The sequence below is a fragment of the Microbacterium resistens genome (genome assembly GCF_021172025.1).
Classification (GTDB): Bacteria; Actinomycetota; Actinomycetes; order Actinomycetales; family Microbacteriaceae; genus Microbacterium; species Microbacterium resistens.
Genome location: NZ_CP082781.1, coordinates 2,033,825 through 2,091,495 on the forward strand (window position 1 = coordinate 2,033,825; position 57,671 = coordinate 2,091,495).

49 protein-coding genes and 1 tRNA gene (2 of these 50 running past the window's edge) are annotated in these 57,671 nt (G+C 69.9%); 18 read left to right on the top strand and 32 right to left on the bottom strand.

Going from position 1 to position 57,671, the window contains the following annotated elements; genetic code table 11:
• From K8F61_RS09720 to aztB, 10 genes are all read right to left on the bottom strand, one after another.
• On the bottom strand, positions 1-218 hold the start of the coding sequence (locus K8F61_RS09720) for a PIN domain-containing protein (protein WP_231818861.1). Its footprint begins 1,072 nt before the window's first position; the window shows 218 of its 1,290 coding nt (coding positions 1-218); it begins with the start codon at positions 216-218; its stop codon lies off the left edge, out of view.
• Positions 219-1,710: 1,492 nt separating this feature from the next.
• Complete coding sequence (locus tag K8F61_RS09725) at positions 1,711-2,076, bottom strand: hypothetical protein (protein WP_231818862.1); 366 nt, start codon at positions 2,074-2,076, stop codon at positions 1,711-1,713.
• A gap of 89 nt (positions 2,077-2,165) precedes the next feature.
• Positions 2,166-8,879 carry an RHS repeat-associated core domain-containing protein gene (locus tag K8F61_RS09730; protein ID WP_231818863.1) on the bottom strand — a complete coding sequence of 2,238 codons (6,714 nt, stop codon included), beginning with the start codon at positions 8,877-8,879 and terminating at the stop codon, positions 2,166-2,168.
• Between the two features lie 23 nt (positions 8,880-8,902).
• On the bottom strand, positions 8,903-11,719 hold the full coding sequence (locus tag K8F61_RS09735) for a LamG-like jellyroll fold domain-containing protein (RefSeq protein ID WP_231818864.1): 2,817 nt from the start codon (positions 11,717-11,719) through the stop codon (positions 8,903-8,905).
• Between the two features lie 154 nt (positions 11,720-11,873).
• Positions 11,874-13,127, bottom strand: coding sequence for a cytochrome P450 (locus K8F61_RS09740; RefSeq protein ID WP_231818865.1), 1,254 nt, complete (start codon positions 13,125-13,127; stop codon positions 11,874-11,876).
• 122 nt (positions 13,128-13,249) lie between these two features.
• Positions 13,250-13,471, bottom strand: a complete 222-nt coding sequence (locus K8F61_RS09745; protein ID WP_067243320.1) for a hypothetical protein — start codon at positions 13,469-13,471, stop codon at positions 13,250-13,252.
• A 227-nt stretch (positions 13,472-13,698) separates the two neighbouring features.
• On the bottom strand, positions 13,699-14,904 hold the full coding sequence (aztD, locus tag K8F61_RS09750; protein WP_231818866.1) for a zinc metallochaperone AztD: 1,206 nt from the start codon (positions 14,902-14,904) through the stop codon (positions 13,699-13,701).
• 24 nt (positions 14,905-14,928) lie between these two features.
• The gene (aztC, locus tag K8F61_RS09755; RefSeq protein ID WP_219085708.1) at positions 14,929-15,834 is read right to left on the bottom strand and encodes a zinc ABC transporter substrate-binding protein AztC; all 906 of its coding nucleotides are present in this window, start codon (positions 15,832-15,834) and stop codon (positions 14,929-14,931) included.
• Positions 15,831-17,021, bottom strand: a complete 1,191-nt coding sequence (locus K8F61_RS09760) for an ABC transporter (protein ID WP_231818867.1) — start codon at positions 17,019-17,021, stop codon at positions 15,831-15,833. Before K8F61_RS09760 ends, aztC begins: the two co-directional genes overlap by 4 nt.
• 17 nt (positions 17,022-17,038) lie before the next feature.
• Entirely contained in the window at positions 17,039-17,947 is a 909-nt protein-coding gene (aztB, locus tag K8F61_RS09765; RefSeq protein ID WP_219085706.1) for a zinc ABC transporter permease AztB, read from the bottom strand.
• Positions 17,948-18,009: 62 nt separating this feature from the next.
• On the opposite strand from aztB, the gene K8F61_RS09770 reads away from it, so the two are divergent.
• Positions 18,010-18,696 carry a metal ABC transporter ATP-binding protein gene (locus K8F61_RS09770; protein ID WP_231818868.1) on the top strand — a complete coding sequence of 229 codons (687 nt, stop codon included), beginning with the start codon at positions 18,010-18,012 and terminating at the stop codon, positions 18,694-18,696.
• On the opposite strand, the gene K8F61_RS09775 is transcribed toward K8F61_RS09770, so the two are convergent.
• A complete protein-coding gene (locus K8F61_RS09775; RefSeq protein WP_231818869.1) occupies positions 18,690-19,361 on the bottom strand; it encodes a GntR family transcriptional regulator in 672 nt (223 codons plus the stop codon). The genes K8F61_RS09770 and K8F61_RS09775 overlap by 7 nt on opposite strands.
• Before the next feature lie 86 nt (positions 19,362-19,447).
• Between K8F61_RS09775 and K8F61_RS09780 the strand changes: the two genes are divergently transcribed.
• The 3 genes from K8F61_RS09780 to K8F61_RS09790 all read left to right on the top strand — a co-directional run bounded on the left by K8F61_RS09780 (position 19,448) and on the right by K8F61_RS09790 (position 21,383).
• Positions 19,448-20,185 carry a DsbA family protein gene (locus K8F61_RS09780; RefSeq protein WP_231818870.1) on the top strand — a complete coding sequence of 246 codons (738 nt, stop codon included), beginning with the start codon at positions 19,448-19,450 and terminating at the stop codon, positions 20,183-20,185.
• A gap of 1 nt (position 20,186) precedes the next feature.
• Entirely contained in the window at positions 20,187-21,029 is an 843-nt protein-coding gene (locus tag K8F61_RS09785; protein ID WP_067243325.1) for a cytochrome c biogenesis CcdA family protein, read from the top strand.
• A 147-nt stretch (positions 21,030-21,176) separates the two neighbouring features.
• Positions 21,177-21,383, top strand: coding sequence for a DUF6458 family protein (locus K8F61_RS09790; RefSeq protein WP_067243350.1), 207 nt, complete (start codon positions 21,177-21,179; stop codon positions 21,381-21,383).
• 17 nt (positions 21,384-21,400) lie between these two features.
• On the opposite strand, the gene K8F61_RS09795 is transcribed toward K8F61_RS09790, so the two are convergent.
• The 3 genes from K8F61_RS09795 to K8F61_RS09805 all read right to left on the bottom strand — a co-directional run bounded on the left by K8F61_RS09795 (position 21,401) and on the right by K8F61_RS09805 (position 24,440).
• Positions 21,401-22,927 (bottom strand): helix-turn-helix transcriptional regulator, encoded by a 1,527-nt coding sequence (locus K8F61_RS09795; protein WP_231818871.1) that lies wholly within the window; start codon positions 22,925-22,927, stop codon positions 21,401-21,403.
• Between the two features lie 116 nt (positions 22,928-23,043).
• Positions 23,044-24,093: a LacI family DNA-binding transcriptional regulator gene (locus tag K8F61_RS09800; protein WP_067243327.1), complete on the bottom strand. Its 1,050-nt coding sequence runs from the start codon at positions 24,091-24,093 to the stop codon at positions 23,044-23,046.
• Between the two features lie 113 nt (positions 24,094-24,206).
• Positions 24,207-24,440 carry a hypothetical protein gene (locus tag K8F61_RS09805; RefSeq protein ID WP_231818872.1) on the bottom strand — a complete coding sequence of 78 codons (234 nt, stop codon included), beginning with the start codon at positions 24,438-24,440 and terminating at the stop codon, positions 24,207-24,209.
• Positions 24,441-24,581: 141 nt separating this feature from the next.
• Between K8F61_RS09805 and K8F61_RS09810 the strand changes: the two genes are divergently transcribed.
• From K8F61_RS09810 to K8F61_RS09825, 4 genes are read left to right on the top strand one after another with little or no spacing between them, the layout of a single operon-like run.
• Positions 24,582-24,935 (top strand): VOC family protein, encoded by a 354-nt coding sequence (locus K8F61_RS09810; RefSeq protein WP_231818873.1) that lies wholly within the window; start codon positions 24,582-24,584, stop codon positions 24,933-24,935.
• Entirely contained in the window at positions 24,932-25,375 is a 444-nt protein-coding gene (locus tag K8F61_RS09815; RefSeq protein ID WP_231818874.1) for a MarR family winged helix-turn-helix transcriptional regulator, read from the top strand. The genes K8F61_RS09810 and K8F61_RS09815 overlap by 4 nt, the downstream gene beginning before the upstream one ends.
• Positions 25,368-26,171 carry a class I SAM-dependent methyltransferase gene (locus tag K8F61_RS09820; RefSeq protein WP_231818875.1) on the top strand — a complete coding sequence of 268 codons (804 nt, stop codon included), beginning with the start codon at positions 25,368-25,370 and terminating at the stop codon, positions 26,169-26,171. Before K8F61_RS09815 ends, K8F61_RS09820 begins: the two co-directional genes overlap by 8 nt.
• Before the next feature lie 55 nt (positions 26,172-26,226).
• Positions 26,227-26,628, top strand: a complete 402-nt coding sequence (locus K8F61_RS09825) for a VOC family protein (RefSeq protein ID WP_231818876.1) — start codon at positions 26,227-26,229, stop codon at positions 26,626-26,628.
• Positions 26,629-26,704: 76 nt separating this feature from the next.
• Here the strand turns inward: K8F61_RS09825 and K8F61_RS09830 are convergent, their stop codons facing one another.
• Complete coding sequence (locus K8F61_RS09830; protein WP_231818877.1) at positions 26,705-26,974, bottom strand: hypothetical protein; 270 nt, start codon at positions 26,972-26,974, stop codon at positions 26,705-26,707.
• Positions 26,975-27,034: 60 nt separating this feature from the next.
• On the opposite strand from K8F61_RS09830, the gene K8F61_RS19050 reads away from it, so the two are divergent.
• The 3 genes from K8F61_RS19050 to K8F61_RS09840 are packed head-to-tail and all read left to right on the top strand — an operon-like array spanning position 27,035 to position 28,853.
• Complete coding sequence (locus K8F61_RS19050) at positions 27,035-27,157, top strand: hypothetical protein (RefSeq protein WP_269456621.1); 123 nt, start codon at positions 27,035-27,037, stop codon at positions 27,155-27,157.
• 6 nt (positions 27,158-27,163) lie between these two features.
• Entirely contained in the window at positions 27,164-27,607 is a 444-nt protein-coding gene (locus K8F61_RS09835) for a hypothetical protein (RefSeq protein ID WP_231818878.1), read from the top strand.
• 13 nt (positions 27,608-27,620) lie between these two features.
• Positions 27,621-28,853, top strand: coding sequence for a Fic family protein (locus tag K8F61_RS09840; protein WP_231818879.1), 1,233 nt, complete (start codon positions 27,621-27,623; stop codon positions 28,851-28,853).
• A 334-nt stretch (positions 28,854-29,187) separates the two neighbouring features.
• On the opposite strand, the gene K8F61_RS09845 is transcribed toward K8F61_RS09840, so the two are convergent.
• On the bottom strand, positions 29,188-30,087 hold the full coding sequence (locus K8F61_RS09845) for a hypothetical protein (RefSeq protein ID WP_231818880.1): 900 nt from the start codon (positions 30,085-30,087) through the stop codon (positions 29,188-29,190).
• Between the two features lie 455 nt (positions 30,088-30,542).
• Here K8F61_RS09845 and K8F61_RS09850 point away from each other — a divergent pair, with 455 nt between their 5' ends.
• Positions 30,543-30,794: a hypothetical protein gene (locus K8F61_RS09850; protein ID WP_231818881.1), complete on the top strand. Its 252-nt coding sequence runs from the start codon at positions 30,543-30,545 to the stop codon at positions 30,792-30,794.
• A gap of 81 nt (positions 30,795-30,875) precedes the next feature.
• Here the strand turns inward: K8F61_RS09850 and K8F61_RS09855 are convergent.
• The 4 genes from K8F61_RS09855 to rpoB form a co-directional block, all read right to left on the bottom strand.
• Positions 30,876-30,960: transfer RNA gene (locus K8F61_RS09855), tRNA-Tyr, on the bottom strand.
• A gap of 96 nt (positions 30,961-31,056) precedes the next feature.
• Complete coding sequence (locus K8F61_RS09860) at positions 31,057-31,650, bottom strand: carbohydrate kinase family protein (protein WP_231818882.1); 594 nt, start codon at positions 31,648-31,650, stop codon at positions 31,057-31,059.
• Between the two features lie 158 nt (positions 31,651-31,808).
• The gene (gene rpoC, locus K8F61_RS09865) at positions 31,809-35,684 is read right to left on the bottom strand and encodes a DNA-directed RNA polymerase subunit beta' (RefSeq protein WP_067243339.1); all 3,876 of its coding nucleotides are present in this window, start codon (positions 35,682-35,684) and stop codon (positions 31,809-31,811) included.
• A gap of 47 nt (positions 35,685-35,731) precedes the next feature.
• Positions 35,732-39,232, bottom strand: a complete 3,501-nt coding sequence (rpoB, locus tag K8F61_RS09870) for a DNA-directed RNA polymerase subunit beta (protein ID WP_231818883.1) — start codon at positions 39,230-39,232, stop codon at positions 35,732-35,734.
• Positions 39,233-39,523: 291 nt separating this feature from the next.
• On the opposite strand from rpoB, the gene K8F61_RS09875 reads away from it, so the two are divergent.
• Positions 39,524-40,438: a sugar kinase gene (locus K8F61_RS09875; RefSeq protein WP_231818884.1), complete on the top strand. Its 915-nt coding sequence runs from the start codon at positions 39,524-39,526 to the stop codon at positions 40,436-40,438.
• Between the two features lie 243 nt (positions 40,439-40,681).
• On the opposite strand, the gene K8F61_RS09880 is transcribed toward K8F61_RS09875, so the two are convergent.
• The 5 genes from K8F61_RS09880 to K8F61_RS09900 are packed head-to-tail and all read right to left on the bottom strand — an operon-like array spanning position 40,682 to position 46,221.
• Entirely contained in the window at positions 40,682-41,575 is an 894-nt protein-coding gene (locus K8F61_RS09880; RefSeq protein WP_231818885.1) for a MurR/RpiR family transcriptional regulator, read from the bottom strand.
• Complete coding sequence (locus K8F61_RS09885; RefSeq protein ID WP_231818886.1) at positions 41,572-43,098, bottom strand: glycoside hydrolase family 3 N-terminal domain-containing protein; 1,527 nt, start codon at positions 43,096-43,098, stop codon at positions 41,572-41,574. Before K8F61_RS09885 ends, K8F61_RS09880 begins: the two co-directional genes overlap by 4 nt.
• Entirely contained in the window at positions 43,095-43,928 is an 834-nt protein-coding gene (locus tag K8F61_RS09890) for a carbohydrate ABC transporter permease (protein WP_067249707.1), read from the bottom strand. Before K8F61_RS09890 ends, K8F61_RS09885 begins: the two co-directional genes overlap by 4 nt.
• Positions 43,925-44,902 (bottom strand): carbohydrate ABC transporter permease, encoded by a 978-nt coding sequence (locus K8F61_RS09895; RefSeq protein WP_231818887.1) that lies wholly within the window; start codon positions 44,900-44,902, stop codon positions 43,925-43,927. The genes K8F61_RS09890 and K8F61_RS09895 overlap by 4 nt, the downstream gene beginning before the upstream one ends.
• Before the next feature lie 14 nt (positions 44,903-44,916).
• Positions 44,917-46,221, bottom strand: coding sequence for a sugar ABC transporter substrate-binding protein (locus tag K8F61_RS09900; protein WP_231818888.1), 1,305 nt, complete (start codon positions 46,219-46,221; stop codon positions 44,917-44,919).
• Between the two features lie 182 nt (positions 46,222-46,403).
• Between K8F61_RS09900 and K8F61_RS09905 the strand changes: the two genes are divergently transcribed.
• The 4 genes from K8F61_RS09905 to K8F61_RS09920 all read left to right on the top strand — a co-directional run bounded on the left by K8F61_RS09905 (position 46,404) and on the right by K8F61_RS09920 (position 49,106).
• Positions 46,404-47,270: a spermidine synthase gene (locus tag K8F61_RS09905; protein WP_231818889.1), complete on the top strand. Its 867-nt coding sequence runs from the start codon at positions 46,404-46,406 to the stop codon at positions 47,268-47,270.
• 77 nt (positions 47,271-47,347) lie between these two features.
• The gene (locus K8F61_RS09910; protein WP_067249698.1) at positions 47,348-47,875 is read left to right on the top strand and encodes a hypothetical protein; all 528 of its coding nucleotides are present in this window, start codon (positions 47,348-47,350) and stop codon (positions 47,873-47,875) included.
• Between the two features lie 173 nt (positions 47,876-48,048).
• Positions 48,049-48,537, top strand: coding sequence for a SprT-like domain-containing protein (locus K8F61_RS09915; RefSeq protein ID WP_067249695.1), 489 nt, complete (start codon positions 48,049-48,051; stop codon positions 48,535-48,537).
• Positions 48,538-48,584: 47 nt separating this feature from the next.
• Positions 48,585-49,106, top strand: coding sequence for a hypothetical protein (locus tag K8F61_RS09920; RefSeq protein WP_219086663.1), 522 nt, complete (start codon positions 48,585-48,587; stop codon positions 49,104-49,106).
• Between the two features lie 119 nt (positions 49,107-49,225).
• On the opposite strand, the gene K8F61_RS09925 is transcribed toward K8F61_RS09920, so the two are convergent.
• The 4 genes from K8F61_RS09925 to K8F61_RS09940 form a co-directional block, all read right to left on the bottom strand.
• On the bottom strand, positions 49,226-50,692 hold the full coding sequence (locus K8F61_RS09925) for an ABC transporter permease (RefSeq protein WP_418888045.1): 1,467 nt from the start codon (positions 50,690-50,692) through the stop codon (positions 49,226-49,228).
• Positions 50,689-51,450, bottom strand: coding sequence for an ABC transporter ATP-binding protein (locus tag K8F61_RS09930; protein WP_067249685.1), 762 nt, complete (start codon positions 51,448-51,450; stop codon positions 50,689-50,691). Before K8F61_RS09930 ends, K8F61_RS09925 begins: the two co-directional genes overlap by 4 nt.
• 103 nt (positions 51,451-51,553) lie before the next feature.
• Positions 51,554-52,192, bottom strand: a complete 639-nt coding sequence (locus K8F61_RS09935) for a response regulator (protein WP_067249681.1) — start codon at positions 52,190-52,192, stop codon at positions 51,554-51,556.
• 28 nt (positions 52,193-52,220) lie between these two features.
• Complete coding sequence (locus K8F61_RS09940; protein ID WP_067249678.1) at positions 52,221-53,429, bottom strand: sensor histidine kinase; 1,209 nt, start codon at positions 53,427-53,429, stop codon at positions 52,221-52,223.
• A 209-nt stretch (positions 53,430-53,638) separates the two neighbouring features.
• On the opposite strand from K8F61_RS09940, the gene K8F61_RS09945 reads away from it, so the two are divergent.
• Complete coding sequence (locus K8F61_RS09945; RefSeq protein ID WP_231818890.1) at positions 53,639-54,736, top strand: DEAD/DEAH box helicase family protein; 1,098 nt, start codon at positions 53,639-53,641, stop codon at positions 54,734-54,736.
• A 45-nt stretch (positions 54,737-54,781) separates the two neighbouring features.
• Here the strand turns inward: K8F61_RS09945 and K8F61_RS09950 are convergent, their stop codons facing one another.
• The 3 genes from K8F61_RS09950 to K8F61_RS09960 form a co-directional block, all read right to left on the bottom strand.
• The gene (locus K8F61_RS09950; protein ID WP_231818891.1) at positions 54,782-55,900 is read right to left on the bottom strand and encodes an AMP-binding protein; all 1,119 of its coding nucleotides are present in this window, start codon (positions 55,898-55,900) and stop codon (positions 54,782-54,784) included.
• 81 nt (positions 55,901-55,981) lie between these two features.
• Positions 55,982-56,899 (bottom strand): 1,4-dihydroxy-2-naphthoyl-CoA synthase, encoded by a 918-nt coding sequence (locus tag K8F61_RS09955; RefSeq protein ID WP_067248816.1) that lies wholly within the window; start codon positions 56,897-56,899, stop codon positions 55,982-55,984.
• Between the two features lie 230 nt (positions 56,900-57,129).
• Positions 57,130-57,671 carry the 3' portion of a hypothetical protein gene (locus K8F61_RS09960; protein ID WP_231821598.1) on the bottom strand. The gene runs 409 nt beyond the window's last position, so 542 of the gene's 951 nt are visible here — the last part of the coding sequence; the start codon falls outside the window, past its right edge — the gene reads right to left on this strand; the stop codon is at positions 57,130-57,132.

Sequence of the window (57,671 nt, forward strand, 5' to 3'; positions counted from 1 at the left end):
CCGCGGCGGTTCCGGTGGAACTCGAGGCCGACTTGGTATGGAATCCAGACCTGTTCCTTCTTCTTGTTCAGCAGATCAAGAAGCTCGTCTCGTGTAGCGGCGGAGTACCGCAAGATGTTCAGCATTGCGTTGGTGTCAAGGACGATCACGCCCTCGTCCCAGATCTTCTCCAGCTCTTCATCGGACGGCGGGTAGTAACCCCGGAACGTATTTCTCACTGAACCCCTCCCCACTTCACGCGTACACCCTACAGGCCACCACCGACACATGAAGCTACTGGTCCGAGATGACAGGCTTGCGCGCGAACTCCGCACTGGGCAGCGCTCACGACGGACACCGACCGATATCCGACTTCGATGGAGCACCCAGCCTCGCTGAATGGGCTACGGCGTGCCGACGCATCATGATCTAAGAGCTTCAGAAGCCGGGCATGAGGGCACTTCAGTGCCCCGGTTGGGTCCGCTCAGATCCAAATCCACCTGCATTCGACGGGGCCGAGCGCCCAAGGGAGTCCACTACACGAGTTCGCTTACGCCGACGCCGAGAGCCTCGGCATGTCCGCCTCGGATCTCCCAGAGACCCGCCCCGCCGCCCGGCTCGACTATTCGACCGGGCTCACCCCAAGCCGTGCATCCCCTGAGAGCGAGAGCGATGGTGACCACAGCGCCGACGAGGACGTGCCTGATCACGGCACGACCGTTCGCACGTCGAGGATGCAATCCTCGACTCTGGGCTGAGCTGGCCCCACCCATCCGTCGCAAACGCGGCCCTCCTGCTCTCACTGCCCGCCACCGTGGGCCGCGTGCGAACCGGGGACGCGCCGAATGGCGGTCGTCCACTCAATCGCGAGCAACGAGAGAACAGCAGCCACCCCGCCACCTATCCCATAGAACGCCATGCTCGCCGGAAAATACCAGACCGTTATGAAGGACGCGAGTCCGACGATCAACGGACCGGTAACAACTCGAACCGTGTACGTGTCGCCCGCTCTCCCCATCCAGATGAATAGGCAACTCAGTAGTACGGATACTGAGCTTCATTCAGAGCAGGACCGCTCCCAGACCAGCCAAAACCGTCGACCAGGGACCGGAACACGAAGCAAACGCCTTTCCCGCGCGCTCGTCGTATCCGGCAAGAGCAACGACGGCCCTCATGCTCGCCCCGCATGGCCGCGCCATACGCTGGGTCGCGCGAGAAGAGCAAATCCGTAGCCAATTAGGCCCAACGGAAAATAGTACAGAAAGAGCATCCCCGGCAACCATAGGGAGAGGGTCAGAAAGAAGGCTCCGATCAAACCAATGATGTTCGAAAGAAGGACAGCGAGAAGTTGGACCCTCCAGGAATCTGGTCGATAGGTCGAGACCCCGAATGCGATCGCCAAGGGGAATAGCCCGAAGACGAGATTTAGCCAGAAGATGAGCGGTGGAAAGCTGGACACGGTACTGTCTTGGTAAACGCCGGACCTTGTCGTCGTGGAGAATATCGCCGCATGTGTTGCGGCAACAATTATGTTGGCGCCAATGAGCCTCACCAATGACCAAACTATCCAGTTAGCACGCGATACCCTCGTGTACAAGATCACCGCCCCCGTTGGTCAGCATCACCGCAACGCCGCCTCGCCTCGTAGTCGTAGAACATCGCGAGGGTCTGCAACTGCACCTGAACCTTGCAGGATGCAACCATCTGATGGACGTAGTGGACATCGACTCTTTACACCTGCCGCCTCAACCAGATCTGTCCGTACTGGTCAGCCGTGTCTGCATCGTCTGCGAGGATTATCTTGAGGTAGTATCCGCCGTCGTCATCCCGCCAGAAGTCAAAGTTCAGGATCACCGGACATTCGGGCCCGTCTGGGACAAGGGATCCAGCGTAGTCGAACCTACCTTGCCCCAGTTCAAGGTGTCCTTGAAAGGAAATCAATCCACTCGGATCAAACTCCCGCCAATCCCTGGGCGCGGTGCGTTGACACAGCTCAGCCGGCCAGGCGCTGGCCCGGAACTTCCCATCGGATTCGAAATCCAGCCGCATTTCTGAGGGTTGCCCGTTCGATGACCAGGTGCCGGAGATTTGCTCCATTGTAATACCGTGCGCGAAACCACGTGACGCACATGCGCCCAACCCGAGGGCAAAGAGTAGAATCCCAGCCGCTCGCAATGCGCGTTTTACTACCACGAAATCGCCTCGGTCCATGTAAAGTACGTAGAGGTTGATCGGAACGGGCCGGAGTCCCCAGGCAGCTGATTTGCAGCCTCCCTCACCGGCGAGAGGAGTGAGCCGAGCGTCATTTCGTTGTATGCGGTAAATTGGACCGTTGCACTATTCCCTTCGCGCTCGATAACCTTGGCGGAGTAGGTATGTGATCCAACAGTGAGAAGTGACCTGTCTACATTTGACGCTTGCTCCCACAATGCCAAAGTTCGCACATCTCTCACAACGTTCCCATTTTCTAGGTTGAAGTCACCTGCATCATAGTGCCAGGCAGAAATTTGTTGGTCGGCGAGAAGATAACCGCGAACCTTTCGTCTATACTCACTCGCCGCCTCACTCTCCCTGATCCCCTGAGTGATCTTCGAGCTCGCGTCGAATGTGATTGATCCGGGCAGGTATCCGTTCGCCCATGCGTAGATGAGCCATCCTTGTTCACTTGTAAACAGCTGACCCGCATTGTACTTTCCATATCCGTAATACCACGCTTGGTTTGCGTCCCCGGTCCTCAAGAACAGTTCCGACACGCTAAACGAATTTTCCCTCATTTCGGCGGCGCCCTCCCGGGTCAATCTTTGACCAATGTCGTTGGCCTCCCGACTGCCCGGCGCGGTAGTCACTTCCTTCGTGCAGCGTCGCCCCCATCCGCACCCTTCGTCCAACCGCAGGCCTGTCGGGTCGCTGAAGGTCGTCGGGTTGTTGCCGGAGTACGTGTATCCCGTGTTCTGCTGCGGAAGATTCGCGTCGATCACCGGATCCACCGCCGTGAACTTCCCCAACATCGGGTCATACGTCCGCGCCCCCACCGTCGTCAGCTTCGTCTTCGCCGACGCCGGCTTGTTCATGAACCCCGTACCATCCGCCCAGACACCGCTGTTCCCGCCGATCGGGACACCATACGGGTCACGGTAGGACCGGACCGTCGACCCGTTCGACGCATTCGTGTACGTATCCACCGTCCCGTCGAGAGTTGTGAACATCCACTGCAACGTCGTCCCCGCCGTCCCCGACTTCGCACTCCGCCGCGCGACCGGCTTCCCACCCGCCGCCGCATACGTCCGATACCCCGACACCACCGACGACCCCGCCGCCACCATCAACGTCGTATCCGGCAGGAACAGCGACGCCCCCTCCGTGTTCGACACCCGCAACAACAACGACCCATCAGGGTTGTAGATGCTCGTCTGCGTCGTGGACCCCGCCACGACCTTCGACACCTTCCCCACCTCGTTGTACGTCAAGGTCTGACCAGGACGCGACGTCTGATTCCCCGCCGCGTCATACCCATACGACCCCGACCCCAGATCCACCGGTCCAGCCACCGTCCCCACAGCATGCGGACGCGCCGCACCCGCCGCCGGATACGCATACGTCACCGTCGAGGCCACACCCGTGCTCGACCGATACGTCAGCTTCGTCCGGTTCCCCGTCTTCGTGTCGTACACGTAGTCGTTCCACATCGGGAACAAGCCGCCCATCGCGCCCGCCGACGGCGTCGTCGCACACGTCGACGACGCATTCGGCGTCCACGCCCGCGTCAACTGACGCAAACCGTCATAGGCGTAACAGGTCTTCTGCGTACCCGCAGTGGGCAGCACCGAGTTCACCGTCGAGGAGGTCACGTTGCCCGCCTGGTCCCTCGTGAAGGTCCGATCCGCGACGTAATGGCCCGCATTGTTGAAGACGGCATTGTCTTTGATGGCCAGCACCTCCCCCGTCGCAGGGTCATACCCATACGTCGAGTATCCGCTGTTCGCGCCGTTGAAGCGATTGAATTGCGACAACTGTCCGATGGGCGAGTACACCGTGTTGGCGAGCACCATGCTCTGCCCGTCCATCCCGGACAGGCGCCCCCAGGAGTCATAGGTGTATCGCAGTGTCTCCGCGGGCAGGCCGCCCATCGCGGGATAGACCTTCGCCGTGACCTGCGAGTCCGCGGCGTAGTAGTACGTCGTCTTGTAGCTCGTCCCCGCGAACGCCGGCGCCCCGGCGGGGATCGACACCGTCACGTCGAGCGGGTTGCCCGCAGCGTCGTACGACCCCACGGTCGTGGCGTACGCCTTCCCCGGAGTGCCGGGGATCCCGAGCGCACCGGACCCCGAATCCGTATAGGTCGTCGAGGTGGTGACGAGTCCCTTCTTCACCGTGTCGTACGTCCAGGATGCGAGCAACGGCCCCAGGGCGTCGCCGGAGAACATCTTCGTCTTGCGGTTCAGCTCGTCGTACGTGGTCGTGATGAGCTGTCCGCGCGCGTCCTTGGTCGACGTCATGTTGCCCACAAGGTCGTACGTCGCGGAGGACGTCCCGGAATCCGGATCCTTCTGGCCGATGCGGTTGCCGAACAGGTCGTACGTCCACGTCCACGTGTTGTTCGACGGGTCGTTCATCGTCGTCATCCGCCCGGCGTCGTCGTATCCGTAGGTCGTGGCCTGACCCGTTCCGCTGATCGCGCCGGTCAGGTACTGCACGAGCTTCGTCTTCTGCCCCAACGAGTTGGTGAAGGTCGAGGTCGCCGTCCCGCCGGTCGGCGGCACGCTGTCCACCCGATCGGCACCGAGGTAGGTGTTTGTGGTCTTGGACTTCAGCGTCCCCGCCCCGTTGAGCGAGACCGTTCGCGGGCGACCGACGGCGTCGTACGCCGTGATCACCTGAGAGGGGATGTTGTTCTCCGTCGTCGGGGTGAAGAACGCCGTTCCGGGGTTCACCGACGTCGTCCAGTACTCGTTGTCGACGAAATAGGTGCGCCCCTGATCGTCGTAGTTCGTCGTCTTCACGACCGTCCCGCCCCCGACCGCGGGAGACTGCGTCTGGACGGCTCGCCCCAGACCGTCGAAGAGATCGAACGTCGTCACGACGCCACCCGCCGTGAGCTTGTCGGTCTTCACCGCGTTCGGCCCGGTCTGCGACAGCGTGTACGAGTAGGCCATCGAAGGCCCTGAGGGGTTCGCCGCCTTCGGCCGCAACGGAAGCCACACCTTCGTCGTCCGGCCGAAGGCGTCGATGTCCACATCCGTCCTCGCCCCGTTCGGATCGACGACGGACCGGACGGCCCCCGTCGACGGATCGTGGGTCGTGACGGTCTTCCAGGAGAACGGAGCGGAGTTCGTCACGGAGGAGGTCGTCATCGGCAGCTTGGCCGCCGGCGCATATGCGTTCGTGGTCGAACGGCCGAGCGCATCCTTGTGCACGAGCTGGCGACCGAGCGCGTCGAACGTCGAGCGCCCCGTCTCGACCCAGTGTGGCGTCGTGCCGTCGTGTCGGTCGACGGCCTGCGTCGACGTCGGCAGACCCCGAGTCGGCGCGGCTCCCCACGCAGCGCCGTCGTACAGCGTCTTCGTGTCACTCACCAGATCCGCAGGGGTGGCGCTGCCCGCCTGCCCACACGTCACCCCGAGCGTCCGGACCTCGCTGGGAAGCCCGATGAGCCACGACGAGGTGTTCGGCGCCGCGTATGTCGTCGTCGTGCAGGTGTCCGCGGCATCCGAGGTGTCCTTCGACACCGTCAGTGGGTAGCCGTACGTGTTGTCGTAGGTCGTGCTGGTGGTGACGGTACGACTCCCGCCGGTTGACAGCGGCTCCGTGACCACCGTGGTCGACACCCCGGTGAGTCGCGCCTTCCGCGTCCCGTCGTCCGCCGTCACCGACGACGCCCACGGCGTGTTGACCTGTTCGTTGACGACGCCTCCGCCGACACCGTTGAGGGTCGCCTGCCGGCGCACCTGCCCGGCGAACCACCGTTCGTCCGGGATCGACGTGCCTGCGACGTTCACGCTCTTGGTCCCTCCGCCGGCGTTCGCGCGGTCCCCGTTCATGCCCTGGTAGTAGGTGTACGAACTGACCTTCTGAGCGGCCGGAGCCGCCGGATCGCCCTCACGCACCTCGACGGTGTCGACGCCGGCGAAGACGTTCCAAGTCCGGGTGTTGGCGATCGTCAACGGAGAGTCGTTGTACCGCCACCGTGGCGTCCCATACAGGTACTGGGTCTGCTGCACCTTCCCGAGCGGGCCATCGGTGCGGGCATCCACCTGGATCGACGAGACCGGGTACTTGTGGAACAGGTCCTGGCGACCGCCCACGGGGATCGTGGCCTGCGGAACCCACCATTCGGGAAAGCACCACTTCGTGTTGGCCTCGGGCGCGGCGAGGATGGCCGACGCCTCCTCCGGGGTGCACTGCTGCCCCTGATAGTTGACGCTGATCACTGCTCCGAGACTCGTCTTGATCGACGACAGCCGCCACTTGTCGAGCGGTCCCGTTCCGTCGATCTCCCAGACACGGTTCTGCAGGGTCACTCCGGAGAAGACCGTCGGCGGCTCCGCCACCGCGGCCAGTCCCGCCGCCGTTCCGGTGCGCTGGACCTTCGTGAGCCAGAGCGCCGGGGACGCCCCGTCGCCGGGGTCCGGGAAGGAGTGCGACAGCGCCCAGGAGTTGACCGTCGAGTACGTCGTACCCACCAACGCCTGTGCGCCGACGGTGATCAGCGACGCGTTCGTGAAGAACGACGGCACGATCTGCGAGGCGGAGCAGGACGTTCCTGTGCACAGCTGGTCGAACGGCACGTCGGGATAGGCCGACGGGTTCGCCGGCATCGTGGAGGTACCCAGCGAGCCGGTGGTGCACTTCGCGCCGGTGGCGTCGCTGCATCGTCCCCGGGGATCGTAGGTGAAGGTCACCCGGTACGCGGCCGCGGTCGCGCTGTAGATGTCGCTCGAGCGCAGACCGTAGTCGATCCGGCTCAGCACGCCGCCGCGGTGATACGCGGTCGCCCCGCTGCCGTTCTTGGCGTACTTGTTGGTCTCGGCCGTGTAGTAGAAGGCCTCGGCGTTCCCGTGCACGTCCACCACGTAGTCGAGGTTCCAACGCCAGGCCTGGTTGCAGGACGACGCTGCGAACGTGCTCGCTTTGCACGGCTCACCGGGGTCGTTGCCGAAGACCGGCACCGTCCAGGTCGAGTTCGTCGTCGGCTTCCCGTCCGACCAGCCCGGGAGCCGGTTCAATCCGAAGTAGTACTGGGTGCCATCGGTGGTCGTCATGCGCCAGCAGTCGGTGCTCGCGGTGCCGTTGGGCGCGCACCCCTGGCCCGTTCCGGTGAGGTGTTCGAAGCGTGTCCCGTCGTCACGCTCCAGTCGCCACGCGCCGGACGCCGAATCCCGGATCAGCGGGCCGGAGTGACCGGCGAAGGACACGGTCGCGTTGTCCGTCCGCCAGCACAGGTCGCCGGAGGTCGTGACCGGCCCGGAGGGCCCGTCGTCCTTGGCGCAGGGCACATAGCTGCGCTCGATGAAGCCGCCGCCCGACAGTTCCCAGCCCTCACCGACGGCCGAGGGCTGGTTGTTGGTGGATCCGGTGAGGCCGTCCACGGACTGGGAGTTGTAGGAGAGGCCGAGCTTGGGCACCGGGCCGACACCGGGATCCGTGACCGCCATGTCGTACATCCAGGTGAAGGCTCCGGTCTGCTCCGCCACGTCCCAGGAGGAGGAGGACTTCAGCGGTGTCGCACCGTAGGAGCCGGACCCGTCCGTGGATGTCGGCCCGGAGACCGCCGCGAGCAGAGTCGGCTTCTCCGCCACGACGGGCGTGAGCACGACGGCGTCCTCGGTCTCCGCGGAGGCGACGGGCACCGGTTCCGCGGCTGCGGCCCTCGCCGACGGCTCAGACACCTGCACCCACTGGATCCGCGACGCGTAGTCCGCCCCGAAGCGGTCGGCGAGCAGTTGCTCCGGCACGGACACCGCGACAGGTGCCGCCCCTTCCGCCTGGCTTCGCGCGAGCGAGATGACGACCCCGTCGAAGCCCGCTCCCTTGGCGCGCTCGGCACCGAAGACCCCCGCGTCGACCACCGCGGCCTGTTCGGTCCCCGGCTCCTCGGGCACCGTGGGCTCAGGGCTGGGCTCCGGCGTCGTGGGCTCAGGGCTGGACTCAGGGCTGGGCTCGGGGCTCGGCTCGGGGCTCGGCTCGGGTGTCGTGGGTTCGGGAGACGGCTCCGGCGCGGGAACCGTAGGCTCGGGGCTCGGCTCCGGCGCCGTGGGCCCGGGAGACGGCTCCGTCGGATCCGGCTCCGGCTGCGGATCCGGTTCGTCGCTCGGACCCGGAGCAGGGGTGGGCGCCGGCTCGGGATCGTCGGGAGGCGTCGTCGGGGTCGCGTCCGGCGTCGGTTGCGGGCGCGGTGGAGGCGTGACCACCGGGGCCGGACCGGGGGTGAACTCCGGTTTCGGAGTGGGGTGCGGCTCCGCGGACCCGCGGTCCTTCTGGCCGTCGTTCGTCGACCTCCTGCCGTCCGATGCCGCGGCGATCTTGATCCCGGACCCGCCGACGTCCCGCCACTCGCCGATGACCGTCGCGGGCGTTGCGCCTTCGCCTCCCTGGGTCGTGACGCCCGGCTCCTCGGCGAGCGGGACCTCCACCGGGGCGACGGGCGCCTCCGGCACCGTCGGCGTCTCCGGAACGGGAGCGTCGGTGGAGGACTCCCCCTCTCCCGGATCCGGAACCTCGGCCTCGGGCGCTCCCGGGATGGGATCGTCGAACACCGGGACCTCGACGGTGGGCGCCGGCGCGTCCTCGGCGTTCGCCACCTCCGGGAATCCCGTGACGAGGCCGACGGTCAAGGAGGCGACGGCGACCATCGCGACGGCCCACGTCGGGCGGAGGGGGCGAGGCGCCCGCCAAGACATCATCGTCTTCACGGCAGTCACGGTCCTTACTGGGAGAACGGAAGTTGGAGAACGGCGAGCAAAGCCAGTTGGTTATGGTCGATCACGCCCGGCGCGATCATGGGATTCGCGATCAGGCCTGCGTAACGCGTCTTGTCGCCCGCCGGTGCGAGCCGCAGCGGGCCGTTGGCCGACCAGTCCCCGGAGCCGACGACGTGACCGATCGAAGCGACCGGAGTGATCGAGTTGCCGACGAGGAGCCGCAACTGCTTGTTGGCCGCATCCCAGATCCCGGTCACCATTTGCCAGGAGTTGAGCGACACCGATCCCCCCGTGGCGCAGTTGCTGACGGGCCGGCCGTTGTCGTCGGCGGCGGGAGCACCCCCGATACAGAACGCGTACCTCCCCGACTTCGTGATGCGAAGCTGGACCCAGCCCCGCCCAGGACCGTACTGAGTAGCGACGATCTGATAATCCGTTGCAGGGAGGGTGGCGGGCTTCACCCACATGCTGAGCGTGAAGCTGTTCGTCGCATTCAGCGGGGCCTTGTTCGTGACGAGCGTTTCGGCCGCGTTCGCGGGATTCGCTCCCCGCAGCACCGGCATCGACAACGGCGGGCTCCGCAGATCCGAGGCGGTGGTCCAGAGCCCGGCGGGCGCAGAGAGCGTGACCGCGTTCGCCCCGATCCACGGATTGTCGTCAGCGACCGTCGCGGGCGGAGGAGTCGTGGCGCTGGTCACGCGCCATTCGTGACCGGCATCGAGGTTCGCCGACGCCGCCGGTGCACCGCCGCTCGGCGGGTAGAGCGCCATCCCCCTGGCCAGGGATTGGTTGCCCGCGCGATCATAGGCGGAGACCCAGAGGGTCGACAGGGAATCCACGGGGGCCACCTTGACCGTCACCGGGGTCGCACCGTTGCCGCACGCCCATCGCACCGAGGCGGAGACGATCCCGTCGCACGGCGGAAGCCCGGCCGTGGTCGTCGTCGTCCCGTCGACGGGGACGCTCGGCGCCGGAGAAACGATCTGTCCCGGTGTCACCCAGTACACGTATCCGGCGACGCCCGCCGCGCCCTTGAGCACGACATCGACGGCCGTCCCGACCTGGAAGGAGGTCGCCGAGGTGGTCACCGTGGGCACCGGGGGCTTGGTCGTATCGACCGTGAAATAACACAAGGGCGAGAACCCGACGCCGTCGTTGATCCAGTCGCTTCCGCGCGCGTTCCAGACGTAGGTCGTCCCGTTGGTCAGCCCTGTGAAGGTGACCCGTTTGGGGCCCTGGGCGCCGAGGCCCGGATGGAGGTCCTGGACCTTGTTGTGCAGGTCGCTCGCCTTGTACAGATGCACGTTGACGTCGACGTTCCCGCCGTCCGGATCCGTCTGGTTCACCTGCACCGTGACGTCCGTGGCTCCCACCACCGCAGGGTCACCCGCCGTTCCGCAGGTGCGCGGAGGCGAGATGATCACGGGATCCGTGGGGACGTCCGGCGGCGTGTTGTAGTTCACCACGAGCAGCGCGTCACGGCTGTAGTGACGGCGCGAGTATTCGCTGCCGTTGGTGAAGGTGAAAGCGAGTTGCACGTCGGGGTTGCCCGCAGCGGACCGGACAGGATCGACGACGGACCAGCTGACCTGCTGCGGCGCGGATCCGCAGCCCGGCCCTCCCCATTGCTGAATCGGCGCCGACCACCCCAGGTTCCAGCTCTGCTCCTGATTCCAGGTGAACCCGGGCGGGTGGGAGATCACGTGATGGCTCTGGATATTGCCGGGGTTGCAGGCGACCACGGCGAGCTGAGTGGTGAACAGCACCGCGTTGAGCACGTTCTTTCCGCCCATCGCGCTCAACGGGAACTGGAAGAACATGTCCGACATGAACTCCTGGTAGACGCCGACCCGCAACACGTCGGACGCACCGGCCGACAGATACGACGTGTCGGGGAACGCACGGTCCGTGTACCACGACGCCGCCTGCCCCGTGCTCCAGTCCGGGTCGACGAAGATCGGATAGACGATCTCCTCCAGGGGCTCGCGCTTCTCCTCGATCGCGACCGACTCGGCGACGTCCATCGACAGGCCGTCCCCGATCACGTCGTGCGCCACAGGCAGCGGAGGCGCCTCGCCTCCCGGCTCTCGGTAGGTGCCGCCGTTCGACGAGTCCCACCACAGTGGTTGTCCGCTGAGGAGCTCCGTCCCGTCCGGAGCATCGGCGTCGATCGTGCCCTCGGGGTTCCTGGACAGCACGGCGCCCTCGACCCTGGTCCGGAGGTCCGCGAGCTCCATGGACTTCGCGGCCGTCTCGTCTTTGACGACGTAGATGGAGGCAAGACCCGTCTTGGTCGCCACGAGCTTGAGGTCCACCCCCGGCTTCACCTCGGGGTACGTCGCGGTGTCACCGTCGACGACAGGAGCGGGGAGTACCCCGCCCGTCCAGCGTTCGGAGACCCACTCCCCCGACTCGGTGCGGATCTGGGAGATCACGTCGGTCCCCCCGCTCGAGAACCGCACGGGAACCGCCGTCGCCGACGGCTCCAGCCATCCGTCGACGGGGACGAGCGTCAGATCCACGGGGACCCACGAGTCGTCCTTGAGCGCGCGGACCGGGCGGGTGGCGATCTCCCGGCTCAGGGTGCCGTCCGGCATCGCGGAGGTGAGCTCGGTCGGGGTCGTGAGCTCGTCGACGACGACGGGTTCGCCTGTCGCCATCGCGGTCTGCAGCGCCGATGACGTCGCCACCTCGGACGAGACAAGCGGGGGCGCGGAACCGGCGGCCACAGGGCTGCCGACCGACGTTACCGCCGTGGCGGGAACGAGCAGCCCCGAGACCAGAAGCCCCGCGGAGACGACAAAAGACACACCGGTACGCATGGCGACCCCTCCACCCGCGTCATTGCGGGATCTCACCTGCGGCCGGGCGACTCGCGGGGCCGTGCGCACACCATATTCCTCAGGAAGTTCTCAGGGGAAGAGGAATGTGGAAAGTACGTACGCATGAAGACGTACGGCGTAAAAGCGTGATCTGTCAGCGCAGGTCGAGGATCATGCCGTCCGCGGGTGCGGTCGGCAGGCGGCGGAGGCTGATGCGCAGGTCCTGTTCCGGGACGCGATGCTCCGTCCGGGCGAGGACTTCCACCGCGGCCGCGATGAGGTCGGTCGTCGCGTCCTCGCCAGGACAGTGGTGAGCGGTGAGCGGATCGCCGACGCCCTGGGCGACGACCGGATGCGGACGCTCATCGGCGAAGCGCTGCGGATCGAACACGGACGGATCCGGCCAGATGCCGGGATCGTGGTCGGTGCCGTACAGGTCGAGCAGCATCCACTGGCCGCGCCCGAACCGCTCTCCGCCGAGGTCGAAGGGCTCGTCGGCGATCCCGCCGATCAGGGGGAAGAAGGGGTAGAAGCGCCGGACCTCCTCCGCGAACCAGCGCGCGACCCCGTCCTCGCTCCGGATGCGCTGCCCCCACGCCGGGTGCCGGACGAGTGCGTGCGCGGCGAAAGCGAGGAAGCGCCCGACGGCCACGACAGGACGGACGAGGTTGAGCAGCTCGACGGCGGCGACGGGGAGCGGGAGAGGCATCCCCATCTCCTCGTGGTGCGCGATGCGCCCGACCGGGCTCTCCCGATCCCCGCGCTCCCGCGCACGGATGACCTGATCGGTCGCCCACCGCTCCGCCCGACGTCGTCGGACGCGCGCCGCCCAGTTGACCGGGCCGATGCTCGCCGCACGATCGATCATCGCGCGCACGTCGGCCAGGAGCCGCGGATCGTCGCGTCCGGCGTCCGCGCCGACCCAGTCGAGGGCGGCGCGGAACAGCACCGCCGAGCCCAGTTCGAGCACGGCGACACGCGATCCCCGACGGGCGCGCAGAGCCTCCTCGACCTCGTCGCGGAACAGGACCACGAGGCGGGCGCGGTCGTGTCGCGCCATCGCCAGCATCAGAGCCTTCCGCCCCCGGTGCGCACGACCTTCGAGGGCCTGGACGCTGCCCTCGTCCTGGAGCAGCCGCATGGTCGACCGCGGCAGCGCTCCGGGACGGCGGAACCGGGTCGCGCCGAAGACGTGGGCAGCCTCCGCGCCGCGGGCAACGACCACACGTCGGCCGAGGAGCCGGGTGCGGAAGGCATCGGCTCCGGCGTCACGGTACCCGCGGATGCCGAAGAGATAGCCGTCCCGCACGAACCGCAGCCCCGATTCCCCCCGCAGCCGCGGGACGCCCGTCGGCGAGACGGCGGCCGGCGGGGCGCCCGCGCGCGTCGCCGAAGCCCCTGACGTCATGTCCCCTCCGTCCGTCGTCCAGGTCGGATGCCCATCACACCTCGGGGACGCGGATCACGACAGGGGGTTCCGTCCGGCGGCGACAACGGGCACAATCGCCGCCGCCGGACGTGCGCGTCGCGTCAGCGCAGGGCACGGCGCCGACGGCGCCCCGCCTCCTCCACGGCCTTCTTGATCTTCTTCGCCGCCCGCTTCCGCGACTTCTGCGCCTCGGGGCTGGTCCACAGCCGCTCGATCTGGTGGCGCAGGTCCTCGTAGTCCTTGCCGCGGGAGCGGCCCGCCTCCACCCCGACGATGTACGCCGCGACGACGACGATGGCGATGATCAGGACGTTCTTGCCCATGGCTCTTCCTTCCCGTGAACTGTCGTGGGACGCGCCGGGCGCCTTCCGCCCGCGACCGCGTCACACTTCCGAGACGGATGCCGGAGGTCGATCGTCACACACTCACACCCTTCTCGGAGCCTGTCCAGGACAGTCCGGTTCCCGGGCGAACGCGAGGGGGTTGCGCCCGGCCTCCTCCGGGACCCCGACGCCGCCCGGCCGGAAGGCCCGGCCGGGCGACGGTGGCATCAGCCGTGGGCGACGGCGAGCTCGTTCGGCGTGTGGTCGAGCTCGACGCTCGCGACCTTCTTCCCCGTGGTGAGGTCGACGGCGTGCACGGTGTTCGCGGCGGGCTCGGTGACGTACGCGATGTCGCCGCGCACACGGATCGCGGGGTGGGCGTCCTGCCATTGCGCCGGCCCCTGCCACGGATCGATCACGGGGTAGGCGTCGGTGATCTCCCCCGTCTCCGGGTCGAGCACGTGGATCTTCCCGTCCGTGCTGAGGATGTAGGCCTGGTCCTCCGGGCCGCGGGCGACATCGCGGAAGGTGTACTGCACCTCGTCCGGGAGGTCCACGACGCGGGACGTGCCCGCTGCCGTGTCGATGAGGGTCACCGCGTTCAGGAGGTATCCCTCGGCATCCGGATCGCTCTTGTAGTCGCCGACGACGATCGGGCTCGTCTCGGAGACGAACGCGTTGCCCATCCGGCCGTACGGATCGGGCGCGCTCAGCTTGCGGAAGGTCCCGTCTCGGTACAGCAGCGCGCCGTCCTCGCATCCGAACACCACGGCCTCGCCCATCGCCGTCCCTTCGCCGTGGATGCCCGGGCACTCGGCGTTGACGGAGATCTGTTCCCAGCCTCCGTCCTTCCCGGCGAGCGCCATCGCGCCGGTCCGTCCGGTGTCGTCTCCCACGGTGGTGAGGAGCGTGCCGTCGGACAGGACGATCGAGACGCCGTGGTGGGGCGCCGCAGCCGTGTAGGTCTCTCCCTCGGGGAGCGACCTGTACCCGTCCGCGAAGATCTCGGTGTCGAGGATCGTCGTCCTCCCGGTCCCGTCGTCGAAGAGCACGGTCCGGCCGTCGTGGACGACGACATGCCCCGGAGTGGTCGCGTCGAACACGAGGTCGGTCAGCGCCGGCTGGGCGGTGTCCAGCATCTGGAAGCCCTTCGAGGTCGTCACCGCGATCGTCCGGCCGTCGCCGAAGTCGTTGAGCCGGGTGAAGATCTCGGAATCCAGCTCCGCGACGATCTCCAGGGTGGTCGGGTCGAGCACCGCGATGCCGTTCTCGTACGAGACGGCGACGCGACCGGTGGTCGATCCGGGATCCGTCGCGACCGTGCCGCGGTCGGACGCGGGCGTACCGTCCGCGGCGGCGGGCGCGCAGCCGGTCGCGGCCAGCGCGAGCCCGGCGAGCCCGGCGGCCGTCGTCCATCGGATGTGTTTCTTCATCTTCTCTCTTTCTGGGTGGGGGTCTCAGCGACGGAGACCCTGGGCGATGCGCTCCGTGTTGGTGCGCATCATGGTGAGATAGGTGTCCGCGCCCTCGCCGGGCCCGGTCAGCGACTCGGTGAACAGCTCGACGACGTCCACCCGGATCCCGGCCTCCCGGGCGAGCACCTGGACGAGCCGGTCCGGCTGCGAGGACTCCGCGAAGATCGTGGGCACCCCGGCCTCCTCGATCGCGGCGGCGAGGTCGCGGAGGTCCGCCGCGCTCGGTGCGGCGAGCGTCGTGCCGCCCGGGATGACGGCGCCGACGATCCGGAAGCCGAATCGGTCGGCCAGGTAGCCGAAGACGTGGTGGTTCGTGACGAGGGCGCGATGGTCCTCGGGGATCGCAGAGAATGCCGTCGTCATCTCGGCGTCGAGATCCGCCAGCTCGGCGCGATAGGCGTCGGCGTGCGCGCGGATCGCCCCCTCGTCGATGCCGTCGATCCCCGCCAGCGCGTCCTCGAGCGCGTCGACCACGTCGACCATGCGCTGCGGGTCGGTCCAGAAGTGCGGATCCGGAGCGCCGTCATTCTCGGGACCGTACGCGAGGACCTCGATGGCGTTCCCCGCGACGACCATGTCGACGCCGGATTCCGCGGCGCGGTCGAGATGCTGCTGCAGCCCCTCCTCCAGCCCGAGCCCGTTCGACACCGCGAGGTCGGCCGTCCCGAGGAGCGCGGCCTCCTGCGCCGAGATCTCGAACGAGTGCGGGTCGGCGTTCGGCTTCATGAGCGTCGTCACGTCGGCCTGATCGCCCGCCACGGCGCGCACGACGTCCCCGAGGATGTTCGTGGTCACGACGATCTGGGGCCGGGTCCCGGACGACGACGGAGCCGCACATCCGGCGAGCGCGAGCACCAGGCCCAGCAGGAGCGCCGCCCACCGTCTCATCGCCCGACCTCCGTGAACAGCGCCGGTGCGACGGCGGGTTCCAGGGTCCGGGCGACGCGCGCGCCGTCCGCGTAGGCGATCTCGTGCACCACGCCGCCGAGCGGGTCGTTCAGGTAGGCGCGCTGGGCGTCGACGACGAGCGCCGCCGCCTCCGCGGGACCGGAGACCAGCGGTTCCGTCACCGCAACCTCCACACCGTCCACGAACACGCGGACCCGCCCCTCGGCGTCGAGCGCGACGACATGGCCGTCGGCGTCGTCGACGGCCACGACGCGCACCAGGTCCGCGTCGACGCGGACGAGCTCCCAGGCTCGCGCCCGCGTGTCGAGCAGCCAATACCCGGCACCGGGGGCGACACCGGCGACGGTGGGCCGGCCCTTCCGTCCGTCCAGCGCCGCGGGCGCCGGAGCGCCGCCGGGGATCGGGATCCGTTCCACCGCGTCGCTCTCGCCCAGCAGCAGTGCGCCGTCGGCGCACCCCACGACCAGCCCCGCGCGGGTGGTGATCGCACCGCTCGCATCCGGGCAGGGCGCCGGTGCCCCCGTCTCCTCGCCCTCCTCGTCGAGCAGGCGGACCTCACCGCCCGAGACGAGCGCGGCACCGTCCGCTCTGGGGGCGAGCAGCCCCGGCGCCGCCGCGTCGATCCGGAGGCGCTCGACGATCTCGCCGCGCGAGAGCGCCGCGTTGTCCAGCAGGACGGCCTCCCCGCTGCCCCCGAAGAAGAGTCCCGTCGTCCCCGCCGTCGACAGCGGCCCGGTGGCCACGACGACGGGGCCGGAACCGGGGACGGTCCCGATCACCCGCGGCTCCGCGCGGTAGTAGTGGTAGTGGTCCCCGTGGTCCCAGGTCCACACGCCGCTGTCGATGACCTCCGCTCCCTCCTCGGTCGTGACGAACGCGTACCGTCCGTCGGAGGCGAGGGCGGTCGGGCTGCCGACCGGATCCAGCGTCGTCGCGGCTCCGTCGAGGAGGTCGAGGATCCCGACGGCTCCGTGCGCGTCGACGGAGAGGATCTGCAGCGGCGGCTCGGCGACCTCCTCCGCCCCGGACACCGCGCCGTGACCCTCGCCCGCCGGAGCGGAGGAGGCGGACGGGGGTGCGGACGGCCCGGACGCGCTCGCGCATCCGGTGAGGGCCAGTGCGAGGGCGAGGAGCGCGACCTCGCTGCGACGTGGGAGGACGGACATGTGTTCCTTTCGACGGATCATCGCGACGCTCCGGCCGCGAGAGGGGTGAGGGTCGGCGCGCCGTCCGCCGCAGCCCTCTCGCGGAGCGTTCGGCTCCGGCCCGCGGCGCGTCCACGGACGCTTGCCCGGAGTCCTGCGGAGGCGGCGGCGAGGGCCACCGCGGAGAAGGCGATGGACGCCCCGGCCGCGGTCCCCGCGTGCCAGGACACGACGAGACCCCCGAGGACGGCCAGCACGCCGACCCCCGAGGCCAGCGCCATCGTCGCCGGGATCCGACGCGTCCACAGGCGAGCGGCGACGGCGGGCGCGAGGAGCAGTCCGACGACGAGCAGCGATCCCACCGCCTGGAACGAGGCGACGACCGCCAGCGTGACGAGCCCCACGAGGGCCACGTGCGCCCGCTGCGGGTGCAGCCCCTGGGCGAGGGCGATGCGTCGGTCGAAGGCTGCCGCGACGAACGAGCGATGGAAGACCACCGCGACCACGACCGTGACGGCGAGGGCCAGTGCGAGCGCCCCGATGTCGGCCGAGCCGATCGCGAGCACGTCGCCGAAGAGCAGGGCCGTCGCGTCGGTGGCGAAGCTGCGCGAGTGGGAGACGACGATGACGCCCAGCGAGAGCATGCCCACGAACAGCAGGCCGATGCTCGTGTCGTAGGACAGTCGCCCTCTCCGCTGGAGGAGCCCGACCGCGGTGCTCATCACCACGGCCGAGACCGCCGCACCGAGCAGCACCGGTGCGCCGACGACCGTGGCGATCGCCACGCCGGGCAGCATGCCGTGCCCGATCGCCTCACCGAGGAACGCCATCCCTCGGATCACGACCCAGGTCCCGACGATCCCGCACACGAGGGCGACGAGAGCGCCGCCGATCAGAGCGTTCAGGACGAACGGTGTCCCGAGGGGATCGAGGAGCCAGGACAGCATGCGGATCGTTCCTCTTTCCGAAGTTGATAATGAGAATCGTTCTCAACGGTAGCATGGCGGTCATGAGCTCCCGAACCACCGCCCCCTCGCTGCGATCCGTCCGCGCCGGCTACGACGGGCCCGATGTCCTGCACGATCTGTCCCTCCGCTTCACCCCCGGCGAGATCACGGCGGTCACCGGACCGAACGGATCCGGGAAGTCCACCCTCCTCGAGCTCCTCGCCGGCGGCATCCGGCCCCGCGCGGGGACAGTGAGCCGCACCGGCACCATCGGGCTGGTCGTGCAGCGACTCGCCGCCGCCGACGCCTTGCCGCTGACGGCAGAGGACGTCGTCCGCATCGGCACCTGGGGCGCGGCCGGTCGGCAGATGACCCGTGGGCGACGACGGCTCGCCGTGTCCGAGGCGATCGCGCGCGTCGCCCTCAGCGGCCTGGAGCGCAGGCCCTTCGGGGAGCTCTCCGGCGGTCAGCGGCAGCGGGCGCTCCTCGCCCAGGGGATCGTGTGCCGCCCGGACGTCCTGCTCCTCGACGAGCCGACCGCCGGGCTCGATGCTGCGAGCACGGAGCGCACCCGCGTGATCCTGGCCGAGGAGTCCGCCCGGGGCGCGGCGGTGGTCTGCGTCACCCACGACGAGGACGCGCTCGGCGCCGGACGGGTCGTCCACCTGGAAGCCGGCCGGGTCACGGCCGACCGGTCGCGATCCGGCCGGGACGCCGCGGAGGAGTGCCGGCGGAGTTCCCGTCAGTGAAACGTCGTCGCGTCGTCGAAGTCGAAGGAGGACAGAGGCCGGACGCCCGTCTCCGCGATGTGGTCCCGCAGCGCAGCGGTGAAGCCCTCGCCATCTCCGGACCGCAGCAGGCCGGTGAGCGCCTCGTGCTCGGAGATGATCTCCTCGCAGCGCCGCAGGAGGCGGTCCCCCGCCTGGAAGAGGACGAAACGCTGACGGTCGGCGAGGCGATCGTAGAGCTCCAAGAGCACCCCGTTGCCTCCCGCCTCGACGAACCCTCGGTGGAATCGCAGCGTGAGTTCGATGAACTCGCGGATGTCCCCGTCCGCGAACGCGGCGCGCTGATCGGCGAGGGAGGACTCCATCCGGTCCGCCAGGCGGCAGCGGAGCGCCTCCGGAGCGCGGGCCACGGAGGTCGACTCCAGGGCGAGCCGCGCGTCGCCGAGCTCCGCGACCGCGCGTTCGGAGAGCCCCTGCACGACCGCGCCGCGCTTGGGGTAGATGACGATCCAGCCCTCGTCCTGAAGGCGCGCGAGCGCGGCACGGACCGGCGTGCGGCTCAGCCCCATCGACGACGCCAGCGATGCCTCGCCGAGCATCTCCCCGGGAGCGTGGGTGCCGTCGAGGATGTGATCGCGGATGACGATGTACGCGCGCGACGACGCGCTCAGGTCGTTCTCCGTCACGGGCGGTCCTCCAGGAAGGTTAGTCCAGGGTACAGCCGGGGCGTACGCCGGATCGGACTCTTGAATGCCAGTTGTATCCTAGATCCATGAGCGAATCCCCGCGCCCGGACCCGACCGAGCTGACCTCGAAGCTCACCTTTTACCGGCGGCTGACGGCGGCGCTCGCCATCGTCGTCGTCTTCCTGGGGATCGTCGTCGTCGCCCAGTTGACCATGAACACGGGCTCCGCCGCCCCCGCGGCCCAGCCGACGACGAGCTCCTCCCCGGAGGTCCCCGAACTCGCCCGCCGCGATCCGGACGACCCCATGGCGCTCGGGAAGGTCGACGCCCCCGTCGCGCTCGTGCAGTGGACCGACCTGCGCTGCCCGTTCTGCGCCGCGGTGCACCGCGACACCATCCCGACGATCATCGAGGAGTACGTCGACAAGGGCCTCGTGCGGCTCGAGGTCCGCGACGTGGCCTTCTTCGGCGAGCAGTCCGAGGACGCGGCCGTCGCAGCCCGCGCGGCCGGGGAGCAGGGACGCTTCTTCGAGTACCTCGACGCCGTCTACGCGGCCGCCCCGGACAGCGGTCACCCGGACCTCCCCCGCGAGAAGCTCATCGCCTTCGCGAAGGAGGCCGGGATCCCGGATCTGGACCGATTCACCGCCCACCTCGACGACCCCGCCGTGCGCGCGGCGGCACAGGCGAGCACCGCCGAGGCCCAGCGCCTGGGCGTGAGCGCCGTCCCCTTCTTCGTCGCCAACGACACCGCCCTGTCGGGCGCGCAGCCGGTCGCCGTCTTCCGTGACTTCCTGGACCGGGCGATCGCACAGAAGGGCTGAGATGGACATCGGCCTCCTCGGAGCGCTGGTGGGCGGCGTCCTGACGCTGCTGAGCCCGTGCTCGGTCATGCTCCTTCCCGCGTTCTTCTCGTACGCGTTCACGAACCCCGCGAAGCTCGTCGCCCGGACCGGGATCTTCTACCTGGGCCTCATCACGACCCTGGTGCCGCTCGGCGTCCTGGCCGGAACGCTCGGCGCCTTCGTCACCCAGCATCGCCTGGTCTTCGTCAGCGCGGCCTCCGTCGTCGTGATCCTCCTCGGCCTCCTCATGGTGCTGAACGTCCCGGTTCCGTTCCTGCGCGGGGGCAAGGGCGTCGAGAGCACGACGCCCGCGTCGGTCTACGCGCTCGGCACCGTATACGGGCTAGCGGGCGTCTGCGCCGGCCCGCTGCTCGGAGCGGTGCTCACGGTCGCCGCGCTGAGCGGGAACGCACTCCACGGCGGCATCGTGCTCCTCTTCTTCGCCGCGGGGATGACCTTGCCCCTCCTGGTCCTCGCGCTCCTGTGGAGCCGGCTGCCGTTCGTGCGGCGGCTCGTCCGCCCCCGGGAGGTGCGTCTCGGGCGGTGGCGGAACACGTGGACCGGCCTCGTCGGCGGTCTGCTGACCATCGCCCTGGGCGTGTTCCTCCTCGTCACCGCGGGCACGTCGTCGCTCGGAGGGGTCCTCTCCGCCTCCGACCAGGTCCGGATCGAGGGCTGGGCCTACGAGGCCACCCGCGGCGTGCCGGACATCCTCGTCCTCCTCATCGTCGTGTTCGTGGCCGCGGGCGTCGCCGGGCTGATGGCCCTCCGTGCCCGCCGAACGGCGGCGCCGAGCAGCGCACTCGCAGCGGACGAGGACTGAGCCGAACCCTTCGGGCGACAGGGGTGCGGACGGTGCGGCGGCGGGGCCGGCCCCGGAGGACCCCCTCCCCGACGCGCCCTGTCAAGGCCCTGTCCGTGCGGATCCGCTCCCGGCATGCTCGACGCGAGCGCGACCGAAGGAGGAGCCATGACCATCGGCACCGGAATCGTCCTGTTCGTGATCGGCGCGATCCTGACATTCGCGATCGACATCGACGTCCAGGGCGTGGATCTCGACATGATCGGATACATCCTGATGGGCGCCGGTGCGGTGGCGTTCCTCATCGGGCTGATCCTGCTCCTCGTGCGCCGCGGTCGGCCGCGGGCCGAAGCGATCGACGACGACGTGGTCTGAGCACCGACCCGGCCCGGTCACGCCAGGACGGCGGCGGCGAGACCCAGGCGACCTCGCACCTGCAGCTTCCGATAGATGTTGCCGAGATGCACCTCGACGGTGCGGTCGGAGATGTCCAACGCCGCACCGATCTCGCGATTGGTCCGACCAGCTGCCACGAGCTGAGCGATCTGCTGCTCCCGGTCCGTCAGCTGCTCCGGCAGTCGCGGGAGTGCGGCGGCGGGGATCGGGTGCGTCTTCCGGGTGACGGCGGACGATCGTCGGCCCGCGGCGGCGGCCGTCGTGTGGGCGGCCTGGTCCCCCGGCCCCGGCGCCGGGAGCATCGCCCCCGTCGCCTCACTCAGCTCCGGAAGCACGCCCTTGAGCTGCCGCAGCAGGCCGCCGAGCGCACCGCCGGCCATGCCGGCGAGGGGCAGCCGCGGGAGGGCGCTCCGAAGCACCGCTCCCGCGCCGTCGACATCCCCGACATGAGCGAGGAACCCGACCTGGTGCAGTCGTACGGCCGCCTCCACCGCCGGGGACACGGCCCCGTCGCGAAGCTGCCACGGCCACTCGGGCACCGCGCGCCCCAGCGCGAGGAACATCCGCGCCTGCAGACGGTCCGCTTCGCGCGGATCCTCGCTCCGGGCGTCGGCGATCTCGGCGAGCTCAGCCAGGTGCAGCGCATCGGCCGCCGTCGCCGCCGCCGGCGCGAGGGCGAGCTGCTGCCTCGCCAGCCGCTCGCCGAGATTCGCTCCGTCACGGTCGCCGAACCCGCGGGCAGCGCGGAGCAGCACGGCGGCACGCTCGCGTGCGACCGGATCGCGGTTCTCCGTCAGGACGCCGAGCACCCGGATGGCGGAGAGATCGGCCCCGCTCATCAGCGCCGCCTGCGCCCGGAGCAGCTCCACGCGGGCCCGCGCCTCCGCGGATGTGCGCAGCGCCACGTCCGTGGCGACGTAGTAGGCGGCCGAGCTCGCCCCGGACTTCAGCAGACGCGAGGCGAGGTGCATCAGCGAGCGGACGAGATCGCCGTCCACCGACATGCCGGATTTCGCCAGGTGCCACGTGGCGAGTGCGAAGTCCCGGGCATCCATGGCCTTCGCCAGCGACCGATGGATCGCGATCCGCGCCTCGGGATCAGCGCCCTTCCGCAGCGCGAGGCGCAGGCGCGGATCGGAGAAGCGGAACGTGCCGTCCGCGGCGAACCGCAGCGCACCGTCGGCGGGGCCCGAGACGACGTCGTCCAGCTCCGTGGCCGCGGCGGCGAGGACGACGTCGATGGAGTCCACGACGCTGAACGCGGCCGTCATCAGCAGACGTCGCCCCGCGGCCGACAGGCCGTCCAGCCCCTCGAACGCACGGTCGAGGAGGACAGGGCCCACGGGCAGGGTCTTCGGAAGCATCTCTCGGCCCGCGAGCTGATCGGCGGTCAGCTGAGCGGCCATCTCGCGGAGCACGTCCGCGTCCCGGAGGGTCTCGGAGGCGAGGCGACCGGCGATGTGCGCGGCGACGGGGACGCCGAGGACCGCCAGGTTCTCGCTGGCCCACTCGACATCGCTCAACGAAACCGGTTCCATCCTCTCGCGATGCTAGAGCACCCGGCGATGCGCGATCCCTCTCGTACGGGCTTACCCGTATACCGGAAAGCACCACGGCTCTCCGTCAAGACTCCGCGGCGTCAGCCGGCCGCGACCACGGGCGGACGCCCGGTGGATCCGCGCACCACGAGGGACGTGGGCAGGGTGAGATCGGGCCGCCGCTCCCCCCGCAGAAGCGCCAGCAGCGTCGTCGCGGCGGCGGTGCCCTTCGCGTCCACGTCCTGCCGGACCGTCGTCAGCGGCGGCGACACCCGCGCGGCGAGCGGGCTGTCGTCGAAGCCGACGACGGAGAGGTCCTCGGGGACGCGGAGCCCGCGATCGCGGGCCTGACCGATGACCTCGAGCGCAGCCAGGTCCGAGAACGCGAGAACGGCGGTCGGCGGGTCGTCCAGCATCGCCGCGATGCGCTCGCGCAGCACGTCGTCGACGTCGAAGCCCGGTGTCCCGACGATCCGCGGCACGACCCCAGCACCGGTGAGGACGCTCGCCCATCCGTCCAGGCGTCGGCCGATCGTCCCCGACGCACGGCCACGATGAGCGGGGTCGAGAGGCTCGTCCGCGGCGTCGACCGAGGTCACGACGACGGCGATGTCGCGATGGCCCTGCTCGAGCAGGTGCGCGGCCGCCTGCCCGCTGCCCGCCGCGTCGTCGAGAAGGATGCGAGGCTCGTCTCCGAGCGGCGCGGACTCGACCGTGACCACCGGGAGCCGACGCTCGCGCAGCGCCGTGACCTCGCGGGCACGGGGCGCGCAGGAGTACACGATGGCGCCGTCCATCGCGATGTCGCGAACCGGGTCGACATCGCTGCGCTCGGACGAGTGCAGCAGCACCAGCGAGTACCCCTCGTCGGCGAGCGTCGCCGCGACCGCGCGGAGGAATCCGACCGCGACCTCGTCCGCGAAGGCATCCCGCGGCGAGTTGGTCAGGACGACGCCGATCACACCGGTGCGCCCCCGGGCCAGCGCCCGCCCGGCAGGGTCCGGGCCGGAGTACCCGAGGCGCGCGGCGGCGTCGAGGATCTGCGCCCGGAGCGCCGCGGAGAGCTGATCCGGACGGGAGAACGCGTTCGAGACGGTCATGCGGCTCACGCCGACCTCGTCGGCGATCGTCTGCAGCGTCACGCGCGCCATCTCGCTCCCTCGTTCCCCTCCATTCTGGCCCAGGCCAGGGAGAGGAACGCCGTCGACGATCGCGGTCGCCGCATCCGCCGGGCGCGGAGGGATCCCCGCGGCGCCCGCGTACGTCACACCGGGATGCGCTCGGCAGCGGCACCGGGGCAGGGATCGATGACGGCGGCGAACCGACGGAGGAGCCGGGCGAGTCCGGCGCGGATCCGCGCCCGGGCCGCTCGATGCCGCCGTGCGCGAGCGCGCCGCTCCCGGGCGTACACGTTCTCGCGGCGGCGGTCCTGTTCCTGGCCCCGCCGCATCGTCTGCGCATCCGCCTCGACCAACGCGCCGATCATCGCCCGTTCCATGGCGACCCCCGTTCTGTATCGGTACAGAGACGACGATACTGTACCGGTACAGAGTCGTCAAGGCCGCGTGAGGAGCGCGCCAACACTCGCACGGCCTCTCGATAATTGACAGGTCCCTGTCGATCGGGAGAGGATGACGTCATGACCCCCTCCGCGACGCTGCAGCGCCTCATCCTCTCCGTGTCGGACCTCGACCGGGCGATCGCCTTCTACGCCGGTGCGCTCGGCCTGCAGGAGACCGAGCGGACCGACGGGCTCGCGTGGCTGCGGACCGGCGACGGCGTGGAGGTCATGCTGCACGAGCGCCGACCCGAGCCGTCGGACACCGCCGTGGCCGCCGGCTTCGCGACGGTCGGTCTCGAGGACGCCGTCGACCGATGCGTCGGCGCCAGGGGCGTCGTCGTGGACGAGGTGGAGACGAGGCCGTGGGGCGAGCGGATGGCGGTGCTCCGGGACCCGGACGGCCACCTCCTGTGCGTGAGCGAGGGGCGTTGACCTCCGCGGGGGCACTGACGGCGCTCGTCGACGAGACCTTCCGCCTCGCGGACGCCTTCTCGCGCGCCGGGGACGCCCTCGTCGCCGAGGAGGGGCTGACCGCCGCACGGTGGCTGACACTGGGAGCGGTCGCGCACGGCCCGCTGAGCGTCGCGGGGATCGCCCGGCGCCGCGGCATGCGCCGGCAGTCCGCCAACGAGTCCGTCGCCCAGCTGGAGAGGGCGGGACTGGTCGTCCGGCGCCCCGATCCGGCCGATGCGCGCGCGCCGCTGGTCCATCTCACCGACGAGGGACGCCGCGCGCTCGACCGGATCCGGCCACGGCGTCTGGCGTGGGCGGCGGACGCCGCGGCCGGCGCGTCGGAGGCGGACCTGATCGCGGCCGTCGACCTGCTCCGGCGGATCCGCACGACGCTCGAGACGGGAGCCCGCGATGAGTGACCAGACGCCGCATCTCGGCGGCCGCCGCGCGGCGGACGGCAGCGCGGGCGACGCCGACTACGGGGCGGTCGGCGGCTCCTATGCCGCCTTCCGCCGTGCCGACCCCCGGATCGCCCGCCGGATCTCGGACGCGCTCGGGGATGCCGCCTCCGTGCTCAACGTCGGAGCCGGGGCGGGAAGCTACGAGCCCACGGACCGGAGCGTGACCGCGGTCGAGCCCTCCGAGACGATGCGACGGCACCGCCGCGCACCGCTCCCGCCCGCGGTCGACGCCGTCGCCGAGGCCCTTCCGTTCCCGGACGACGCCTTCGACGCGTCCATGACGACCTTCTCCGTCCACCAGTGGAGCGACCTGGAAGCGGGCCTCGCCGAGATGCGGCGGGTCACCCGCGGGCCGGTCGTGATCCTCACCTGCGACCCCGACCTCCTGGACCGGTTCTGGCTCGGCCGGTACGCACCCGGGGTCATCGCCACCGAGCGCCGGCGGTATCCGTCCACGACACGACTCCGGGCGGCGCTGGGCGGGAGCGTGACGGTCGAGCCGGTCCCGATCCCGCAGGACTGCACCGACGGCTTCAACGAGGCCTATTACGGGCGACCGGAGCGCCTCCTCTCCGCCTCGGCGCGGGCGGCGTGCTCCGCATGGAGCTTCATCGACCCCGCAGTCGCCGCGGCCTACACCCGAGACCTCGGGCGCGCTCTGGACACCGGCCAGTGGGATGCCGACTACGGCCACCTCCGCACGCAACCCTTCTTCGAGGGGTCGTTGGTCCTCGTCCGCGCCGTCCCGTCCTGACCGGGTGCCGCATCCCCCTACCGCTCCCCCACGATCCGACCTCAGGAGGTCTCCCATGTTCGAACCGATCGGCGGCTTCAGCGGCTTCTCCGTGCGCAGCGCTCGCGCGACCCGTCAGTTCTATCGAGACGTGCTCGGCCTGGACGTGCGCCCCCATGGCTATGGGACGTTCGTCACCCTCCCCGGCGGGAACACCGTCTTCTTCTACCCCAAGGGCGCCCGCCACCGACCAGCCGACTTCACGATCCTGAACCTCGTCGTGCCCGACATCGACGCGGCCGTCGACGCCCTCGCCTCCCGAGGCGTGGAGTTCCAGCATTACCCGCACACCGATGCGAAGGGCATCCAGCGCGGCCTCGCGAGCGGTCGCGGGCCGGACCAGTCCTGGTTCACGGACCCCTCCGGGAACATCCTCTCCGTCCTCGTGGACGATGCCGGAGGCGACGGCACTCGGTGACGCGTCGAGCCCCGCACACCTGATCGGCGCCCTTTCGTCACGGTAGGCGCGCTGTGGGTGCGCTCCAGGCCGCTCGTCACATGTACGTGTCGAACTCCTTGCTCTTCTCGGACGCGATGATCGTCCGCTCGGCGACGCCTTCGGGAGGCGCGGGCCAGATGTCGACGAGGTACCGGTCGGGCGCGGTGATGTCGAGGTCGTCGGGCTGGGGAAGGTCTCGTCCGCGGCCGAGGACGCGGACGCGGACGCCATACGTTCCGGGGCCGGGGAGGAGGTTCGGCGGGATCCTGATCGCATCCGAGCTCTGGGGGACCAGGTCGCCGCTCGGGGAGTCGATGGTGGTCATCGCCATGTCCTCCCACTCCGTCATGTCCGCCTCTGGTGGCTCCCTGTCGAAGACACGGGTATGGACGCCGCAACGCGCGCCCGTCTCGCCGAGGAGTCCCTGTCCATCCACCGCCGGATCATCATCGACGCCCCCTGCCTCGGTCCGGCCGTTCTCCCGCCGTTCCTGCCCCGAAGGGACTAGTTCCCCATGGACATCACCCTGCCCGCCATCCCCGCCGGCGTGCTCGTGCTCCTTGGCCTGATCGCACCGCACCTGATCGGCTTCCTCAACGGCATCCTGTCGTTCATCGAGAAGCCGTGGCAGAAGCGGACGCTGTCCGTCGTCGTCCCGGTCGTGCTCGCCGCCCTAGTGCTGGCGTTTACCTCGTCTACACCGGCGACGCCGTGCCCGAGTGGCCCCAGCTCGTGCCGCTCACCGTTGTGGTCGTCCAGGCCAGCTACGCGCTCATCACGAAACCCACGGCCACCGCCATCGAGCGCCGGTAGACGCTCGGCTCCTCGCTTCGCCGCGACCGTCGCTGACCAGGGCCCGCCGAACCGTTCCGCTCTCTTCGGAGAGCGGGACTTCACGGTGGACGATCAGCTGGACAGCAGCTTGGACAGCAGGCTGGACAATATTGGGGCTGATTAGTTAGGTTGAGCTTGTGGCGACCCAAACGAGGCAGTACGAGACCTCACACCCATGGCTGACTTTCAACTTCAAGACCCAAGATCTCGGCAACATCGTCTGGGCTCATCTGGGTGAGTCCTACTCGAAGTGCCAGCACCTCATTGGTGCGCCGCTTCAGCCGCGAGTCGCTTGGGACTTGGCCCGGGTGTACATGCGCAGAGGTGCTCTCGCCTCCGCAGCGATCGAGGGCAACACCCTCAGTGAAGACGAAGTCAACGAGATTCTCGATCAGAAGAAGTCTCTCCCTGAGTCTCAGCAATACCTTGAGCAGGAAGTGCGAAACGTGATGGACGCTTTGCGCAGTGTCCGGCGCGAGGTGTACGAGCTGGACGGGAGCTTTCGCTTGTCCGCAGGCTGGATACTCGGCAAGCACAAGGAGCTTCTGAAGGATCTGGACGTACCGGAGCATGTCACTCCGGGTGAGTACCGCGACATACCGATCGTTGTGGGCCAGTATCGCGGAGCCCCCGCAGAGGATGTGTCCCACCTGATGGACCGGCTGTGCGACTGGATCAACACGATCCTCGATGACGTGAATGCGAAGCGCGATCATTCGCCCGACCAGGCGTTCTTCCTAGCGTTCTTCGCAGCGACGCTGTCCCACTTGTACCTCGCATGGATCCATCCATTCGGCGACGGCAACGGACGGACGGCACGGTTGATCGAATGCGCGGTGCTTGCGCACTGTGGTCTCGTGCCGTGGGTCAGTACGAACTTGCTATCGGACTACTACAACCGAACGCGCTCCAAGTACTACGAGAAGCTCGCGGACGCCTCACGGCGCGACGATGTCGCTGGCTTCATTGGCTACAGCGCGCTCGGATACCGTGACCAGCTCAGAGAACAGATCAGAACGGTCCAGGCTCATCAACGGATGGTCGCATGGGTCAACTACGTGCATGAGCGCTTCCAGTCCGAGCCGTCAACGGACATCGCCCGCAGGCGCCGGACCGTCGTCCTCGCCATGCCAGACGGCGTTGATCTGACGCGGAGGGAGATCCGGTACCTGACACCCTTGATCGCTTCCCTCTACGACGGCACGAGCGACCGTCTCCTACGTAGGGACATCGGCAAGCTCCTTGAGCTAGAACTCATCGATGAGGTCAGCCCGGGCAAGTACCGTTCGGGAATCTGGCGTATGGATGCGTTCACGCCTCGTCCCGAGCTCGGTGCGTTCGCTCCTGTGCTGGAACACGTCGATGACTAACTCCGCGACGATGGAGCAGAAAACCGCCCCATCCTCCTTCGGGAGGATGGGGCGGTCTCGTCGTTTGGCTTATGAGCGCGGCGGGGAGCTTACCCTAGCGGCTCGATAGGACTTCATCATGAGGAGGTACCAGCCCAATATAACGATCACCGCGACGGCATAGAACCATACGCGGAACTCGTCGAAGACGTACCCCATCCAGATGCCTCCCACGAAAACCACCAATGCGGCGATGGTGGCGAGGAGGTGACTTGTTGGGTGGGTGATGGTCCGGAACCAACCGTTCGACGGACCTGCTGATTGTCCAGTCATGATCGTATTTACCCTCCGATGTCTATCGGCACGGACCCTCGAGGTAGGTGTCGACCCACCAGACCGGGGGCACGGCGGGCGCCGTAGTCAGCGTAACCTGGACGCACCTCTTCGGATTCGAGTTCTCTGCAACACCAGCGTTGTAAGCCAAAACCACACCGGCCGCGATGCATACCGCGGCCATGGGGCCGCACACCGCTCCACCGAGCGAGGCGATGCCGAGATCGGCGATCGTCTTAGTCTCTGCCCGGTCGAATCGCACGCGAGACTGGAACGGAAGCGGCGCATCGAAGGTCGGGTCCGCCACAACGGGGTAGGCGACATCGACGTCGGAATGCTTGACGACCTGAGTCAACGTGCTCCCATCCACGACGTACTCGGTAGCGACGTCGTTGCCATTAGCATCTACGGCCCACGGCGCTTGCACCTGTGCGACTGCAGTTTCGACGAGCGCGACGCCTTCTCCCTCGCCATTGGCACGGTAGACAGTGGCGCTTCCGTCAGCGGCGACTTCGATGCTGGCCCCTGGCCCAAAGTCGTATGAGAACTGCTCGGGCTGTTCCGGCGACGCGATGACCGTGCTCACTCGAACTTGGTCTTCAGAGGCAAGCACATTCACCGCAGGGGTGCTTGTGTTTCCTGAATAGGTCACTGACCCGTCAGCAGCGAGGGTCGCGGGTCCGAGGGCCGTCGCGTTCGGGACCAACACGCGCGCCCCCAGAGCCCCATCGTTCCGAGACAGCTCGATGGGGCGTGTTGCCTCATTCGGCAACACGACACTGACCCCTTCCGCGAGTTCAGCGCGCAAGACATCGTCCTCTTGGCTGAGAGAAGTGGCGGCGAGCGAGACGGGGGCAGCCTGGGCGACGGCGAAGGCTACGTCGTTCGCTTGGTCGTCCTGCGTGGCGTAGGCGGGCGTCATGCTGCCTGCTACGAGCGCCAGGGACACCCCGGCGGTGAACACTGCGTTCCGAACTCTCATAGTTACGTTCCGTTCTGTCATCCGTTGTAGATGGAATCTCGCGGTTCGAGGCTACGGGGATGTCCCACGCACCGATGTAGGGATTTTGGGGGACTGACATTTCACATCCCGGCGCCTATACTAAGGCGCTCTCCACGGCTGGTGACGGGCACTCAAGTCGTTGTCGGTACTGCCCCGTGATCGCGGTCACCCACCGGGCACGCTGCTCCCGCGCGCCCTCCTGCTCCTCGGATGCCACCGGGGCGGGGTCTCTCTCGGCATGCAGGGAGCGTACGCCCATCCGCTGACGTTGGTCAGCCGCCCGTGAATCCGGCACGCGCGAGTGCCACGATTGCAGGCGGGACAACTCCCAAGTCGTCTACGTAGAGGACGGCGGCAAGCGAAAGGACTCCGTGATGCCCAGCGTGAACGTACCGCCCGCCCCGGACCCCGCCCCGCAAACCGTCTACGAGGTGAAGGCCGCCAACGGCCAGAAGATCACGGTCAGGTTCAGCGGCGAGCCATCGGACGCCGCGTGGCGACGATTCGCCGAAGTCGGCGTGCGGATCCTCGAGAACCTCGCCGACCGTGACGCTCGGGCAGAAGCCGAACGAGCCGCTAACGCAGAGCGTGAAGAGGAAGCGACGCGCCAGCAGCCCCGACCATAAGGTGCAGAATACGGTGCAGACGAACGAGGGGTCCTGACCAGTCTCTGGTCAGGACCCCTCGTTATCCGCGTAGTTCCGCGGTGGTGGCAAGTGAGGGATTCGAACCCCCGAAGCATTACGCGGCTGATTTACAGTCAGCTCCCTTTGGCCGCTCGGGCAACTTGCCAGTGCACACCCGTCCCACTTTTTCAGCCGACCGGGGGCGCGAAGATCCATCATACCCGTCCCGGCCGGGCACCGGAAATCGGCCCCTGGGGGCGGCTCAGGTGGCGATGCGGGCGAGCGCGCGGGCGAGCCGTTCGTCCGCGTCCGGGCCGCCCACGGCGTCCTTGCGCACCGTGCGCACCGCGTCGGCGATGCGGTCGGCGCGATCCGGGTCCGTCCCGGCGCGCAGGACCCGCGGGTCGGCCTCCGATGCGTCCACGACCCCGACGGGCGCCTCGCGGAGCGGCTCGACCAGCTCCGCCTCCGTCACCACCACGATCGGATCCGCGCCGAGGTCCGCGCGCGCCCCCGCGTGCAGCCGCCCGGCGACGGCACCGCCGAGCCCCGTGAAGGGCACGGTGCCCTGCCCGTGCTCCTGCACGCGTCCGGCCCCGATCACGACCCGGCGTCTCCCGGTGCCGGCCGGCGCGTCCAGCGGCAGCACACGCACGCGATGATCCTCCATCACGACACGGATCCGCCGCCCGTCCTCGTCGTCCGCGAGCGGCGTGAGCAGCACGACCCCGTGGCCTCGTCGCGCGAGCCGACGAGCCAGATCCGCGCCGGCCCCCGCCACCGTCTCCCGGGCACCGTGCTCGTCGCGCACCTCGTCGATCCGGGCCTCCCCCACCACGACGATCCGCTCGCTCATGCGCTCCTCCTCGGGCCAGCGTAGCCCGCGTGCGGTCACGCCCGCCTGCGGCCCCGGGAGAACAGAAGAGGCAGGGACGACGAAGGCCCCGGATCCGAGGATCCGGGGCCTTCGATCACCCGAGCTCACGGCCGCGACGCGGCCCTGGGCTCACCCGATCAGTTGTAGGTGCCGGGGGTGATGTCGTCGGTCGAGAACGCGTCGAAGTCGACGTAGCCGAAGTCGCCGTCGGCGTACGCCCCGTCGGATGCGAAGATCCGGTTCGGGTAACGCTCGCTCTTGGCCTCCTCGGTCGCCTCCACCGTGATGTCGCGGTAGCGGCGCAGGCCCGTCCCGGCGGGGATGAGCTTACCGATGATGACGTTCTCCTTGAGGCCGACCAGCGGGTCGCTCTTGCCCTCCATGGCGGCCTGCGTGAGCACGCGGGTCGTCTCCTGGAAGGACGCGGCCGACAGCCACGACTCGGTCGCGAGCGACGCCTTCGTGATACCCATCAGCTCGGGACGGCCGGACGCGGGGCGCTTGCCCTCGGCGACCGTCTCGCGGTTGATGCCCTGGTACTTCTTGAAGTCCACCATCTCGCCCGGCAGCAGCGTCGTGTCACCGTGGTCGACGACCGTGACCTTCCGCAGCATCTGGCGCACGATGACCTCGATGTGCTTGTCGTGGATCGGCACACCCTGCGAGCGGTACACGCCCTGCACCCCGTCGACGAGGTACTTCTGGGCGGCACGCGCACCCTGGACGCGCATGACCTCCTTGGGGTCGAGCGTGCCGACCTGCAGGGGCTGGCCCACGACCACGTGCTGGCCGTCCTCGACGAGGAGCGTCGCACGCTTCAGGACCGGGTAGACCACCTCTTCGTCGCCGTTGTCGGGCGTCAGGATGACCTTCTTGGACTTGTCGGTCTCCTCGATGGTGATCCGGCCGTCCGCCTCGGCGATCGGCGACGCGCCCTTCGGGGTGCGCGCCTCGAACAGCTCGGTGACGCGCGGCAGACCCTGGGTGATGTCGTCGGCCGACGCCGAACCACCCGTGTGGAAGGTACGCATCGTCAGCTGCGTACCGGGCTCACCGATCGACTGGGCCGCGATGATGCCGACGGCCTCGCCGATGTCCACCGTCTTGCCGGTGGCGAGCGAACGGCCGTAGCACTTCGCGCACACGCCGACGGCGGAGTCGCAGGTCAGCACCGAACGGACCTTGATCGAGGTGACGCCCGAGTCGATCAGCTTGTCGATGAGCACGTCGCCGACGTCCTCGCCCGCCGTGGCGAGCACCGTGCCGGCCTCGTCCACGACGTCGACCGCGAGCGTGCGGGCGAACACGGAGTTCTCCACGTTCGCGTCGCGCACCAGCGTGCCGGTCGAGTCGACCGCGGCGATCGGGAGCTCGAGGCCCTTCGACGTGCCGCAGTCGTCCTCGCGGATGATGACATCCTGCGAGACGTCCACCAGACGACGGGTCAGGTAGCCCGAGTCCGCCGTACGGAGAGCCGTGTCGGCCAGACCCTTTCGGGTACCGTGCGTCGCGATGAAGTACTCCGCCACCGACAGCCCCTCGCGGTACGAGGAGATGATCGGACGTGGGATGATCTCACCCTTCGGGTTGTTCACCAGGCCTCGCATACCCGCGATGTTGCGGATCTGCAGCCAGTTACCACGGGCGCCGGAGGACACCATGCGGTTGATGGTGTTGTCCTGCGGGAAGTGGGCGCGCATCGCGGCCTGGACCTCGTCGGTCGCCTCGGTCCAGATCTTGATGAGCTCCTGACGACGCTCGGCGTCGGTGGTGAGGCCCTTCTCGTACTGCGACTGGACCTTCGCGGCCTGCTTCTCGTAGCCCGCGACGATCTCCGCCTTGTTCGGCGGGGTGAGGATGTCGCTCAGCGCGACCGTCACACCCGAGCGCGTGGCCCAGTAGAAGCCCGCGTCCTTGATCCGGTCCAGCGTGGCCGCCGTCTCGACCTTCGGGTACTCCTCGGCCAGCTTGTTGACGATCTGCGACAGCTTGCCCTTGTCGGCGACCTCGCGCACGAACGGGTAGCCCTTCGGCAGGGCGTCGTTGAAGATCGCCTGGCCGAGCGAGGCGTCCACGAGACCGTGGCGCTCGTAGCCCTCGGGGGCCTCGCCCTCGAGGAAGGTCAGACCCGGGATGCGGATGCGGACCTTCGCCTGCAGGTCGAGCGTGCCCTCGTCCTTGGCGAGGATCGCCTCGGACACCGAGCCGAACGCACGGCCCTCGCCGACCGCCCCCTCCTTGACCGTGGTCAGGTGGTGGAGGCCGATGATCATGTCCTGCGAGGGCAGGGTGACCGGACGGCCGTCGGACGGCTTCAGGATGTTGTTCGACGCGAGCATCAGCACGCGGGCCTCGGCCTGGGCCTCGACCGACAGCGGCAGGTGCACGGCCATCTGGTCACCGTCGAAGTCCGCGTTGAAGGCGGCGCAGACGAGCGGGTGCAGCTGGATGGCCTTGCCCTCGACGAGCTGCGGCTCGAAGGCCTGGATGCCCAGGCGGTGCAGGGTGGGGGCGCGGTTCAGCAGCACCGGACGCTCGCGGATGATCTCCTCGAGCACGTCCCACACCTCGGGGCGCGTGCGCTCCACGGCGCGCTTGGCGGCCTTGATGTTCTGCGAGTGACCGAGGTCGATCAGGCGCTTGATCACGAACGGCTTGAACAGCTCCAGCGCCATCTGCTTGGGCAGACCGCACTGGTGCAGCTTCAGCTGCGGGCCGACCACGATGACCGAACGGCCGGAGTAGTCGACGCGCTTGCCGAGCAGGTTCTGGCGGAAGCGACCCTGCTTGCCCTTCAGCATGTCGCTGAGGGACTTCAGGGCGCGGTTGCCGGTGCCGGTGACGGGACGACCGCGGCGGCCGTTGTCGAACAGCGCGTCGACGGCCTCCTGCAGCATCCGCTTCTCGTTGTTGACGATGATCTCGGGGGCACCGAGGTCGATCAGGCGACGGAGGCGGTTGTTGCGGTTGATCACGCGACGGTACAGGTCGTTGAGGTCGGACGTCGCGAAGCGGCCACCGTCCAGCTGCACCATCGGGCGCAGCTCCGGCGGGATCACCGGAACGACGTCCAGCACCATCGAGGCCGGGCTCATGCCGGTCTCGAGGAACGAGTTCACGACCTTCAGGCGCTTGATCGCGCGGATCTTGCGCTGGCCCTTGCCCTCGGCGATCTGCAGGCGCAGGTTCTCCGCCTCGCCGGCCAGGTCGAAGCTCTCCAGGCGCTTCTGGATCGCCTCGGCGCCCATGTGGGCCTCGAAGTACTGGCCGAAGCGGTCCTGCAGCTCGTGGAAGACGTCGTCCTCCGGGCGCAGCGCGCCGACCTCGAGCGTGCGGAAGTCCTCCCACACGCGCTCGAGCTTGGCGATCGCCTCGTCGGCGCCCTTGCGGATCTGGGACATCTCCTTCTCGGCGGCGTCCTTGACCTTCTTCTTGGCGTCGGCCTTGGCGCCCTCCGCCTCGAGAGCGGCGAGCTCCTCCTCCAGCTTGGCCAGGCGCTCCGCGATCTTGGCGTCGCGGCGGTCGCCGAGCGTCTTCAGCTCGAGACGGATGTTGTTCTCCTGCGTGGCGAGGTCGCGGTGACGCGCGTCCTCGTCCACGGAGATCACCATGTACGCGGCGAAGTAGATGACCTTCTCGAGGTCCTTCGGCGCCATGTCGAGCAGGTACCCGAGGCGCGAGGGCACGCCCTTGAAGTACCAGATGTGGGTGACGGGCGCAGCGAGCTCGATGTGGCCCATGCGCTCGCGGCGGACGGAGCTCTTGGTGACCTCCACGCCGCATCGCTCGCACACGATGCCCTTGAAGCGGACGCGCTTGTACTTGCCGCAGGCGCACTCCCAGTCGCGGGAGGGGCCGAAGATCTGCTCGCCGAAGAGGCCGTCCTTCTCCGGCTTCAGCGTGCGGTAGTTGATCGTCTCGGGCTTCTTGACCTCGCCGTAGGACCAACGACGGATGTCGTCGGCGGTGGCCAGACCGATGCGAAGCTCATCGAAAGTTGTTGCGTCGAGCACTAGTTCTCCTGTGTCGAAATTCTCTGAAGAAGTGGGTCTGGCTGAGATCAGATCTCGTCGATCGAGGCGGACTCGAAGCGGCTGGAGATGTTGATCCCCAGCTCCTCCGCAGCCCGGAACGCCTCGTCGTCGGTGTCACGGAGGTTGACCGCCGTGCCGTCGGCCGAGAGCACCTCGACGTTCAGGCAGAGCGACTGCATCTCCTTCATGAGCACCTTGAACGACTCGGGGATGCCCGGCTCCTGGATGTTCTCGCCCTTGACGATCGCCTCGTAGACCTTGACGCGGCCGAGGATGTCGTCGGACTTGATCGTGAGGAGCTCCTGCAGGGCGTACGCGGCACCGTAGGCCTCGAGCGCCCACACCTCCATCTCACCGAAGCGCTGGCCGCCGAACTGGGCCTTACCGCCGAGCGGCTGCTGGGTGATCATCGAGTAGGGACCCGTCGACCGCGCGTGGATCTTGTCGTCCACGAGGTGGTGCAGCTTCAGGATGTACATGTAGCCCACCGAGATCTGGCCCGGGAACGGCTCGCCCGACCGACCGTCGAACAGGGTCGTCTTCCCGGTCGAGTCGATGAGGCGGTCGCCGTCGCGCGTCGGGATCGTCGAGTCGAGCAGACCCGAGATCTCCTCCTCGCTGGCGCCGTCGAACACCGGGGTCGCGACCTTGGTACCCGGGGCGACGTCGAACGCCTGCTCCGGCAGACGCGCGGCCCACTCCGGGGTGCCCTCGATCTTCCAGCCCTGCTTCGCGATCCACCCGAGGTGGGTCTCCAGCACCTGGCCGAAGTTCATGCGGCCCGGGATGCCGAGCGGGTTCAGGATCACGTCGACCGGCGTGCCGTCCGCGAGGAACGGCATGTCCTCGACGGGGAGGATCTTCGCGATGACGCCCTTGTTGCCGTGACGGCCCGCGAGCTTGTCGCCCTCGGTGATCTTGCGCTTCTGGGCGATGAAGACCACGACGCGGCGGTTGACGCCCGAGCCCAGCTCGTCGTCGCCGTCCTCGGCGTTGAACTCCTTGACCGCGATGACGGTCCCCTGCTCGCCGTGGGGCACCTTCAGCGACGTGTCGCGGACCTCGCGGCTCTTCTCGTTGAAGATCGCGCGGAGCAGGCGCTCCTCGGCGCTGAGCTCGGTCTCGCCCTTCGGCGTGACCTTGCCGACGAGGATGTCGCCGGGGCGGACCTCGGCGCCGATGCGGATGATGCCGCGCTCGTCCAGGTCCTTCAGCAGCTCCGGGCTGACGTTGGGGAGGTCACGGGTGATCTCCTCCTTGCCGAGCTTCGTGTCGCGCGCGTCGACCTCGTACTCCTCGATGTGGATCGAGGAGAGGGTGTCGTCCTTCACCAGGTCCTGGCTGAGGATGATCGCGTCCTCGAAGTTGTGACCCTCCCAGGTCATGAACGCCACGAGGAGGTTCTTGCCCAGCGCGAGCTCGCCGTTCTCGGTGGCGGGTCCGTCGGCGATGACCTCGCCGACCTCCACGCGCTCACCCGCGGACACGACGACCCGCTGGTTGTAGCTCGTGCCGTGGTTGGAGCGGTCGAACTTGCGCAGGTAGTACTCCTGCGTGCCGCCCTCGTCGAGCATGACCACGACGCGGTCCGCGGAGACCTCGCTGACGACGCCCGCCTTGGTCGCGGTGATCACGTCACCGGCGTCGATGGCGGCGTAGCCCTCCATACCGGTGCCGACCAGCGGCGACTCGCTGCGCAGCAGCGGCACGGCCTGACGCTGCATGTTCGCGCCCATGAGCGCGCGCTGGGCGTCGTCGTGCTCCAGGAACGGCACGAGCGAGGTCGCGACCGACACCATCTGGCGCGGCGAGACGTCGATGTAGCCGATCTCCTCGGGGAGGAACAGGTCGACCTCACCGCTGCCGCCCTTGGGGCGCGCGAGCACGTGGCTCTCGGTGAAGCGGCCGTTCTTGTCGAGCGGGGCGTTCGCCTGGGCGATGTTGTAGTCGATCTCCTCGGCCGCCGACAGGTAGTCGATCTGGTCGGTGACGGTGCCGTTCTCGACCCGGCGGTACGGGGTCTCGATGAACCCGAAGGAGTTGATGCGCGCGAAGGTGGCCAGCGAGCCGATCAGGCCGATGTTCGGGCCTTCCGGGGTCTCGATGGGGCACATGCGGCCGTAGTGCGAGGGGTGCACGTCGCGCACCTCGACGCCGGCGCGGTCACGGCTCAGACCACCGGGGCCCAGCGCCGACAGGCGGCGCTTGTGGGTCAGGCCCGCGAGCGGGTTGTTCTGATCCATGAACTGCGACAGCTGCGAGGTGCCGAAGAACTCCTTGATCGCGGCGACGACGGGGCGCACGTTGATCAGGGTCTGCGGGGTGATCGCCTCGATGTCCTGCGTGGTCATGCGCTCGCGGACGACGCGCTCCATGCGGGACAGACCGGTGCGGACCTGGTTCTGGATGAGCTCGCCGACGGCGCGGATACGACGGTTGCCGAAGTTGTCGATGTCGTCGGTGGCGAGGCGGATCTCGGTCGTCTTGCCGCCGCGGATGCCCTCGAAGGTCTCCACGCCGGCGTGCAGGCGCACCAGGTACTTGATCGTCTCGACGATGTCCTTGACGGTCAGGACCGAGTCGCTCAGCGGCTGGTCCAGGCCCAGCTTCTGGTTGATCTTGTACCGGCCGACCTTGGCCAGGTCGTAGCGCTTCGGGTTGAAGTAGAAGTTGTCCAGCAGCGCGCGGGCGGCCTCGGCGGCGACCTGCTCGCCCGGGCGGAGCTTGCGGTAGATGTCGCGGAGCGCGTCCTCCTTGGTGAGGATCGTGTCCTTCGCGAGCGTCTCCTCGATCGAGGGGAAGCCGGCGAACTCGGCGAGGATCTCCTCGCTGCTCATCCCCAGCGCCTTCAGGAAGACGGTGACGGACTGCTTGCGCTTGCGGTCGATGCGCACGCCGACCTGGTCGCGCTTGTCGATCTCGAACTCGAGCCACGCACCACGGCTCGGGATGACGCGCGCAGAGACGATGTCCTTGTCGGAGGTCTTGTCCGGGGTCTTGTCGAAGTAGACGCCGGGCGAGCGCACGAGCTGCGAGACGACCACGCGCTCGGTGCCGTTGATGATGAACGTGCCCTTGTCGGTCTGCAGCGGGAAGTCGCCCATGAAGACCGTCTGGGTCTTGATCTCACCGGTCTGGTGGTTCATGAACTCGGCCTCGACGTACAGCGGGGCCGCGTAGGTCTTGCCGCGCTCCTTGCACTCCTCGATGGAGTACTTCTCCGGCTCGAGGTACGGGTTCGTGAACGACAGCTGCATCGTCTCGCTGAGGTCCTCGATCGGGGAGATCTCCTCGAAGATCTCCTCCAGTCCGCTGACCTCGGCGACGTCCTTGCGCCCGGCGGCCCTGGCCTCGGCGACGCGGTTGCGCCACGCCTCGTTGCCGACGAGCCAGTCGAACGACTCGGTCTGCAGGGCCAGCAGGTCGGGGACCGTCAGCGTGTCGGAGATCTTGGCGAACGAGAGGCGGGATGCACCGCGTCCGTTCTTGTTGGTGGTGGGAGTGGATGCGTTGCGAGCAGCAGCCAAGGGAATAACCTCCGTGAGCCCCGAGGGGGCGTCTCGATTCCTCTGTCGTCAGGTGGAGTGCGCCGCGTCGCTCGGACCCGCACGGAAGTCACCGCGTGAGCAGGCGGGACGTGCGGGGTTTCTGCCGACCACCATATGAGGGCAGGGAGGAGTGAGGCGCAACGATCAACTATACGACGGATTTCACGACATGTCCAGCGTGATTCTTGACCTCCGCGCGCCGGTGGGGTATATCTGCGCGATCGACCGGCCCTCAGGACATGAATACCGGTATCCGGTATCGTCTGCCTCGTGCCCGACACCCCTCTGGTCGCCTGCTTCGGCGAAGGCCTGGTGGCCCTCGTGCCGACCACGGCCGGCCCTTTGGAGAACAGCCGCTCGTTCCACCGGTCGCTGGCCGGGGCCGAGTGGAACGTCGCGATCGCGCTGGCCTCCGCGGGCGGGCGCGCCGCGGTGATCTCCCGCGTGGGCGACGACGGCTTCGGGCGCTTCCTCCTGGCGGAGCTCGCCGAGCACGGCGTGGACGCCACCGCGGTCGAGGTCGACCCGGAGGCACCCACCGGACTGTACGTGAAGGAGCTCGCCGCTCGACCCGACGGCTCGGTCGACGGTGTGATGCACTACTACCGCGCCGGATCCGCCGCGAGCCGCCTCTCGCCCGCCGTCCTGCGCGCCCCTGCCGCTTCTCGGATTCTCGATGAAGCGGCCCTCGTGCACACGACCGGGATCACCCCCGCCCTCTCCCCCGGCGCCCGCGCCGCACAGGACGAGCTGTTCGCCGGTCGCGGCGAGCGCCTGGTGAGCTTCGATCTGAATTGGCGACCGGCTCTCTGGCGGGGCCGCGAGGACGAGGGGCGGGAGATCCTGCGCGCCTACATGTCGGCCGCGGACATCGTGCAGTGCAGCGAGACGGACGCCGCCGCGGTGCTCGGCACGGGCGACGCCGCACAGCTGCGACGCATGATCCCGGAGCCGAGGCACCTCGTCGTGACCCGGACGGACGGGGCGGTGGCCTTCGACGGCGCGGAGAGCGTGGAGGCGCCGGCGCTGGCCGCCCCCGTGGTCGAGACGATCGGCGCAGGCGATGCGTTCGCCGCCGGCTTCCTCGGCGGGGTGCTCGCGGGGCTGTCGCTCGGCGGCTGCGTCTCCCGTGCCCACCGCATCGCGACCCGCGCGCTCGGCAGCACCCGCGACCACGTCGCCTGACCCGCCCCGTCCGGTCCGCCCCGTTTCGTCTCGTCCGGCCCGTTTCGTCTCGTCGCTGCGCTCCTCGCTCAACGACCGGGGATCACCCACGGATCGGGGTCCATTCCGGGGGAATCCGGCCCCACCGCCGACCCCAGAACCCCAACGCGCGCCCCAACCGACCGCGACCGAACCCCGATGCGCGCCGCACACCTGGCCACGACCGGACCCCGATGCGGGCCCCGAACCCGGGACGACCCGGGGTCAGGTGCCGCGGACGGCGCGGCGCGTCGCGCGCAGCGGCTCGTTCACGCCCTCCCCGCGATGCTGGACGACGCGGACGAAGAGGACGTCGAGCAGCGCGAGCTGGGCGATGCGGCTCGACATCGCGGCCATGCGCAGCGGCGCCTCCTTCGCGCGGGTGAGCAGCGCGACGTCCGCGACCCGGATCAGCGGAGAGTCCGGCGCATTCGTCAGCGCCACGACCAGCGCACCGGCCTCCCCGGCCACCTCGGCGGCCCGGATCGTCTCGGCGGTCTCGCCGCCGTGCGAGATCGCCAGGGCCACGTCGCCGGCACCCAGCAGCGCCGCCGCGGCGAGGGCGATGTGCGGATCCGGCGAGTGGGTCGCCGCGCACCCGATCCGAGCGAGCTTGAACCGCATGTCCTGCGCGGTGAGCGAGGACGCCGCCTGCCCGAACAGCTCGACGCGGGACGCCTGCGCGATCGCGGCGGCGGCGCGGTCCACCGCGGCGAAGTCGACGCTGAGCACGGTCTGCTCGATCGCGCCCACCTCGCGCGCGGCGATCTTCGCCGCGACCGTCTCGATCCCGTCGTCCAGGTCGATCACGGAGTCGTCGAGCCCGAAGCGCTCCCGCTCGGCCTGCTCCACGGCCACCGCACGGGCGAACGCCACCCGCAGCTCGCGATAGCCGCTGAACCCGATCGTCTGGGCGAACCGCGCCACCGTCGACAGCGACGTCCCGCACAGGCGGGCGAGGTCGTTGATGGCCAGGTCCACGACGAGGGTCGGATCCGCCAGCACCTGCTCGGCGACCCGCGCCTCCGCGGCGCTCAGGCGCCCCAGGGCTCCGCGGACCACCGCGATGACGTCGGCGCTGCGTCCGTCGGCGTGGCCGTCGGTCGCACCCCCGCTCATCGTCCCGCCCCGACCAGCCTCTCGCGCGCGAGCGCCGATCCGATCCTGCTGGCGGCACGGACGTCGATCACCGGCAGGGTTACGGCGTGTGCTCCGGCCGGAAGGCCCACGTTCACCACGGCGGCCGTGGGCGCGGCCTCGGCGACCTCGGCGACGAGCGCTCGCTGCGCCGGATCCGTGTCGATCCGGTCCACGAGGACGACCACGCGGAAGCCGCTCGCGTCCGCCGCGGCGACGGCCTCCGCGATGGCGCGGCGGCGCTCGTCCGCGTCCGTCGCGGCCGTGTCGAGACGCATCCGCCACCCGTCCTCGGCCAACGCCGCGGAGACGTAGCCCCCGGCGCTGTCCACCGCCAGGGTCGAGCGGCGCCGGGCGTCGATGACGGCGAGCCCGGGAACGGGGGCGAGGGCGGGGTCCTCGGACGCGCCGAGGCTCCGTCGCACGATGCCGGCGGCGTCGAACCGGTCCGCCGCGTCGCCGGCGCTCTCCGCCGAGCGGGCGGCGGAGAGCTTCTCCGCCAGCCGCGCGACCCGGGCCGCGGCCTCGGCCACACGCTCGCGCGAGAGGGAACCGTCCTCCAGCGCCGCGACGATCGCGTCGCGGGCGGCGCGGTAGTCGCGCTCGTCCTGGTCGATGGCGGCCGCCGGCCCCGGGTTCGTCGGATTGCCGATGCAGAGCAGATCCGCACCGGCCTGCAGGGCCCGCACGGCGCCTCCGCCGAGACCGAAGTTCTCACGCACGGCCGCCATGTCCAGCGCATCGGTGATGATGACGCCGTCGAAGCCGCTCCCGCCGTCGAAGCCGCCGTCGCGCAGCATCCCCAGCACGGCCGGGTTCAGCGTCGCGGGCAGCTCGCCCCACTCCGGGACGACGATGTGCGCCGTCATCACCGCGTCCGCGCCGGCGTCGATCGCCGCGCGGAACGGCGGCAGGTGGTCCCGGCGGATCACGTCGGTGTCGAGCTCGATGCGGGGCAGGTCGTGATGCGAGTCCAGATGGGTGTCCCCATGGCCGGGGTAGTGCTTGACGCACGCCGCGACCCCGGCGGACTGGATCCCGTCGACCTCGGCCGCCACGTGGCGCGAGACGAGCGCGGTGTCGGCTCCGAACGAGCGCACGCCGATGACCGGATTGCGCGGATCGGTGTTCACGTCCGCCACCGGGCCGAGCAGGACGTCGGCTCCGATCGCCCGCACCCGGCGGGCGAGCTCCGCGCCGGTCGCCCGCGTGGCCTCGACGTCGTCCACGGCGCCGAGCTGCGCCGCCCCGGGGACGGTCGAGCCGGTCGCGGCCTCGAGGCGGGTGACGCTCCCGCCCTCCTCGTCGATGCCGATGAGCGCCGTCGGGTTGGCGGAGCGGATCTCGTCGCTCAGCGCGGCGAGGCCCGGTCCGGTGTTCTGCGCGAAGTACACGACGCCGGCCATGCCGCGAGCGAGTTCCGTGCGCAGCCACGCGGGCGCGGTGGTTCCGAAGAACCCCGGCCAGAGGACGCCGTTCGCCAGGCGTTCGAGCTCGTCGCTCATCCCTTCACCGCCCCCGCGACCATGCCGGAGGACAGCCGGCGCTGCACGATCACGAAGAAGATCATGACCGGGATGGTGATGATGGTCGAGGCGGCCATGATGCTGCCCCAGTCGTTCGAGTGCAGGCCGAAGAAGGACTTCAGACCGATCGACACGGTGTACTGGTCGGTCGCCCCGCCCAGGATCGTCATGGCGAAGATGAACTCGTTCCACGCGGTGATGAAGCTGAAGATGCTCGTGGCGACGAGGCCCGGCATCACGAGCGGGAGCAGGATGGAGCGGAACATCCGCCACCAGCTGGCGCCGTCGATGTACGCGGCCTCCTCGAGCTCCACCGGCACGGCCTGGACGAACCCGCGGAGCATCCAGATCCCGAACGCCAGCGACAGCGCCACGTAGACGACCATCAGGCCGAGGATGCTATTGAGCAGGCCCAGGCTCTTGACCTGGAGGAACAGCGGGATGACGAGGGCCTCGAGCGGCACCATCTGCACCACGAGGATCATCATCAGGATCGTCGTGCGGAACTTGAAGCGGAACCGCGCCACCGCGACCGCGGCGAGCAGGCACACCAGGGCGCTGACGAGGACCGTCACGAGGGCGACGATCGCCGAGTTGCGCAGGTACGTGCCGAACCCGCCGTCGGTGAGGACGAAGGCGAAGTTGTCGAGCGTGAACTCCTGCGGCAGCAGGGACTGCCCGCCGCTGGAGGCCTTCTTGTCGAGCGCGCTGGAGACCATCCAGTACACGGGGAACAGCGTGAAGATCAGGACGGCGGCGACGCCGATGCCGACGCCGACGCGCGACATCACGGACGGGCGCGGGTTCACAGCTCGTCCTCCTTCATGAGCGAGCGGATGTACACGATCGTGATGCCGATGAGCACGAGGGTCAGCAGGACGGCGAGCGCCGAGCCGAAGCCGTACCGGTTCTGGCCGAAGGACTCGACGTAGCTCCACACGCCCAGGTTGAGCACGGAGCGGTTGCCGCCGTTCCCGCCGGGCATGAGATAGACCTGCGCGAACACCTTGAAGTCCCAGATCGTCGACAGGATGATGACGACGGAGAAGACCGGCTTGAGGGTCGGGAAGATGATCTTCCAGAAGCGGCGCCACGCGCCGGCGCCGTCCAGGGCCGCGGCCTCGAGCATCTCCTTCGAGACGCCGAGGAGCCCGGCGAGCACGGTGACCGCCACGAAGGGGAACCCGTGGTGGACGACGTTGAGCAGCACGATCGCGTAGAACGACCACTGGTTCGTGAACCAGTTGACCGAGCCGTCGATGAGGCCCAGGTCCTTGAGCACGGTGTTGAAGATGCCGCGGTCGGCGTCGAAGATGAACGTCCAGACGTACGTGCCGGTCACCGCGGGCATGGCCCAGGCGACCATGATGCAGCTGGAGACGATGGTGCGCCACACGGTCCCGAGACGCGCGAGCAGGAGGGCCACGAGCGTGCCGAGGGCGACCGTGGTGAAGACCGCGACGGCGGCGAAGCCGACGGTGTTCGGGAGGACGACGGTCCACAGTGTCGGGTTGGTGAGCGCCTCGCCGTAGTTCTCGAGGCCGATGAAGTTGGTCTTGCCGGTGTTGATCTCGCGCAGGCCGTAGTCCTGCAGGGAGTACAGGAACACCTGCACGAGCGGCCACAGCATGAGGACCGCGAGGATGATCAGGCCCGGGGCGAGCAGGAGCCAGGGCCGGGCCGTGACCCAGTTCAGCTTCCGCTTGCGCGACGGGCCGCCGGCCGCGGATCCGGAGCGTCGCTCCGTCTCCGCGGCCGGCAGGGGTGCGTGCACCGTCGTCATGGAGTGTCAGACCCTCACTGGTTGAGCAGGTCGGTCATCTCCTTGGCGGCGTCCTTCGTCGCGGTCGCGACGTCCTTCTGCCCGCTGAGGATGGCCTGCATCATCGAGTTGGTGGTCTTCTTGGCCTGGACGGCGCCGAAGTTCGGCGTCACCGGGACGGACCCGCCGCCCTCGACCATCTGCTGCGCGAAGGGCGCGACGAGCGGGTCGGTCGACTTCAGCGCCTCCGCCATGGCGGACTGGACGCCGGGGAAGTAGCCGGTCTCGTCCGCCCACTTCTCGGCGAACTCGCCCGTGGTCATGAGCTTGACGAACTCCCAGGCGAGGTCCGGCTCCTTCGTGGTGTTGAAGATCGACAGGTGCGAGCCGCCGAGCACGGAGGGCGCGATGCCGCCGTCCTTGCCGGGGATGACCGCGGCGCCGATCTTGCCCTCGAGCTCCGGGTTGGCCTCGAGGATCTTGTTCGGAGTCCAGGAGCCCGACAGCATCATGGCCACGTTGCCTTGGTTAAAGGCGTCGAGGAGATCCGTCTCCTTCCACGTCGTCGCACCGGCGGAGCTGAAGCCGTGCTTCACCGCCAGGTCGGTGTAGAACTGGATGCCCTCCTGGGACTCCTTGCTGTCCATCTCGCTCGTCCAGGTGTCGCCCTTCTTCGTGGCGATCTCGCCGCCGGCGCCCCAGACCCAGGGGTAGACCTGGAACTCGGCGTCGCCGGGGACCGGGAAGGGGAGCATGTCGGGCTTGGCGGCCTTGATCGCCTCGCCGGCCTTGACGATGTCGTCCCAGCTCTCCGGCGCCTTCAGCCCCAGCTCCTCGAACACGTCGGTGCGGTAGACGATCGAGCGCACGCCCGCGTACCAGGGCATGCCGTAGAGCGCCTCGTCGTAGGTGCCGGCCACGGCCAGGCCCTCGACCAGGTCGTCCTTGAGGCCCTTCTCGGCGCCGACGTAGTCGTCGAGCTCCAGGAGCGCGCCGGCGTCGGCGAACTCGGCGGTCCAGGTGGTGCCCGTCTCGGCGATGTCCGGGGTCGTCCCGCCCGCGATGGAGGTCACGAAGCGGTCATGGGCGTCGGCCCACTGCACCTCCTCGATGGTGACCTCGGCGCCGGTCTCCTTCGTGAACTCCTCCGACACGGCGTCGTAGAACGCGGACGCGTCGGGGTTGGTGCCCTTCATGATCCAGACGGTCAGGGTCTTGCCCTTGCCGTCCACCGGGCCGCCGTCGCCACCGGCCGAGGGGGTGCTGCCACCGGAGCAGGCGGCCAGGCCCAGGGTGGCCGCGGCGCCGAGCGCCACGAGGGGAAGAATGCGCTTCTTCATTCGGGGAATCTCCTCTTTGAAACTGCCTGGGCGTCGTCGGATGCGACCGCCAGTAGGAAAAAGTATCCACGATGAACAAATTCCCTGCAAGTTGCTTCCAGAGTCGTGATCGAGCCGTGATGTGGCGGCCCGTCCGCGCCGGTCGGCGCCCGGATCCCGCAGCGCCGCCGTAGGCTCGGAGAGTGGGCCGCGCACGGGACAGGGACAGGGAGCCGCCCTCCGCGCGCCTGGGCTCGGGAGGGATCGCGCGGATCGTCCCGGCCGAGTTCGGCGGCGGATACGAGGTGCTCATCGACGACACCCCGCAGTCCCACGTAGACCTGGAAGACCCGACGCACCTGCACTTCGAGTACGTCGTGCGGATGGGGGCGGTGATCGACCAGCTCGGCGAACCCGGCTCGCCGCTGTCCGCGGTGCACCTCGGCGCCGGCGGCCTCACGCTCCCCCGCTACATCGCCGCCACTCGTCCCGGATCCCGCCAGCAGGTCGTCGAGCTGGAGGCCCCGCTCGTGGACCTCGTCCGCGAGCACCTGCCGCTGCCCCGCGGCGCCGCGATCCGGATGCGGATCGGGGACGCGCGGGAGGCGGTGCGGCGCCTGCCTCCGGCGCTGACCGGGCACGTCGACCTGATCGTCGCGGACGTGTACTCCGGCGCGCAGACGCCCGCCCACCTCACGAGCGCGGAGTTCTACCGGGAGCTGGCCGCCCTGCTCGCCCCGAGCGGCGTGGTCCTCGTGAACGTCGCGGACGGACCCGGCCTCGCCTTCGCCCGCCGCCAGGTCGCGACGCTCGCCGCGGCGCTCGGCGAGGTCGCGATCCTCGCGGACGCGCAGATCCTCAAAGGGAGGCGCTTCGGGAACCTCGTGCTCGCGGCCTCGCGGGACCCCCTCCCCTCCGACGCGCTTCCGCGGATCCTCGCCGCCGGCCCCCATCCCGCGAAGCTCGCGCAGGGCGCCGAGGTCGCGGCGTTCGCGAAGGACGCGCCGATCGTCACCGACGCCACCGCCGTGGCCTCCCCCCGACCCGACGCCTCGATCTTCCTGCGCTGAGCGGGCGTGGCACGGCGCCTCGCTCAGGTTCAGGAGGCAGACTGGATCGAGACGATCGGAACGGAGAGGGCGCAGACGTGGGTTTCATCAAGGGATACGACACCGAGACCCTGCGTGAGCTGGTGGACCCGACCGAGTGCGAGCAGCGCCTCACCGAGATCGAGCAGCAGCGGAGCCTGCCCGCGCTCCTCGAGCGCGTGTGGCTGCTGAAGGTGCTCGGACGCCTGGACGAGGCGCTCGCCCTCGCCGACGAGACCGTGCGGCAGGCCCGCATGGCCGGCACCCGCAAGGACCTCGTGCGCGCCCGCGTCCTGCACGCGACGGTCCTGCAGTACCGCGGCGCGTACGCCGCCGCGGACCAGGAGCTCGCGACCTGCGTCGCCGAGGCGGAGGGGCAGGGATGGATCGCCATCGCCGCCTTCGCGCATCAGCACCACGGCAAGGTCGCGCTCGAGGCCGGAGAGCTGGAGCAGGCCAGGGAGAGCTTCAAGCGCGCGCTGTTCCTGCGCCGCGAAGCCGGTGCCGACGACGCCGCCCTGGAGACCGTGCTCCTCGCGATCGAGGCGGTCGAGCGCCGGCGCGACCCCGTGAGCGCCGTCGGCTGACCCCTCTCGCTCCCCTCTCCCCCGCTCCTCTCCCCCGCTCCTCCTGACGAGTGGTCACTTATTGTGGGTTGAGCGGCGCCGAACCCACGAAAACTGACCACTCGACAGATGTGCGGTGGGGCGACGGACGCGCCACGCGGCCCGGTGTCGCCGGGGTGGCCTAGCCTTGCCCTATGGCCGATCTGGACCGTGTGCGCATCTGGGGCGAGGCGCTCATCCGGCTGCATCTCGACGACTCCTGGGTCTTCGGGTTCGACAACGCCAAGCGCCGGGCGGGTCTGTGCAACTACCGGGACAAGCGGATCACCGTCTCGCGCTACCTCGCCGCGCGATTCGACGACGACGAGATCCATCAGGTGCTGCTGCACGAGGTGGCGCACGCGCTGGCCGGGCACGACGCCGCGCACGGACCGGCGTGGAAGCGCGTGGCTCAGGGCCTCGGGTACGTCGGGGGCACGACGCATCACGGCGAGACGGCCGTGGAGCTCGCGCCCTGGGTGGGATCCTGCCCCGCGGGCCACGTGACCTACCGGCACCGCCGGCCGAACCGCCCGACCTCGTGCGCCCGATGCTCCCGACAGTTCGACGAGCGTTACGCGTTCACGTGGACGCGGCGCGAGATCACCCGGGCCGACCGGCTCGCCGCTCTCGCGCCGCGCTGATCGACAGCCGGATCGACGCGGACCCGCCCCGGTGTTTGGATGGGGGCATGAGGATCCTGCTGAAGTTCACGATCGACACGGACGCGGACGCCGCCTGGCGGGCCCTGCACTCGCCGACGGTCCTCGCCGAGATCTACGGCCCCTTCCTGACCGTGGAACCGCTGGATCCTGCCGAGGCGGAGGTCGTCGCCGTGGACCCGGATCCTCGTCGTTCCGCCGCCGTGCAGCTGGGCCTCCTCGGACGCGTCCCGCTCGGCCGCCAGCTCATCTCGGTGTCCGATCGCACGCGGACGCTCGGCGGGCAGACGGTACGGATCCTCCGCGACAGCGGGATCCCGCTCACCGGCCCCCTCGCGAGCCTGGACGTGTGGGACCACCAGATGGCGGTCTCCCCGGACCCCGACGACCCCACCCGCACGCTGTGGCGCGACCGGCTCGTCATCGGCGGGCCGACCGCAGCCCTGCTGTGGCCGTCCCTCTGGCTCACCTGGCAGTGGCGCGCCTGCCGGATCCGCCGGCTCGCGCGCTCCTGGGCGCACGACCCGGAGCTCCTGGACCCCGCCGTCTGACGCGACGGTGAGGCCCCGCGATCCGCAGGGATCGCGGGGCCTCGTCCGCGCGGCGTCGGCACCGAAGCAGCCTCGCGGGGCCTCGCCGGATCGGCACCGGACCCGGATGTGCCCGCGGATCAGTCCGCGGCGAGCGCCTCCACCGGCACGACCCGCGTCGCGAGCCGCGTCGGAGCCACCGAGGCCACCAGGGTGAGCACCGCGGTCGCGGCGACGATGATCGCGATCGGCACCCACGGCACCGCCGGCGCCACGAGTCCGGCCGGGGCGAAGTCCGGCAGCACCGGGACGGAGCCCAGGAGCGACTGCGCCGCGATCCAGCCGTACGCCACGCCCAGCACGATGCCGGTGAGGGTGGCGGCGACCGTGATGTGCACCGCCTCCAGGAGCACCATCCGCCGGATCTGGCGCCCGGTGAGACCGATCGCCCGGAGCAGGCCCAGCTCGCGCCTGCGCTGCACGACGCCGATGGTGAGCAGGTTGATCATCCCGACGGCGGCGATGACGGCGGAGATGGCGACGAGCACCATCATCACCGACGCGAACGCGTCGACGGGGGCGAAGAACGCCTCCGCGACCTCCCCCTCGGTCTGGCGCACTAGCAGTGCCTTGACCGACTCCAGCGCGACGGCGAACATCGTCACCAGCGTCACACCCATCACCACGCCGATCGCCATCCGGCTGGAGCGCTCGGGGTGACGCAGCGCGTTCTCCGCCGCGAGCCGCGCCGTCGCCCCCGTCCCGAACAGACGCCCCACCAGCCGCAGCACGGGAGGCATGACCAGCGCGGCCCCGATCGAGAGGCCGGTGAAGGACAGGATCCCGCCGAAGAACGCGATGACCACCCCGAGCGGCGAGACCAGCCCGGCGACGACGCCGCCGGCGAGCAGTGCACCGCCGAGGATCAGGAGGATCAGCGCGACGACGTGGCGACCGGGACGGGTGGCGACCTCCTCGTGGGTGCGCTCCGCGGAGCCGCCCAGCGCCTGGAGGGGGGTCACCGTGAGCACGCGCCGGGATCCGACCCACGCCGCGATCCACGTCGTCAGCGCCACGCCGACGACCGGGAGCACGACGCCCGGCTGCAGCAGCGTGAAGTCCTGCGGCGCGCGCTCGAGCAGCTGCCCGCCCAGGGCCTGCCCCGCCGCGGAGACGCCGATGCCCACGGCGAGCCCGATGAGCGCGCCGATGATCCCGACGACCAGGCCCTGCCCGGCGACCTCGGCCCGTTGCGCCCGCGCCGACGCTCCGATCAGGCGGAGCAGCGCGATGCGCCGGGTCCGGCCGGCGATGATCGTCGTGAACGTGTTGGCCGTGACGATCGCGGCGACGTACATCGCGACGCCCGTGAGAAGGACAGACAGGATCACCACCACGAGCGCGAGCATCTCGCTGTCGCCGATGAACGGGTCCGCCTTCAGCAGCGCGCCGATGTAGACCGTCACCTCCACGAGGAACACGCCGAACGCGGAGGCGAGCGCGGCGACGAGGACGCTGGCGCCCATCCCGCGGTCACGCAGCCACGCCAGCCGAGAGGCGGGCAGCGGCGTCTCCAGCAGCGTGCCGGAGACGGTCGCGGCCGTCACGCCGCCACCTCCGCCGCGAGCATGTAGGCGGCGATCTGCTCCGCCGTCTGGCGCGGGTGGTCGGCGACGATCCGGCCGTCGCCGAGGTACAGCACCCGGTCGGCGTGGCTGGCGGCGATCGCGTCGTGGGTCACCATGGCGATGGACTGGCCGTGCTCCCGGCTGGCCGTGCCGAGCAGCTGCAGCACCTCCCGGCCCGTCGCCGAGTCGAGGTTCCCGGTCGGCTCGTCGGCGAACACGAGGTCGGGGGCGGTGGCGAGGGCGCGCGCGATGGCGACGCGCTGCTGCTGCCCCCCGGACAGCTGGTGCGGGCGGTGGCGCAGCCGCGCCCCGAGGCCGAGCGTCTCGATGAGCCCGTCGATGCGCGCGCGCTCGACCGCGCTGGGACGGCGGCCGTCCAGTTCGAACGGCAGCAGGATGTTGCCGATGGCGTCGAGGGTCGGGACGAGGTTGAAGGCCTGGAAGATGAATCCCACCCGGCGCCGGCGCAGCACCGTCATGTCGAGGTCGCCGAGACCGGTGATCTCGGTGTCCCCGATCCACGCGCGCCCCTCGGTGGGGGCGTCGAGGCCGGCCATGATGTGCATGAGCGTCGACTTGCCCGAGCCCGACGGGCCCATGATCGCGGTGAACTGGCCACGGCGGATTCCGACGCTGACGTCGTCGAGGGCGCGCACGGCGCCCTCGCCCGCGCCGTACGTCTTGGTCAGGTGCTGGACGCGGGCGGCGAGGCCCAGGTCGCTGGTCGTGATCTCCATGCCTTCGACGCTAGGGATCCGCCCGGTGCGCCCGCGTCGGCCCCGGGACGCATCCCCGTACATCCCGAGGATGATCCCGCCCGTGCCGGAGGCCCCGGAGAGCTCAGGCGAGGCCGTGCTCGAAGGCGAAGACGACGAGCTGGACCCGGTCGCGGAGGTCCAGCTTCGTGAGGATGCGGCTGATGTGCGTCTTGACGGTCGCCTCGGACAGGAACTCCCGGGCGGCGATCTCGGCGTTCGACAGCCCCCGCGCGGCCAGCGCGAAGATCTCCCGCTCCCGATCCGTCAGGGACTCGAAGCTCGCCGGGACGGGCTGAGGCTGCGGGCTGGAGAAGTGCGCGAACAGGTCGCGGGTGGCCGAGGCCGCGATGACGCTGGAGCCCGCGTGGACGGTGCGGATCGCCGCCAGCAGGAACTCCGGCTCGGCGTCCTTGAGGAGGAAGCCGCTCGCCCCCTGTCGGATCGCCTGCGCGGCGGCCTCGTCGAGATCGAACGTGGTGAGCATGACGACGCGCGGCGGGTCGGGCTCCGTGAGCAGCTGTGCCGTCGCCGTGAGCCCGTCCATGACCGGCATCCGGATGTCCATCATGACGACGTCGGGACGGGTGGCCCGGACGACCTCGATCGCCTCCCGCCCGTCGCCGGCCTCGCCGACCACCTCGAGGTCGGGCTGCGACGAGACGAGCATGCGGACCCCCGCACGAAACAGCGCCTGATCGTCCACGAGAACGACCCGGATCATCCTTCTCCTCCCCGCACGCGCGGACGCGTCATGCCTCGGTCCCCGTCGGAGGACCGATCGGGAGGGCGGCGTCGACGACGAACCGGTCGTGATCGCGCCCGGCGGACAGCGTACCGCCCACGAGCTGGGCACGCTCGCGCATGCCGATGATCCCGTGGCCGCCGCCGGTCCCCGCCGAGGCGGAGGCGTCCCCGGTCACGGCGTTCTCGACCCGGATCCGCACCCGGTCCGCCTCCCAGGCCAGGTGCACGTCGACGTCCCCGCCTCCGTGGCGCAGGGCGTTGGTGAGCGCCTCCTGGAGGATCCGGTAGACGGCGAGCTGGATGGCCGCGGGCGGTTCTCCGGGCGGCATCGGATCGACCGTCACCCGCGGCTCGATCCCCGCAGCCCTCACCTGGCCGTAGAGCGTCTCCAGGTCCGCGAGGGTCGGCTGCGGCCCCTGACCCTGCCGGTGCCGCAGCTGCGCGAGGAGCAGCCGGACATCGGCGAGCGCCGCCCGCGCGGTCTGCCCGATCGTCGTCAACGCGGCGGTGGCCTGGGCCGGGTCCGCGACGGCGGCGTAGCGGGCGCCGTCCGACTGCGCGATGACCACGGCGAGCGAGTGGGCCACGACGTCGTGCATGTCCCGGGCGATCCGGACGCGTTCCTGCTCCGCGGCGGCCACGGCCTCGGCGGCGATCTGCGCCTCCCTCGTGCGCCGGCCGTTCAGGACCACGCGCCACAGCAGGCCCGCGCCCCAGGAGATGACGAGGGAGAACAGCACCGAGGAGCCCATGAGCACGCCGAGGGCCAGCCGGCGAAGCGCCGCCTGCTCGTCCTGGATCATCCCGGAATCGAACAGGACCGCGAGGTACACCCCGGCGATGACGCCGCCGGCGAGCGTGGAGCCGCCGCCCATCCACAGCACCGTGCGCGTCCCCCACGCGGCGGTCGCGAACAGCACGACGAACACCGCCGTGTCGTACAGCGCGGGGCTGAGCCCGGCGGCCATCTGCACGATCGCGGCGCCCCAGGCGATCATGAGCGCGGGAAGCGGCGCGAGCCGCGCGATCGCCGCCGCGGCCCACATCGCGAGGGACACGAGGATCGTGAGCGAGATCGAGAGCGGACCGGTGCCGAGCCAGCTGCTGAGCTGCTCGACGATCATGACGAAGGAGAGCGGGGTCGTCACGAGGAACGCGAACGCGGCGCCCACGATGTCCAGGACGAGCCACAGACGCGGGACGGATCGGATCACCCCCTCACGCTACGCGAGCGTGCCGGCGCCCGGCATCCGCCTCCCGATGTATCCGCCCCCCCGGGTCACCGCGTTTCGACTCGCGGAGACCCGCACTGAGCGAGCGAAGCGAGTCGAAGTGTCGCTCAACGACCGAACACCCACCCGGTCGTTGAGCGAGGAGCGCAGCGACGAGACGAAACGGTGCCAGCCGCGGATACGCTGGGCGGATGGATGCGCTGCGGGTGGCCGGGGCTCCCGGGGCGGGCAAATCGGCCGCGGCGTGGGCCATCGCGCAGCGCTTCGCCGCCGACGGCCATGCCATGGCCTACGTCGACATCGACCAGCTCGGCATGTGCTATCCGGCGCCGGCCCACGACCCGGACCGCTGGGCGCTCAAGGAGGAGGCGCTGGCGCGCGTCGCCGGCGCCTTCCGCTACCTCGGAGCGGATCGACTCGTCGTCTCCGGCGTCGCGCGTCCCGACGCCTCTCCGCCGACGCTTCCCGGTGCCCGGGCGAGCGCCGTCTGGCTGGACGCCGACGCCGACACCCGGCGCGCACGGCTCGCCCCGCGCGGGTGGCCCGCCAACCAGGTGGAGGCCACGGTCGCGGCGGGCACCGCCGCGGCGTCCCGCCTCGATCCCGCGTGGCGGCGGATCCCCACCGACGCCCACACCCTCGACGAGACCGTGTCGGCCGTCCTCGCGGTGACCGACGACGCATCCGGGCGCCCGCCGACGGTCGTTGAGCGAGGAGCGCAGCAACGAGACGAGACGCCGCCCACCCCCGATCCGGTCGATCCCCCGCCGCTCCTCCCCGTCCGATGGATCACCGGCCCGCGCGGCGCCGGAGCGTCCCGGATCGGCTGGGAGCTGGCGTCATCCGCATGGCGCGAGGGGCGCCCCACCGGGTTCGTGGACCTCGCCCAGCTGTCGTTCGCCGCGAACCTCGGCCGCCCCGTCGGGCTGCGCACGCTGCTCGCCGTGCGCGACGTGTTCGCCGGCGCGGGCGCGCACGAGCTCGTGGTCGTCGCCCCGTTCGCGATCACGCCGCAGCAGGTGCACGCGGCGCTCGGCGCACAGGCCCGGGTCGCCCGGCTGGACGCCCCCGCTCCGGTGCTGCGCGCACGCATCCGCGACCGCGTCCGCGGCGCCGGTCCGCTCCTCGCCGGCGACGATCTGCGCGAGGCCGACGAGGCGACCGTGCAGGCGGTCGCCGCGACGGCGGAGCGACAGCGCGCCGTTCCGCCGCGCGCCGGGGAGCAGCTGATCGACGCCGCCGCCGAGCCCGCGGTCGTCGCCGACCGCGTCCGCGCCGCCCTGCGCTGACCTCGGGTCGTCCGCCTCTCGACCCGCACCGGGGGCGCGCCGGCGTCAGTCCCCGAGGAGCCCGCGGATGCGGAGGCGGTCCGGCTTGCCGGAAGGCAGCAGGGGAAGCGCCGGGAGGACGACGATGCGAGCGGGACGGGCGTGCGGACCGATCCCCGCCGCGACGAGAGCACGCACCTGCGCGAGGGCGGCGTCGACGTCGGCGGGCGCCTGGTCCGTCACGACGCACGAGGCCTCCCCCCAGCGGTCGTCGGCGACGGCCACCACGACGGCGGACTCCAGTCCCGCGACGCCGCGCACGATCCGCTCGACCCGGTCGAGGGAGACGTTGATCCCGCCGGAGATCAGGACGTTGTCGAGGCGCCCGGTGACGCGCACCTCGCCGTCGACCACCTCGCCGGCGTCGCCCGTGCGGTACCAGCGCGTGCCCTCCTCGTCCGTGACGAATCCCGCGGCCGTCCGCTCCGCGTCGCCGAGGTACCCGGTCGCGAGCATGGGCCCGGCGATCCGCAGCTCCCCGTCCCGCGCCTCGACGCGCACGCCGTCCAGCGGCGCCCCGTCGTACACGCAGCCGCCGCTCGTCTCGCTCGAGCCGTAGGTCCGGACGACCCGGACGCCCCCGTCCTCCGCGCGCTCGCGCACCGGCGCGGGAAGGGACTGCCCGCCGACGAGAACGGCGTCGTACGCGGCGAGCGCCGCCCGCACATCCTGACGCTCCTCCGCCGCCTGCAGAAGGGTGATCAGCTGGGCCGGGACGAGCGAGGTGTGACGCCGTGCCCCGGACCCGAGCGCGGAGGTCGCCTGGACGAAGGCGTCGGGCGTGAAGCGGCCGTCGATCATGACGGGTCTCGTCCCGGCGAGGGCGGAGCGCACGAGCACCTGAAGCCCGGCGACGTACCCGGCCGGCAGGGCGAGCATCCACTGCCCGGCCCCGATCCGTGCCTCGGTCGCGGCGGCGCTCGCCCGGAGCGCGGCCGCCCCGATGACGACCCGTTTCGGGATGCCGGACGATCCCGAGGTCGCGATCACCACGGCGGTGCCGTCGGGCGCCTCGTCCTCGGGCCCGGGGGCGAAGCCGAGGGCGAGAGGACGCGACCCGTCGAGCACGGCGGGCAGCGCCGCCTCGATCTCGCGCGGATCCGCCGGCGCGGCGTGCAGCCTCATCCGATCAGCCTCCCGCGCGTCGAGCGAGCGCCCTGGGCCGGTCCCCGGCGCGATCCGTCCCGCATCCCGTCCTCGACCGTCTCAGAAGTGCCAGGGGTAGGGCGACCAGTCGGGATCCCGCTTCTCCAGGAACGCGTCGCGGCCCTCGACGGCCTCGTCCGTCCCGTAGGCGAGCCGCGTGGCCTCGCCGGCGAAGACCTGCTGACCCACCATCCCGTCGTCGACGGCGTTGAACGCGAACTTGAGCATGCGGATCGCGGTCGGCGACTTCGTGAGGATCGTCCGCGCCATCGCGATCGCCTCGCGCTCCAGTTCGTCGTGCGCCACGACGCGGTTCACGGCTCCGGCCTCGTAGGCGCGCTGCGCCGAGTACTCCTCGGCGAGGAAGAACACCTCGCGGGCGAACTTCTGACCCGTCTGGCGGGCCATGTACGCGGATCCGTATCCGGCGTCGAACGACCCGACGTCCGCGTCGGTCTGCTTGAACCGGCCGTGCTCGGCGCTGGCGATGGACAGGTCGCACACGACGTGCAGGGAGTGGCCGCCGCCGGCCGCCCATCCCGGGATCACCGCGATGACGACCTTCGGCATGAAGCGGATGAGCCGCTGCACCTCCAGGATGTGCAGACGCCCGGCCCGGGCCTGCTGCGCGGCGGGGACCGCCGACTCGTCGTCGGAGTACTTGTAGCCGTCCCGCCCGCGGATGCGCTGATCGCCGCCGGAGCAGAACGCCCACCCGCCGTCCTTGGGGCTCGGGCCGTTGCCGGTCAGCAGCACGACGCCGATCCGCGGGTCCTGCCGGGCGGCGTCGAGCGCCCGGTACAGCTCGTCGACCGTGTGCGGGCGGAAGGCGTTGCGGACCTCGGGCCGGTCGAACGCGATGCGCGCGATGCGGCCGTCGCGCGACACGTGCGCCGTGATGTCGGTGTAGACGTCCGCCCCGGGGGCGAGGGTCCATTCGGCCGGGTCGAACAGGGCGGAAACGGGGCTGTCGGTCACGGGCTCCAGCCTATTCCCGCTGTCTCGCCCCCTCGCTCGCGCGGTGCCCCGATTCCCCGAGCCCCCGATACCCCGATACCCTCCATGCCCGATCTGCACACCTCGTCCCGATCTGCACACCTCGTCCCGATCTGCACAGGGATCCCGGCCAGGGGTGTGCAGATCGGGTTCGGGTGTGCAGATCGGGACGAGGATCGGACGGGGAGTCGGGACGGGCGGATCGGGACGGGTCAGCGGGAGGCGCGGAGCTTGCGGAACCCGTCGGCGGCGGAGGCGAACAGCACCCCGACGAACACGACCGTGAGGATCACGTTCAGGATCGTCATGACCGTCCCCTGCGCGCTGCCGAACAGGGCGGAGAAGCCGGGGGCGAGGAAACGGCCCTGCCAGACCAGGACGAACGCGGCGATCGCGGTGACCGCGCCGAGCAGAGCGTTCACGACGGCGAGTGCGACGTTCCAGCCTCCGCGAGCGAACACGAGGACGGCCACGAGGATCGTCAGCGCCATGATCACGAGGAACCCGATGCCGTATCCCGGCCACAGGTCGGGCGAGAGCACGTGCACGGCGTCGCGTCCCCAGCCGAGGAAGCGATCCCACAGCACGCTGCCGGCGAGGAGCACGCACATCACGATCGTCGCGACGAGGTCGGTGAGCGCCGCCCCCGTCCCCTCCGCGGAGGGCAGCTGATCCGGATCCCAGTCGAGGACGGTCTTCCCCACCGATCCGGTCCGCTCCAGCACGAAGAAGACGAGCGTCGTCCAGAAGGCGA

Bases quoted from the DNA above. Each gene is read 5' to 3' on its own strand.
- K8F61_RS09725 (WP_231818862.1), bottom strand. From the start codon at position 2,076: ATGGAGCAAATCTCCGGCACCTGGTCATCGAACGGGCAACCCTCAGAA.
- K8F61_RS09730 (WP_231818863.1), bottom strand. From the start codon at position 8,879: ATGATGTCTTGGCGGGCGCCTCGCCCCCTCCGCCCGACGTGGGCCGTC.
- K8F61_RS09735 (WP_231818864.1), bottom strand. From the start codon at position 11,719: ATGCGTACCGGTGTGTCTTTTGTCGTCTCCGCGGGGCTTCTGGTCTCG.
- K8F61_RS09740 (WP_231818865.1), bottom strand. From the start codon at position 13,127: ATGACGTCAGGGGCTTCGGCGACGCGCGCGGGCGCCCCGCCGGCCGCC.
- K8F61_RS09745 (WP_067243320.1), bottom strand. From the start codon at position 13,471: ATGGGCAAGAACGTCCTGATCATCGCCATCGTCGTCGTCGCGGCGTAC.
- aztD (WP_231818866.1), bottom strand. From the start codon at position 14,904: ATGAAGAAACACATCCGATGGACGACGGCCGCCGGGCTCGCCGGGCTC.
- aztC (WP_219085708.1), bottom strand. From the start codon at position 15,834: ATGAGACGGTGGGCGGCGCTCCTGCTGGGCCTGGTGCTCGCGCTCGCC.
- K8F61_RS09760 (WP_231818867.1), bottom strand. From the start codon at position 17,021: ATGTCCGTCCTCCCACGTCGCAGCGAGGTCGCGCTCCTCGCCCTCGCA.
- aztB (WP_219085706.1), bottom strand. From the start codon at position 17,947: ATGCTGTCCTGGCTCCTCGATCCCCTCGGGACACCGTTCGTCCTGAAC.
- K8F61_RS09770 (WP_231818868.1), top strand. From the start codon at position 18,010: ATGAGCTCCCGAACCACCGCCCCCTCGCTGCGATCCGTCCGCGCCGGC.
- K8F61_RS09780 (WP_231818870.1), top strand. From the start codon at position 19,448: ATGAGCGAATCCCCGCGCCCGGACCCGACCGAGCTGACCTCGAAGCTC.
- K8F61_RS09785 (WP_067243325.1), top strand. From the start codon at position 20,187: ATGGACATCGGCCTCCTCGGAGCGCTGGTGGGCGGCGTCCTGACGCTG.
- K8F61_RS09790 (WP_067243350.1), top strand. From the start codon at position 21,177: ATGACCATCGGCACCGGAATCGTCCTGTTCGTGATCGGCGCGATCCTG.
- K8F61_RS09800 (WP_067243327.1), bottom strand. From the start codon at position 24,093: ATGGCGCGCGTGACGCTGCAGACGATCGCCGACGAGGTCGGCGTGAGC.
- K8F61_RS09805 (WP_231818872.1), bottom strand. From the start codon at position 24,440: ATGGAACGGGCGATGATCGGCGCGTTGGTCGAGGCGGATGCGCAGACG.
- K8F61_RS09810 (WP_231818873.1), top strand. From the start codon at position 24,582: ATGACCCCCTCCGCGACGCTGCAGCGCCTCATCCTCTCCGTGTCGGAC.
- K8F61_RS09820 (WP_231818875.1), top strand. From the start codon at position 25,368: ATGAGTGACCAGACGCCGCATCTCGGCGGCCGCCGCGCGGCGGACGGC.
- K8F61_RS09825 (WP_231818876.1), top strand. From the start codon at position 26,227: ATGTTCGAACCGATCGGCGGCTTCAGCGGCTTCTCCGTGCGCAGCGCT.
- K8F61_RS09830 (WP_231818877.1), bottom strand. From the start codon at position 26,974: ATGACCACCATCGACTCCCCGAGCGGCGACCTGGTCCCCCAGAGCTCG.
- K8F61_RS19050 (WP_269456621.1), top strand. From the start codon at position 27,035: ATGGACGCCGCAACGCGCGCCCGTCTCGCCGAGGAGTCCCTGTCCATC.
- K8F61_RS09835 (WP_231818878.1), top strand. From the start codon at position 27,164: ATGGACATCACCCTGCCCGCCATCCCCGCCGGCGTGCTCGTGCTCCTT.
- K8F61_RS09845 (WP_231818880.1), bottom strand. From the start codon at position 30,087: ATGACGCCCGCCTACGCCACGCAGGACGACCAAGCGAACGACGTAGCC.
- K8F61_RS09850 (WP_231818881.1), top strand. From the start codon at position 30,543: ATGCCCAGCGTGAACGTACCGCCCGCCCCGGACCCCGCCCCGCAAACC.
- K8F61_RS09860 (WP_231818882.1), bottom strand. From the start codon at position 31,650: ATGAGCGAGCGGATCGTCGTGGTGGGGGAGGCCCGGATCGACGAGGTG.
- K8F61_RS09880 (WP_231818885.1), bottom strand. From the start codon at position 41,575: ATGAGCGGGGGTGCGACCGACGGCCACGCCGACGGACGCAGCGCCGAC.
- K8F61_RS09885 (WP_231818886.1), bottom strand. From the start codon at position 43,098: ATGAGCGACGAGCTCGAACGCCTGGCGAACGGCGTCCTCTGGCCGGGG.
- K8F61_RS09895 (WP_231818887.1), bottom strand. From the start codon at position 44,902: ATGACGACGGTGCACGCACCCCTGCCGGCCGCGGAGACGGAGCGACGC.
- K8F61_RS09900 (WP_231818888.1), bottom strand. From the start codon at position 46,221: ATGAAGAAGCGCATTCTTCCCCTCGTGGCGCTCGGCGCCGCGGCCACC.
- K8F61_RS09915 (WP_067249695.1), top strand. From the start codon at position 48,049: ATGGCCGATCTGGACCGTGTGCGCATCTGGGGCGAGGCGCTCATCCGG.
- K8F61_RS09920 (WP_219086663.1), top strand. From the start codon at position 48,585: ATGAGGATCCTGCTGAAGTTCACGATCGACACGGACGCGGACGCCGCC.
- K8F61_RS09930 (WP_067249685.1), bottom strand. From the start codon at position 51,450: ATGGAGATCACGACCAGCGACCTGGGCCTCGCCGCCCGCGTCCAGCAC.
- K8F61_RS09935 (WP_067249681.1), bottom strand. From the start codon at position 52,192: ATGATCCGGGTCGTTCTCGTGGACGATCAGGCGCTGTTTCGTGCGGGG.
- K8F61_RS09945 (WP_231818890.1), top strand. From the start codon at position 53,639: ATGGATGCGCTGCGGGTGGCCGGGGCTCCCGGGGCGGGCAAATCGGCC.
- K8F61_RS09950 (WP_231818891.1), bottom strand. From the start codon at position 55,900: ATGAGGCTGCACGCCGCGCCGGCGGATCCGCGCGAGATCGAGGCGGCG.